This is a genomic window from Streptomyces coelicoflavus (assembly GCF_003112555.1).
Taxonomy (GTDB): Bacteria; Actinomycetota; Actinomycetes; order Streptomycetales; family Streptomycetaceae; genus Streptomyces; species Streptomyces coelicoflavus.
Genome location: NZ_BEWB01000016.1, coordinates 110957 through 166872 on the forward strand (window position 1 = coordinate 110957; position 55916 = coordinate 166872).

Genomic DNA, 55916 nt, shown 5'->3' on the forward strand with positions numbered 1-55916 from the left:
CCTGGCGGGCTCCAATGTCCTGCTGCCGCGCGCCATCGCCGCGCTCAAGAGGGAGCGCCCCTACCTGACCGTGATCGTGCGGGAGGGGTCGCCGGAGGCGCTGCTGCTGGAGCTGGAGGCGGGGCGCGTCGACCTCGTCGTGGGCAGGCTGACGGCGCCCTCCGACGAGCGGATGGAACGCCGCAAGCTCTACGACGAGTCGGTGGAGCCCGTGGTCCGGGCCACGCACCCGCTCGCCGGCCGGGAAGGGGTGGAGCTGGCGGAGCTGGTCGACCACCCGTGGATCCTGCCTGGCGCGGAGACCGTGCTGCGCCGGGAGATCGAGGAACTGTTCGGCCGCCACGGGTTCGCCCTGCCGCTGAACCGGGTGGAGACCACGTCGTTCCTGACCATCCGTCAGCTTCTGCTGGAGACCGACGTCGTCGCGGTGCTGCCCAGCCTGATCGTCCGGGACGACAGCCGCATGGTGCGGCTGTCGGTCCCGCTGGCCCAGATCGGGCACAGCGTCGGGCTGACCAGATCGGCCGCCCGGACGCTGAGCCCCTCCGCCGAGGCCCTCATCCGGAGCCTGGAGGCCGTCGCCGGTGACATGGCCGCACCGTCGGCGAGCAGACGGGGATCCGACGACGTGGTCTAGGAAGAGGACAGGCCGAGGAACCGTTCGGCGTTCTCGTGGCCGATCTGCCGGCGTTCGGTGTCGTCGAGGAACTGGCTCTTGCGGACCACCTGGCCGACCGGACGCTCGCCCAGCGGGTACGGGTAGTCGCTGCCCACCATCACCCGGTCCGCGCCCACCGTGTCCACCAGCAGCCGCAGGGCGCGCTCGTCGAAGACGACCGAGTCCACGTGGAACCGGCCGAGGTAGTGGGACGGCGGGAACCGCGAGGTGCCGATGACGTCGTTGCGTCCGTGCCAGGCGTTCTCCATGCGGCCCAGCCAGAACGCGAACGAACCGCCGCCGTGCGCGAAGCAGATCTTCAGACGGTCGTCGACGCGGTCGAAGACCCCGCCCAGGATCATGGCCAGGATCGACAGGTGCGTCTCGGCGGGCATCGCCGTCAGCCACTGGGCCATCCAGCGGTCGAGCCGGGGAGAGGAGGCCATGTCCCACGGGTGCACGAACACCGGTACGTCCAGTGCCGCGCAGTGCTGGAGGAAGGTGACGACCCCTTCGCTGTCCAGGTCCTGGTCGCCGACGTGGTTGCCGATCTCGACCCCCCGGTGCCCGGCCGCGACGCAGCGCTCCAGCTCGCGGCAGGCCGCGTCCGGGTCCTGCAACGGCACCTGGCAGAACGGGATCAGCCGGTCCGGCGCGGGCTCGACGATCTCCAGCGCCAGATCGTTGAAGATCCGCGCGATCCTCGCCGCCTCCCGGCCGCTTCGCCCGTAGTTGAAGAAGGCAGGGGTCGGGGAGACGACCTGGGTGCGCACCCCGTCCGTGTCCATGTCGCGCAGCCGGACCTCGGCGTCCCAGCAGTCCGAGCGGATCCGCCGGAACTCCCTGGTCCCCATCATGATCACCGCGTCCGACTCGGTCTCGAGCCGGAGCCACGGTGCGTCCGGCCCGCCGTCGCCTCTCAGGTCGGGCCAGCCCCGGGGCACGTAGTGGGTGTGGATGTCGATCACTCGGTCCACCGGTCAGCCCTTCCCCGGGTGGAGCGCGCCGCACTCGCGGCAGACCCGGGCCCGCTCGTCCTCGTAGAACGCGGTGAAGACCGGCGGCAGGTCCTCCACGATGTCCCTGACCTGGAGTTCGATCCCGTGGATCAGGGCGGAGCAGTTCAGGCAGTACCACTGGAAGCGCTCCAGGGTGCCCTCCTCCCGGACCCGCTCGATGACCAGGCCGATCGACTCGGGGTCGGGGCGCTGCGGGGAGTGCGGGACGTTGCCGGGCAGCAGCCAGGCCTGACCCTCCTTGATGTGCACGGTCCGCGGCCCGTCCCCGGTCATGAGGTTGACGTGCATGTCGCCCTTGACCTGGTAGAACCACTCCTCGTACGGCTCCTGGTGGAAGTCCGTGCGCTGGTTGGGGCCGCCCACGATCTGGACGATGAAGTCGTCGCCGAGAAACATGGTCCGGTTGTTCACCGGCGGCTTGAGCAGGTGCGCGTGCTCGTCGATCCAACCCTGGAAGTCGATGACCTCGGGGATGTCGGTCATGAGACCACCTCCGTGCTGTGCGATGCGGATGTACCGGGGGTTCGGGGAGCCCGGGAGGCCCCGGGCAGGTGGGCGACGGCCTGGATCTCGATCAGCAGGTGCGGGTGCGGCAACTGGTGCACCGCGACCGTCGTACGGGCCGGGCCCCGCTCGTCGAAGAACTCGCCGTAGACCTCGTTGTATCCGCCGAAGTCGTTCATCGACACCAGGTACGAGGTGACCTGGGCGATGTCGTGGAGTTCGGCGCCCACCTCGGCGAGCATGTCCCGGATGTTCTCGATCACCGCGCGGGTCTGCGCGCGGATGTCGAGGTTCGTGGTGCCCATGGCGTCGGCCTCGGCGCCCACGAACGTGTTGTCGGGCCGGCGCGAACTCGTGCCGGACACGAAGACCAGGTCGCCGACGACCTTCAGGTGGGGGAAGCGGCCGCGCGGGGCGGCCCGTCCCCCGAGAACGCGTGCGTCGCTCATCCGATGACCCTCACTTCCACCGTGCCGAGCCCCGCGACCTCGCAGGTGGTGACCCCGGCGGTCAGCGGCACCGCCGCGGTGGCCGCACCGGCGAGCACCACCTGCCCGGCCCGCAGCGGGATGGACCGGCGCCGGCACATGTCCAGCAGCGCGTGCAGGGCGCGCACCGGGTCGCCGAGGATCGCGGCGGTCGAGCCGACCGTCTCCGTCCCGCCGCTCACCAGCCGCACCGCCCGGTTGGGCACACTCTCCAGGGGCCGCCAGGAACCGATCACGTAGGCGGAGGCCGAGGTGTTGTCCGCGACGACGTCCTCGTAGGTGAACCGGAAGTCCCGGTAGCGGGAGTCGATGACCTCCATGGCGGGGGCGAGCGCGTCCACACAGGACTCGATGTCCGTCGTGGGGTCGTCCAGGTCCACGTCGCGGCGGATCCGGTACGCCACCTCGGGCTCCACCTTCGGGTGGATGAACCGCCCGAGGTCGAGGTCGCCGCCGTTCGCGACCCGCATCGCGTCGGTGAGCCGCCCGACGATCACGTCGGACACCCCCATCTGGGCCATCTTGGCCTTGCTGGTGAAGCCCAGCTTGACCCCGGTGACCCGCTCGCCGCGCGCCTCCCGGCGGGCCACCAGCGCCGCCTGGACCGCGTACGCCTCCGCGATGTCGAAGTCGTGCGTGTCGGCGAGACTCGGCGTGTCGGTGCGCGTCGTCTGGGCGGTGTCGAGCCGCTCCGCGAGGGCCTCCACGGTGCTTGCCGTGCTCATGCGGCGCTCCCTTCCGTGCCGGCCCCGTCCTGCGAGGCCAGGTCCAGTGCGATGTCGACGATCATGTCCTCCTGGCCGCCGACCAGTTGGCGGCGTCCGACCTCCATCAGGATCCGCCGGGTGTCGATCCCGTAGCGCCGGGACGCCCGTTCGGCGTGCAGCAGGAAGCTGGAGTACACCCCGGCGTAGCCGAGGGTCAGCGTCTCCCGGTCCACGCGTACGGGCCGGTTGCGCAACGGGCGGACGATGTCGTCGGCGGCGTCCTGGAGGGCGAACAGGTCGCAGCCGTGCTCCCAGCCCAGCAGGTCCGCGACCGCGACGAACGGTTCCGCCGGGCAGTTGCCCGCCCCGGCGCCCTGACCGGCCAGGGCCACGTCGACGCGGTACGCGCCGTGCTCGACGGCGGCCACACTGTTGGCGACCGAGAGCGAGAGGTTCTCGTGGGCGTGGATGCCGATCTGGGTACGGTCGTCCAGCACCTGGCGGTAGGCGTCGATCCGCTCCGTGACGTCGCGCGTCGTCAGCCGCCCGCCGGAGTCGGTGACGTACACGCAGTGCGCGCCGTAGGACTCCATCAGGGCCGCCTGCTCGGCCAGGCGTGCGGGGGAGTTGAGGTGGCTCATCATCAGGAAGCCCGACACGTCCATGCCGTGCTCCCGGGCCCAGGCGATGTGCTGTGCGCTCACGTCGGCCTCGGTGCAATGGGTGGCGACGCGGACGCTGCGCACCCCGAGGGCGTGGGCGCGGCGCAGGTGCTCGATGGTGCCGATGCCGGGAAGCAGCAGGGTGGTCAGCTTCGCGTGCTCCAGCACCTCCGCGGCGGCCTCGATCCACTCCTCGTCGCTGTGGGCGCCGAAGCCGTAGTTGGCGCTCGATCCGCCGAGCCCGTCGCCGTGCGCGACCTCGACGGCCGCGACGCCCGCCCTGTCGAGCGCGGAGACGATCCGGCGCACCTGGTCGAGGGTGTACATGTGCCCCATGGCGTGCATGCCGTCCCGCAGGGTCACGTCCTGTACGTAGAGGTTCACGTGCTCACCCATCCTCGGAGTACGGCGATCCGCTCGGCGGTCCTGACCGCGGCGGAGGTCATGATGTCCAGGTTCCCGGCGTAGTCGGGCAGGTAGTGGCCGGCGCCCAGCACCTCCAGGAACACCGACACCCGCACTCCGGTGAACCTGCGGCCCAGCGCCGGGACCACGACGTCCTCGACGGGGTCGAACTGGACGTCCTGCTTGAGCCGGTAGCCGGGGACGTACTCCCGGACGCCGGCGGCCATGTCCCGCACGGAGGCGGCGATGCGCTCCCGCGTCCCCGCGTCGACCGCGCCCTCGACGAGGCAGTACACGGTGTCGCGCATGACGAGGGGCGGTTCGGCCGGGTTGAGGACGATGATCGCCTTGCCCACCGCGGCGCCGCCGACGGCGCGGATGGCCTCGCCGGTGGTCTCGGTGAACTCGTCGATGTTCGCCCGGGTGCCGGGACCGGCCGACCGCGACGCGATGGACGCGACGATCTCGCCGTACGCCACCGGGGCGATCCGGGAGACCGCGGCGACGACGGGGATGGTCGCCTGGCCGCCGCAGGTCACCATGTTGACGTCCGGCGCGTCCAGGTGCTCCTCCAGGTTGACCGGCGGAACGACGAAGGGGCCGAGCGCGGCCGGGGTCAGGTCGACCATCAGCTTGCCGTGGCGCCGGGCGACCTCGGCGTTGCGGACGTGGGCCTTCGCGGAGGTGGCGTCGAAGACGACCTTGACGCCGGCGAACTCGTCCATCTCCACGAGGCCGTCGATGCCGCCGGCGGTGGTGGCGACCTTGAGGCGTGCGGCTCGCGCGAGACCGTCGGACGCCGGGTCGATGCCGGCCATGGCGCCCATGCGCAGGGTCCTGGACAGCCGCATCACCTTGATCATCAGGTCGGTGCCGATGTTGCCGGAGCCGATGACCGCGACGGGGACCGTGCCGGCCGCGGTCGGGGGCGTGTCGGCCGCGGTCGGGGGTGTGCCGTCCGTGGCCGGGACCGTGCCGTTCGGTCCGGTGGTTGCTGGACTCACTTGGTTTCCTCCTCGAGGACTGCTTCCACTTCTCCCAGCCCGTCCAGCTCCAGCCGGAACCGTCCCGGTCCCCCGACGGGCACCATCGGGCCCAGCGCGCCGGACATCACCACGTCCCCGGCGCGCAACGGCTGTTCGCGCCGGACCAGTTCGCGGGCCAGCCAGGCCACCGCGACGACCGGCGAGCCGAGGCAGGCGTGCCCCGCGCCGTGGGAGACCGCCTCGCCCTCCCGGCGCAGTGTCATGCCGACCCGGGCCAGATCCAGGCCCGCGACCGGGTACGGGGTGGTGCCGAGGACGACCGCGCCGCTGGACGCGTTGTCGGCCACGGTGTCGGTGATGGCCAGGTCCCAGCCGGCGATGCGGGAGTCGACGATCTCGATGGCGGGCAGCACGAACTCGGTGGCCCGCAGCACGTCCGCGACGGACGGGCCGGGCCGGTCCAGGTCCCGCCCGAGCACGAACGCGATCTCGCCCTCCGCGCGCGGCTGGAGGAACCGGCCGAGCGGCAGCGGCTCGGTGTGCGCGTACAGCATGTCGTCGTGGAGCACGCCGAAGTCCGGCTGGAAGACGCCGAACTGCCGCTGCACGACGGGGGCGGTCAGCCCGATCTTGGCGCCCGCCCGGCGCGCGCCGGCCGTGCCGCGGGCCTGGGCGAGGCGGCGCTGCACCTCGTAGGCGGCGTCGATGTCGCTCGTACCGAGGTACTGGCGGACCGGGGCGCAGGGGGTGCGCGTGGCGGCCGCGTGCGTGAGGGCCGCGACGGCGGCCTCGACCGGCCGCTCGGACCCGGCACCGGCAGCGTGGAGAGGGGAGGGGTCCGCCCGGTTCGTCAGGTCGTTCACAGTTGTACGCACACATTCGTCGGCTCGGTGTAGAAGTGCAGGGACGACTCGCCGCCCTCGCGGCCGAGGCCGGAGAGCCCGACGCCGCCGAAGGGGGAGCGCAGGTCGCGCAGGAACCAGGTGTTGACCCAGGCCATGCCTACGTTCATCGCCTGCGCCACCCGGTGCCCGCGGCGCAGGTCGTTGGTCCATACCGAGGCGGCGAGACCGTAGTCGGTGTCGTTGGCGAGACCGATCGCCTCTTCCTCGGTGTCGAAGGGGATGAGGGCGGCCACGGGGCCGAAGATCTCCTCGCGGACCACCCGGTCGGCGTTGGTCAGCCCGGTCCACAGGGTGGGCTCGATCCACGAACCGCCGTCGAGGTCCGCACCGAGCCGGGGGACCTGGCCGCCGGTGAGGACCGTCGCGCCGGCCTGTTCGGCCAGGTCGAAGTAGCCCAGCACCTTGTCGCGGTGGGCGTGGGAGATCAGCGGACCGGTGGTGGTCTCCTCGGACAGCGGGTCGCCCAGGCGCAGGCGTCCGGCGCGCTCCACGAGTCCGCCCGCGATGTCGTCGAAGACGGACCGCTGTACGTAGACCCGCTCGGTGCACAGGCACACCTGGCCGGTGTTGGCGAACACCGACCTGCTCAGCCCGGTCACCGCCTCGTCGACGTCGACGTCGTCGAAGACGACCGCGGCGTTCTTGCCGCCGAGTTCGAAGGAGACCGGCCGTACGCGCGGGGCGACGGTCCGCATGACCTGCGCGCCGGTCGCGGACGACCCGGTGAAGGTCACCCCGTCGATGCCGGGGTGCGCCGTCAGGTATCCGCCGGCGGAGCCGCCGCCGAAGCCGTGGACGACGTTGTACACGCCGGCCGGCAGACCCACCTCGGCCAGCACCTCGGCGAGGAGCGCGGCGGTGCCGGGCGTCTCCTCGCTCGGCTTGACGACCACGGCGTTGCCGCAGGCCAGGGCGGGGGCGACCTTCCAGGTCAGCAGCAGGAGCGGCAGGTTCCACGGCACGACGACCGCGACCACGCCCAGCGGTTTGCGGACCGCGTAGTTGAGGGCCCGCCTCCCGCCCGCCAGATCGGTCAGGAACGACTCCTGGCCCGCCGCGGCGACCACGTCGGCGAAGGCGCGGAAGTTCGCGACGGCGCGGGCGACGTCCAGCTCCCGCGCCTGCGTGACGGGTTTGCCGGTGTCGGCGATCTCCGCGGCGACGAACTCCTCGAACCGCTCCTCGATGCGGTCGGCCGCACGGCGCAGCAACTCGGTCCGCTCCCGGACCGCCGTGTCCGCCCACCCCTCGCGCAGCGCGCGCCGGGCCGCCGCCACGGCCCGGTCCACCAGAACCTCGTCCGCCTCGTGGACGCGGGCGTGCACGAGGCCGGTGGCCGGATCGGTCGCGTCGAAGCCGCGATGGCCGGCCCGGACGCCACCGCCACCGCCACCGTCGCCGTCGCCGTCGTCGGGGTCGACGAACCGGCCGTCGACGAAGTTGCGGATCCACCGCCCAGTTTCTGCCGTCATGCCTCTCACTGTGGAAGGCGCGGCCATGCCCGACAAATTAACTTCTCGTCCATTCGCATGCCCACTTGGGTATACCTCGGCGTCGAGGGGTGGTTGGGGGACGGCTGAGGGGTGGCTGAAATGCCGCTATACCCAGATGGCTATGGCTGGTCGCGTGTTCGGCATTTGTGCGTCATGCCTCGGAGGGCCAGGATCCACCGCAACCCACCCGAGTGAGAGGTCCTCCCATGAGCAACTCACCCCCAGCAGACGGCACGGGCACCGGCCGCACCGCGGCGGGCAGAACGGCCGTCGCGACCCTGGCCGGCACCACGCTCGAGTGGTACGACTTCTTCCTCTACGGCACCGCGGCCGCGCTCATCTTCGACAAGCAGTTCTTCCCCTCGCTGAGCCCCGGCGCGGGCACCCTGGCCGCCTTCAGCACGTTCGCCGTCGGGTTCGTCGCCCGGCCGCTCGGGGGCCTGGTCTTCGGGCACTTCGGCGACCGCATCGGACGCAAGGCGACCCTCGTGGTCTCGCTCCTGCTGATGGGCGTCGGCTCCACGCTCATCGGCGCCGTCCCGAACTACGACGCGATCGGCTTCTGGGCCCCGGTGCTGCTCGTCCTGCTCCGCGTCGTCCAGGGCATCGGGCTCGGCGGCGAGGGCGCCGGCGCCACCCTGATGTCGATGGAGCACGCCCCCGCGGGCAAACGGAACCTGTACGCCGGCTTCCCGCAGATGGGCACCCCCGCCGGACTGGTCCTGGCCAACGTCGTCTTCCTCACCACCAACTCCGTGGCCGGAGACGCCACCTTCACCTCGTGGGCCTGGCGCATCCCCTTCCTGCTGAGCTTCGTCCTCGTCGCGGTGGGACTCCTGGTCAGGCTGAGGGTCACCGAGTCGCCCTCCTTCAACCGCGCCGTCGAGCAGGACGAGGTGGTCAGGTTCCCGCTGGCGGAGGCGCTCAAGGTCGGATACCGCCGCCTCGGCCTCACGCTGCTCGCGGTGGTCGCGAACTCCGCCGTGGCCTACGTGTTCCTGGTGTTCACCCTGTCGTACGGAACCAAGGAACTGGACTACAAGAAGAAGTTCCTCATCCTCGGCGTGACCGCCGCGTCCGTGATCTGGTTCGCCACCATCCCGTTCTGGACGAAGGTCGCCGACCGCTACGGCCGCAGAACCATGTTCGTCGGCGGCTCCGTCGCCATCCTGGCCTGGTGCGTGGCGTTCTTCCCGCTGCTCAACACGAACAGGTCGCTGCTCGCCCTGCTGGCCCTGGTCGGCATGGGCGTCATCATCCCGGTGACGCACTGCGTACAGGGCGCCATCATCGCCGACACCTTCCCCATCCACGTCCGGTACTCGGGTTCCTCCCTCATCCTCCAGCTCGGCGCCATCCTGGGCGGCGGACTCGCCCCGCTGATCTCCACCGCGCTGCTGGACGCCGGCGGCTCGTCGACCGGCGTGACGTGGTATCTGGTGGGGGTGTGCGCCCTCAGCCTCGCCGGGGCGGTCGCACTGTTCCGCCTGGTCCCGGAGAAGGGACCGGAACCGGCGGCCGAACCCCCGGCGCAGGCCGTCGCCCGCACCTGACCCCCACGGAGGCCGAACATGCCCGATCCCACTGGCGCGGTGGTGCGCTCCGGCCCCGTCCGTTACGCCACCGCCGCGCGCTTCTCCCCGCCCCGCCCGGTGGACACCGGCGACACCCGCCCTCCGAGCGGCGAGATCTGCCCCCAGCTCCCCTCCCGCCTCGACGCGGTGATGGGAGCCCCGCTCGACCCCCGTCCCCAGGGCGAGGACTGCCTCCACCTGACCGTCACCACCCCGGCCCGCGACGACGGCGCCCGTCCGGTCCTCGTCTGGTTCCACGGCGGCGGCTTCAGCAGCGGCGCGGGCCTCATGGACTGGTACGACGGCGGAGCACTCGCCGCCGAGGGCGACGTGGTCGTCGTCGGCGTCAACTACCGCCTCGGAGCCCTCGGATACCTCTGCCTGGACGGCATCAGCGAGGGCAACCTCGGCCTGTACGACCAGCTCGAGGCCCTGCGCTGGGTGGGCGAGCACATCGCCGCCTACGGGGGAGACCCCGGCAACGTCACGGTCTTCGGCCAGTCCGCGGGCGCCCTCTCCATCCGGCTGCTGCTGGAGATGCGTCAGGCGCGGGGGCTCCTGCACCGGGCGATCCTCCAGAGCCCGCCCCTGTCCATCACGGCCCGCTCCCGCACGGACTCCGAGAACCTCGGCCGCGTCTTCGCCGACCTGCTGGGCGAGGACCCGCGCACCGCCGGTCTTCCCGCGATCCTGGCGGCGCAACGGGAGACCGCGGGCATCAACCTGCGACGCTCCGGAAGCACTCTGGAACCCCCCTTCCTCCCGGTCCTCGGGTCCCCCGTCGCGGAGGACGACGAGGAGCCCGCCCCGGCCGTCCGCGGTCTGGACGTCATGTACGGCTGGAACGCGGACGACATGAGCGCCTTCCCGGGGGAGGGCGACGACGTTGCGGAGCTGACCCGCCGCGTGTACGAGGAGCCGCTGGCACGCTACGGGACGGCCCTGGCGCGGGCCGGGGCCCGGGTCCACGCGTACCGCCTCGACTGGCGCCCGGCCGGCTCCCCGTTCGGCGCCACCCACTGCCTGGAACTGCCGCTGCTCCTGGGCACCCGGGAGGCATGGCGGGCATCACCGATGCTGGGCCGGGAGCCGTGGACCGAGGTGGACACCCTGGGCAGAGCGGTGCGTGCCGCGTGGACCACCTTCGCCCGCACCGGCACGCCCGGCCCCTCACTTCGCGGTCAGGAACTCCCCGTGCTCCAGTGGGCGGTTCACGACGCGGATGTCGCCGACGGCGCCGTGGAAGACGACGTCGATCGCGCCGGCGTATTCGTGGCCCCCCACCAGCCACGGCAGTCCGAGCGAGGTGAGTCCGAGTGACACGCGCCGCGGATCGTCGGCGACCGGGGAGCTCTCGACGTACAGCCTGGTGCGGCGGCCGTCGTTGACGACGGCGATGTGCCACCACCGCAGCTCCGCCAGGCCGTGGCTCCAGTTCGTCGTCGGGTAGGTGGTGTTGAGCGGGTAGTGGTTGAACTGCACCTCACGGCCGTTGTTGGTGATGGCCAACTGGGCCAGGGGCTCGTTGGGGTCGGTGTTCCTGCCGTGCTTCCCGGCGGCGCGGGCGGCGCCCCGGCGGCTGAGGACCGACGCGTTGCCGTTCCGGCCGGCGTCCCAGTCCAGGGGTATGCGCACGAAGGTCTCGATCGTGTACCCGCCCCTGAACGTCTCGGTGTTCAGGGGAGCCGCGTCCGTCGTGGTGAGGTACGAGCCGTTGACCGGGTTCCTGCCCCCGGTGAACTTCAGGCTGGCGTGCCCGGGCTGGTCGGGGTGGTGGTCGTCGGACCAGGTCAGCGCGTCGGCGGGGGTGCCGGGCGTGGTCACCACCGTCAGGTCGTTGCCCCTGCCGGAGAGGTCCCGGACGGTCTGCCCCCGCGTGAGCGCGGTGCCCGGCGCTCCCTGCCCGTCGAAGCGCCAGTACGCGACCGTACCCCTGACCAGCATCCGGTCGGCCGGGCGGGAGGGACGGGCCGGGACGGGGGCGAAGCCGGAGAAGCGCTTCTCGAAGTCGACCGGGATCGAGAAGTCGTCGACCGGGCTCGTGAGGCGGGCGTGCTCGGCGGCCAGAGCGCTGCGCGACTCCGGTTCCTGGGCCAGGATCCACGGATTGACCGTCTCGACGTCGATCGTGTCCCGGGCCAGGTCGAAGTGGTACAGCCGGATCATGCCGCCGCCGCCGAAGAAGCGGTTCTGGTAGTTGGCGATGTGCAGGTGCACGTCGTTGCCGTGGGCGTTCTTCCTGGTCGTGCGGCCGGACGGCCAGTAGTGGCCGTTGAGGGTCAGGAAGATCTGGTCGTTGTCCGCGATCAGCCGGTCCCAGAGGGCCTGACCGTACTCGGAGAGCGAGGCGTTGTTCTCCGGGTCGCCGGACTCGTAAGGGAAAACGTTGTCATCGTAGTCGGGGTGGACGATGTCGTGCGCCGTGAGGATCACCGGCATCCGGGGGTGGGCCTTGATGGTCTTCTCGGCCCACGCGAAGCCCTGCTCGGTGGTCCGCCAGTCCAGCGCCAGCACGAGCCACGACCGGCCCGCGGCCCGGAAGACGTGCGCGGTGTTGTAGCCCGTGGCGTCGGACCCGACGAAGGACTTCGCGTGTCTGAACCGCCGGGGGCCAAGGGTCCGCAGGTACGGCGTGTCCCCACGGGTGTCGTCCCCGCTCACGTCGTGGTTGCCGGCCACCACGCTGTACGCGGCGCCCTTCGCGTCCAGGGTGTCGAAAGCCTTGTCGATCTGGTCGAAGGACGAGGCGTCGGCGTCCTGCGACAGGTCACCGAGATGCGACATGAACACGATGTTCTGGTCGGCGACACCGCTGTTCCTGACGATGTAGCGGAAAGACTCCTCCTGCGGGGCGCGGTTGACGCTGTCCTGACTGCCCCAGTAGAGGTACTGCGTGTCCGGCATGACGGCGAAGGTGAACCGGAGCGCGTCGGGGTCCGGATTCCACCGCCCCACATGCCCGTGGCCGTGTCCGTGCCCGGATGCGTCGGCGGCGTGCGCGGGTGCCGCGCCGAGCGCGGACGAACCGGCACCGACCGCCACCGCCCCGGCGCCCGCCAGCGCCGCGTTGCGCAGGAAGCCCCGCCGCCCCTGACCGGTCGGTTCGTGAGACGCCGTCTCTCCGTGAACGCACATGCTGAAGCCCTTCCCGAGGGGTGCTTTGATCGCGAACGACGTTAGGCGGGGAGGGCCTGGCCCGGGTGTCTTCGAGATGGCGAACGGAGATCGGGCGCCCGTCGAAACAGACCGGAATGATTCCTTGGAATGTCGAGGTGGGGATACCCGCCGGCCCAGGCCCAGGCCCAGGGCCGGAGCGGGGAGCAGGAGGGGGCCGAGGTGCTGGAGGTCGTGGCGCTCAGCGCACCGACCGCGTTTCTCATGTCCGTGGGCAATGGCGCCGCGGGGGAAATGGGCAAGCAACCCCAGCTGTCGACGGGCGCTTTGGTACGAAGGACCACCGGACGGCATACGCCGCTGCCGGGGAGCCCGGAGGAACGGACGGAACTGGCCGGCCTGGTGCACGCCCGCCTCGGGCGGGACGCGCGGCTGGCGGACGAGTGGGCGCTGGTCCTGCGGACCCACGGGCGCCCGGGGACACCGGCCCTGGCCCGCGGCGGCGGACTACCGCCCGCGCCAATCCACTTCACCAACCGGCACCGGAAACTGCGGCGACTGGCGCGGGAGGCGACCCGCCCCGCCGACGGCCGGCCCCGGGTCGCGCTGCTCCACGGCCCGCCCGGCATCGGCACGACCGCCGCCTCACTGGGACCGAAGGGGGACCGGCACGGAGGGGCTGTCCACGTCCAGGCCGATGTGCTCCAGGCCGTCGGAGAGGTGTGCCCGCGCGGCGTCGGGGAGCCGCAGGACGTGGGCGGTCGCGAAGCCCGCTTCGTCGCGGCGCAGGTGTCCCGGCGCGTCATCGGGACCGAGGCGCACCTTCTGGTCGGTCACGACGAACCCGAGGCCGTGGACGAGCAGTCCCATCCCGGCGGGGTTGTCCCGATGGACGTAGCCCATCACCGGCTTGGGGTCGGCGCGAGTGACGGCCGTGATCGCGACGGCGCTCAGCAGGGTGCCGAGGCCGCGCCCGCGAAGGCCGGGGACGAGATGGAGACCGCCGAACTCCCACCGCGGGACGGCGTCGAGCCCCTTGCCGTCCGGTTTGACGTAGCAGAGCCCCGCGATCTGCCCCTCACGCGAGACCACGACCATCTGGCGTGCCTCGACCATCTGTTGGAACGTGGTCGGGGGCACGGGCAGCATGAACTCGCCGAGAGTGGAGCGGTGGAACTCGAAAGCGGCGTTCCGGGTGGCGTTCGTGATCGGGGCGATGACCAGGGCTTCCGGAGTGTGGGCGGTCGGCTTCACCATCCGTGCCTCCTTTCGAGGGGCGGAGTCACCGGGCAGCGAGGCCCGCCGCGGGACTGCCGGTCCGGGTGATGGCGGTGGTGATCAGGGTGTCCAGGAGCCGTTCGTACGACAGGCCGGCCGCCGCCCAGATGCGTGGGAACTGGGAGGCCGCGGTGAAGCCGGGGAAGGTGTTGACCTCGTTCACCACCGGTCGTACGCCGTCGCGCAGGAAGAAGTCGACGCGGATGAGGCCGGAGCAGTTCAAAGCTTCGAAGGCGTCCACGGCCATGCGCTGAAGTTGCTTCGCGACGTCGTCGTCGAGCTGTGCCGGGATGGTGTAACTGGTCTCCGCGTCCACGTACTTGGCCTCGTAGTCGAAGAACGGCCGTTCGTCGTGGACCGCGATCTCCAGGGGCGGTCCGGTCTCCAGGCGGCCGTCCGGATGCTCGAGTACCGCGATGTCGATCTCCCGACCGTGTATCGCCTCCTCCACCAGCACCTTCGTGTCCCAGGAACGAGCCGATCCGAGTGCCGCGTCCACCCGTACAGGCCGAGCCCCGCGCGGACCAGGTCGTAGTGGGTGGCGGGAGCGGCCAGTGCGGCGGCCGAGTTGGCCAGGTGCAGCACCTCGGGCCGCAGGCCCGCGGCACGGGCCTGCGACACCGCAGTCTCGAAGGCGTCGACGGCTAGCCGGCACACCTGGTGATGGACGTCCGGGGTCGCCCAGTCCAGGTCGTCCACCACACAGAGGGTGGGCACACGTGCGATCTGCCGGACGAGGGTGGTGAGGACGTCCTCGCCGGGCCCGTCCTGGGCACCGCCGTCCTCGCCGGACCCACGCAGCCCGTCGGCGAGCCGGGTGACCGCGCAGCGCAGGGCCACGGTTCTGCCGCGGCCTAGAGTGTGTCCTCCGCTCGCCCGGGTGACGGCGAATCCGGCCTTGCCGGCCTGTGCGGCGAACTCGTCCAGCAGTCTGGTCTTGCCCGACCCGGGTTCACCCGAGACCACGGCCCACCGGGACTGCCCGGCCGTCGCCTCACCCAGCAGGGTCTGGAGCCGAGCCGTCTCCTGCGACCGGCCCACGAGCGGTGTCCTGGCCACGGGCGGGATGCCGGCCAGTGTCGTGGGCGTCCGTGGTGACCGGGGGATCCCGAGGGCGGCGGTGTCGTGTCGCAGAACGGCCATGTGCAGATCGCGCAGGCCGGGGCTCGGGTCCAGGCCCAGTTCCCGGGCCAGCGTCGTGCGAAAGCGGTCGTACTGGCGCAGCGCCTCCACGGGCCGTCCGGCGGCGTAGAGGGCACGCATGAGCAGGGACCAGGAGACCTCGCGCAGCGGAGCGCCGACCGTGAGCTGCTCGGCGACGCTCACGGCGGGCACGAGATCGCCCTGTGCGATGAGGATCGCCGCCAGCAGCTCTCCGGCGTCCTGGCGGGCCGCGTTGAGGCGTGCGCCTTCGCGCAGCGCGAAGGGTTCCTCGGCGGCTTCGCCGAGGGCGGGCCCGCGCCACAGGCCGAGGGCCGTGTCGATCTCGGCGCGGGCCAGGGGAAGTTGCTCCCGTGCGAAGGCGGCATGGGCCCGGAGCACGTGCGCCTCGAAGGTGGTGGCGTTCCGCGCTTCCCTCGGTACGGCCAGCGTGTAGCCGGCGGCGCCGCTGATCAGTACGGACGACCTGCTCTTGCGGTCCGGGTCCAGGACCGACCGCAGCCGGCTGATGTAGGCGCGGATGGACGACACCGCCGCGGTGGGCTGCTCGTCCCCCCAGAGGGAGTGGCAGAGCTCGGTGAGGGAGACGGGCCGGCCGTCCTCGATGAGGAGGCGGGTGAGCAGGAGCCGGCGTTGTCGCGGTCCCAGATCGAGGGACGTACGGCCGTGCCGGACCACGACGGGGCCCAGCATGCCGTACCACATGGCGTGGTCGTCTATCGCGTTCACCGGGTCAGCTCACTTCCCGCTGGCACCGTGCGGAACGGGCCCGGGTGAGTGTCGTGCCCGGGGGCCGAATCCCGGGACAACAAGTGGTGTGTCATCAACACCCCTGTAGCGACTTGTGGGAAGGCAGGAGTGGTAAGAGGAGCGGCGTCGTGCGCACGCCGGGCGTCGCCCGCGACCCGACAATGATGTCTCGCGCCCGGTACCCCGGCCGCTGACCGGCCGGGACTTCGGGCGACATGGGTAGCTCGTACGTACGACCGCTCACACAAGGTCTACGCAACGCGGCGAGGTTACGTTGAAAGGACGTCCGCGCGCGGTCCAACCGCGCTCTCGTGACGCCGTGACCGGGGCCTCGTCGTGATCACCATGCCCCCGGACCCTCCTTCTGCTGATGGATGCCGCCGACTCGACCGGCGTGATCACCAACATAGGAACGGGACGCAACGGCCGCGATGAAGCCGTCGGGTCAATCAGAGGTACAGCTTGCGCCACCTGGTGACTGCGCCCCCTGTGCGAAAGGGGGAGAGGGCGCAGTCGGACAGCCGGCTCGCAACGGGGGTAAAGGAACCGGCTGTTGTGACGACAGCCTTCTCACATCTTCAACGGTGCGGCCACCGCCAAACCGGTGGGCCTCCCTCACCGCGTGGCGACGTCGGCCGGAATACGGCGGCGGACGTCCTGGAGCATGGCCAGCATCGCCAGGCGGAACATCTCGGCCTGATGGGGGCCGACGAAGGACGTGTGCCCGAACACCTCGAGCACGACCAGGCCGTGCATCTGTCCCCAGGCGCTGATCAGGATGGGCACCGCGGGGGACGGCAGTCCGCCGAGTGCGTTCGGGGACAGGAACTCCTTCAGGTGCCGCTCGAGGGCGGGGGAGAGTGCGGTGGTGTCCGCGGCGGCGAGCTGCTCCATGGTGAATCCTCTGAACAGCTCGTTCTGGAAGGTCCTGCTCATCCGGCGGACCGCCTGGGTGCTGGAGCCCTCCGCCGGCGCCGCGTAGTGGCGCAGGGGTGCCCCGTAGATGAGCTGGAACCGCTCGGGATGGTCGACCCCCCACTGGCGGTACCTCTCGGCGGCGATCACCATCCGGGGCGGATCGGAGTCCTCCGGCGCCGTGTCGACCGCCTCCTGCACCGCGTCGGCCAGATCCCCGTACGCCTTGGTGACGAGCGCGGTGATGAGGTCGTCCCGGCTCGGGAAGTAGTGGTAGAGCGCCTGCACGGTCATCCCGAGGCTCCGGGCGACCGCCCGCAGAGACAGCGCGGCCGGTCCGTTCTCGGCGATCTGGTCCTCGGCGGCGGCCAGGATCTCCTGGACGGCGACGGCCCACCGCCGCTCACGCAGGGACAGTGGGGCACCGGCTGGTTCGTCTCCGTTCATGACTCAGACCGTACGACGGACGCCTCACGACGACAAGATGGTCGAAGAGTGGTAAATCAACCTGACACTGTTAGGACGGGGGCTGTTGCTGGCGCTCGGACCGATCCAGTTCGTCCCGGCCTGGCGGAACAAGTACCGCAAGATGCACCGGGTCCTGGGACGCGTCTACATGGTCAGCATGGTCGTCGCGTCCGTGGCCGCCCTCTTCGCGGCGACGTTCTCCGAGGACGGTTTCCCCGCACAGGTCGGCTTCTACATCCTCACGGCGGCCTGGCTGTACTCCATGGTCCAGGCCTACCGGACGATCAGGAAGGGCCAGCTCCAGCTCCACCGCATCTGGATGATCAGGAACTACGCGCTCTCGTTCGCCGCCGTCGTGCTCCGCGTGTTCCTCCTGATCGGACTCGCCCTCCGGTCGCAGTTCGACTGGCTGTCCTTCGAGGACGTCTACACGACGTCCGTGTGGGGCTCGATCCTCATCAGCGCCGGCGTCGCCGAACGGTTCATCGTCCAGCGCACGCTCAAGCCCCTCGCCCGCAGCCGCAAGCGCTCCACGGGCGCCCAGGAGCAGACGGGCGGGAGGATCGGCACGGAGGAGCCCGCAGCCGTGTGACGGCCTCGACGCGGCGGCCGGTGACAACATGTCACCGGCCGCCGCGTCGTGTCGGGGCGGCCGGTCAGTACAGGGTCCGCGCCCGGGCTGGGTAGCGAGCCCCGACGGTCCTACCGCTCGGCGAAGGAGCGGAAGACCCCCTCCGAGTCCTCGTGCGCGCTCGACGAGAATTCCTCGAAGTCCATGTTGACCAGTTCGAGGTTGACATGGATCGAGTGCACACCGCTGGGCACCGTGCGGAACTCACGTCCGAACTCGACCGCGGCCTCGTAGTCCTCGTCGTCGTCGAAGTCCTCCCGGGTCAGGGTGGTGACCGCGAGCAGGGCGTGGTGGCCGGCCCGCATCGTCGTGCCGTCGGCGACGAACACGACACTGAGCTGTTCCCACAGCTCCTCGTCGGCCGATATCGCCGCCAGGACCGCGTCCGTGTCCGCGCCGTCCAGCTCCGGCGCCTCGACCACGTCGTAGGACTGCGCGGGGTCGCCGTCGTGGGGTGAGGAGCTCTCCAGCTCCGCCGTCGTCTCCTGCCATGCGGCCTCGTCCGTGAAGTCGGTCCTGATGATCACAGGTGAGAACTCGCTGCGCTCCGACAGCCCGGACAACTCCACCATCGTCACAACTCCTCGAAGATTCGGTACTCCTGATCCGGATCAGAAGATAGACAATGGCACTGACATCGCCTGTGACGACAACGCCTCAGGCGGGCCCGCGGCAGATACGTGCCGCGAGCCCGCCCGGGGGCGCCGTTGTACCGGTGGTCAGACCTTCGTCGTGTCCTTGGCCCAGGAGGGCTCCGTCGTGGACGCCGGCGCCGGCCCCGGGCCGCCCTCGCTCAGGCCGATCCGGCCGTGCAGCTTCTTCAGGAACGGCGGTGCGTACCAGGCCGAGCCACCGAGCAGGCGCATCGCGGCGGGGACGAGTACACCGCGTACGGCGATGGCGTCGATCAGGATGGCCAGGCCGCTGCCGAGGCCGAACATCTGCATGAAGGTGATCTTGGCCGTGCCGAAGGCGAAGAAGCTCACGGCCAGCAGGAGGGCCGCCGCCGAGACGATGCGACCGGTGTGGCCGAGGCCGTTGGCCACGGCGGACTCGTTGTCCTCGCCCTGGTCGTGGAGCTCCTTGATCCGGCTGGTGACGAACACCTCGTAGTCCATCGACAGACCGAAGGCGATGCAGAACATCAGGACCGTCATCGACACCTCCATCGGCTGGGCGGTGAAGCCGAGCAGGGAGGAGAGGTTGCCGTCCTGGAAGATCCAGGTCATGACGCCGAGGGTGGCGCCCAGGCTGACCACGTTGAGGACCAGCGCACGCAGCGGCTGCACGATGCTGCCGGTGAACAGGAAGAGGAGGACGAAGGTGGTGAGGACGACCAGGGCGATCGCGAGCGGCAGCTGGCCGCTGATGGAGTCCTTCGCGTCGACCAGCTCGGCGTCGGTGCCGCCCACCAGGGGCTCGGTTCCCTCGGGCGCCGTCACCGCACGTACGTCCGCGACCAGGGCCTCGGCCTCGTCCGACTTCGGGGTCAGTTCGCTCACCACGTTGATCCGCTGGGCGTCGGGGCGCCCGAGTGCCGGGTTGCCGGGACCGGCCGGAGCGGACTGGCCGCCGGTGTAGGTACCCGCGCTCGTCTCGACCCGCAGTACGCCGTCGAGGGCGGCCAGTTCACCCGCGTACGAGGTCAGCCCATCCTTGGCCACGGCTCGGTCGATGACCACGTGGAGGGCGGCCGCGTCGTTGCCGTTGAAGTTCTCGCCGAGCATCGCGGTGACCTGGCGGCTCTCGGCGTTCTCCGGCAGTACTCGCTCGTCGGGGGTGCCGAAGGTGATGCCGAGCAGCGGGGCGGCGGCCACCAGCAGGACGGCGAGCACCGGCAGCGCGGTCAGCGCGGGTCGCCGCATCACCGTCCGGGCCATGCGGCCCCAGACGGAACCCTGGACGCTGGGCTGCCGGTCCTTGGCCCACGGCATCCGGCCCTTGTTGACCCGGTGTCCCAGGACGACGAACAGGGCGGGCATCACGAACAGGGTGCTGATGGCCGCGACGGCGACGACTCCGACGCCGGCGTAGCCGAAGGAGCGCAGGAAGTACTGGGGGAAGACCAGCAGCGAGGCGAGTGCCGCGGCCACCGTGGCGGCGGAGAACGCGACCGTGCGGCCCGCCGTGCTCACCGTGCGGCGGACGGCGTCGTCCACGGAGGCGCCGGACGCGAGCTGCTCACGGAAGCGGCTGGTCATCAGCAGGGCGTAGTCGATGCCCAGTCCGAGGCCCAGCGCGGTGACCAGGTTGGTCGCGGTGTTGGAGACCTCGGTGATGCCGCCGAGAATGGACAGCTGGGCGAAGGCTCCCGCGATGGCGATGACCGCGATGGCCAGCGGCAGCAGGGCGGAGACGACGCTTCCGAAGACGAAAAGCAGCAGCACCAGGGTCAGAGGTATGGCGATGGCCTCCGCCAGCACCAGGTCCGAGACCACCTGCGTCGAGATGTCGGCGCTCACGGCGGTGCCGCCGCCGGCCCTGACCTCGAGAGTGTCCCCGTAGGTCCCGGAGTAGGCGTCGATGAGGCTCTGGGCGTTGTCCTGCAACTCCGTCTCCTCGCCCTTCACATGGGCGAGGATCAGGGCCTGCTCCCCGTCCTCGGAGCGGAGGGCGGCGAGGTTCGTGTCCCAGTAGGAGTACACGTTCGCCAGGTTCTTCTCACCCTTGAGCTCGGAGACCAGCGCCTGTCCGGCGCTCTTGGCGGCCGGGGTGTCGACACCGCCGTCGGGGGTGTCGACCAGCAGGACCAGGTTCGTCTCGCCGCCGAACTTGTCGTCGATGACCTCGACGGCCCGGCTGGACTGCGAGTTCGGGTCGTCGAAGCCGCCCGGCAGCAGCTTGGTGAACGCGCCGCCGCCCACGAAGCCCATGACGGCCACCGCCAGGGCGGCGATGACGAGTACCAGCCGGGACCGGCGAATCGCCAGCTCGGCCACGCGTTCGAACATGACATCTCCTCTGTTTGCACCTGCCGGTCGTGAATGAGGAGTTGTCGCGCTTCCTCATCGCCGTGAGCGACGGTAGTCAAGGAGAGGAAGATTTAGCAGTATGAATTTTACTTAACAGTGTCAGGAGGATTTGGCACGCCAGAATGGTCTGTGCGTTCCCGTAGGGTGCGGTCATGAACCTTGCCCAAATCCGGCTGCTGGTCGCGGACTTCCCCCGCTGCTACCGCTTCTACCGGGACGTCCTGGCGCTGAAGCCCCAGTTCGAGGCGGAGGACGGTCCGTACGCGAAGTTCACCGCCGACGGCGGCGCCGCGGGCATCGCCCTCCAGGACCGGGTCCAGATGAGCGGGATGCTGGGTGAGCTGGCCGCCGAGCCGACCGGATACCGGTCCCTCGTCGTCCTGCGCGTCGACGAACTGGACCGCTACTGCGAGGAGATCACCGCGCGGGGCGCCGTGCTCGTCAACGGTCCCGCCCCCATGACGGACCACCTGCGCGTCGCCCACCTCAAGGACCCGGCGGGCAACCTCGTCGAACTCCAGGAGTGGCTCGAGCCGCGCGGACGATCCGCGTGAATGATCCGCGGCGACCTGGCCGGCGCTCCCTTACGCGGGGCGGTAGGCGCGCAGGAAGGTCCGTACGCCCTGCGCGTCGGTGTTCTCCAGGTCCATGTCGCCGGTCTCGCCGCCGCCGCTCAGCGGCGCCCCGTCCGCCTTGCGCCGCCCGATGACCCTCTCCTGGTCGCCGGGGGAGAGCTTCTCCCAGTCGTCCAGGAGCATGCGGATCCGGCGTACGACGGCGTACGAGCCGTTCGCCATCCAGCCGGGCCCGCCGTCGGAGGGGACGAAGACCTTCTGCTCGAAGTCCTTCTCGTCCGGCCGGGGGTTGCGGGTGCCGTCGACCTGGCCCATGAGGTTGCGGGCCGTCATGGGCCGGACGGTGGCGCCCGGCGAGCGGTTGAAGCCGTTCATCTGCCACCGCACCCGGGCCGCGGAACCGGCGTCCTTCCCTGAGCCCGTGCCGGGCACATGGTCGACGGACACCCGCCCCGGCCGTCCCTCACCGGGGAACGTGCGGTCTCCCGTGAGGTAGGGCGTCAGGTCGTCCCGGCCGCGCAGGAACCTCTGGAAGAAGGCCGACACCCGGTGGGTCGTCACGAGCCGCTGGTACGCCGCCGTCATACGAGGCTGGTCGACCCGAGGCCGGTCCCGGTCCTCGTACTGCGACAGGCAGGTACCGGGAGCACTGCCCGGCACGGCGTCGTTCCGGGAGGCCACCTGGCCGCTGTCCGGCGACCACTGCCGGTTGTAGAAGTCGTGGTTGCCGCCGGTCAGCGTGTACTTGAACGCCGGGAACCGGGTGGTGTCGCGGTTGTGCTCGAAGTACGACCCGGTGTTCACGGCGTCGCAGGTGCCCCACATGACGGCGAAGGGGACCCCGGTCACCGCTTCGAAGTCCCAGGTGGCCGTGGGCGCCAGCGTGAACGCGGCGGCGATGCGCACCCCGTCGGGCAGGGCGCGCGGGTTGTCGTCGGACACCTCCTGCATGACGCCGCCGCCGCCCATCGAGTGCCCCAGCAACCCGACGTGCTCCAGGTCGAGATGCCCCCGGAAGTTCACCGGGTCCGGCCGGCCGGTGGCCGTGTCGGTCAACGCGTGCGCCAGTGGCCCGTCCCCGCGCGTCGCCAGGCGCTGCCACAGCTTCAGATGGTGCTCGACGAGCAGCGCCCGGGCGCGGTAGGCGGTGGGCGCCTGACCGCCCTCCGTCGAGTTGAGGCCGTTGACCCCGACGGACACCACGACGAACCCCCGCGCCGCCAGTGCGCGCCCCAGGTAGTCGTAGCCGGTACTGCTCGGGATCGGCCGCGTGCCCGTGGCGCACGGCCACGCCCACAGCTTGCCGGCCGCGCGCTCGATGACGGCTTTCTGCCGCTCGGCCTCCGCCTCGTCCCCGGCCGCCTCGGCCCGGTCGCGGGCCCGGACGGCCCGCGCACGCTCCGCCGCGGCGTCCGCGTCGGCACACGTCTCCCACGAACCGTGCTGCATGACGACCAGGGGAAGGGCCCGGCGGCCGAGGTCGGCCGGACGGTACACCGTCGCGGCGACTTCCGAGCGGCCCTCGTACCCCAACTCGGGGGGCGGGGCGAAGGCCTGGTCCCCCAGGTCGTAACGGGACTCCCGGGCGACGGCGCCCTGCCGCGTCGCCGAGGCCGTGGCGTACGTGCCTTCCGGCCGTTGCGCGGGGCGTGGCCCGGCGGAGGCCGTTCCGGCGAGCGGCAGCACCCCGAGCAGTGTGGCGGCGGCCAGCAGCGGCAGCGCCCCGCGGCGCAGCCTCGCCCCTGCTCGGCGGGGGGACGGGGACGGTTCCGGACTCCTCCGGGAGGTCGTTCCAACGGGCACAGTGCTTCTCCTGCCGTGTCGTGGACGGTGCGAGGCGGGCGGCCGGTCCCGTGCCGCCGGGGCCGGGCGGGCCGCACTTCCACAGACGTGCCGGACGTCCGCGGGTTGCGGGTGGAACGAGATCGGGTGAAACGAGATCGGTGGGGGCGGCGCGGTTCAGCCCGCGCTCGGCTCAGGCCCCTCGGGCCTCGGCACGTCCGGTGACGGAGTCGGGGCGGCGCTCGTCGCGGGTGTCGCCGAGGGCCGGTGCGGCGCCGGGGCCGGCGTCCGGGACGGGGCGGGCACCTGGGCGGGTGAGTGCTCGGGTGCGTCCGACAGCATCAGCATCACCGCTGCCAGCGCCGCCGCGAGACCGAGCAGACCCGCCGCCTTCACGCCCCTGCGCAGCATCCTGATGAGCGGCCCACTGGCCGACGGCGGCAGCGGAGGACGCAGGTCTCCGTACGTCACCGAGGCCGCTCGGGCCTCCAGTGCCTCACGCAGTCGCTGCTCAGGCCCGGTCATGGAGCTTCCTCCAGCCTCCGCGCAAGGGCGGCGAGTCCCCGGCTCGCGGTGGACTTCACCGTGCCGCGGGACAGGCCGAGGGTGTCCGCGATCTCCACCTCGGACAGGTTGGACCAGTACCGGAGAACGATCACCTGGCGCTGACGGTGCGTGAGCCGGCGCAGCGCGTCCAGCACTTCCCGGTGCTCCTCCCGCAGCAGCACCTCCTCCTCCGGTGGTGGCGCGGGCGTCGTGCGGGGAGGCACGTACGACCGTACGGTCCGCCGGCGGCGCAGTACCGAGCGGGCCGCGTTGACCACGCAGCGGCGCAGGTACCCCTCGGGGTTGTCCAGCCCCGCCAGTCGGGGCCCGTGGCGCCGGTACAGGGCGGTGAAGGCGTCCTGCACCACGTCCTCGGCGGTGGGCACGTCGTCCACGAGGAGGACGGCGAGCCGCACGAGTTCGAGTCGCCGGTGGTGGTAGAGCGTGTCGATGTCCTCGCAGCCGGAGCCGACGTCCAGGGCAGGTGGCACGGGCACGGGCACGGCGCCCGCCCGGCCGTCGGCGACGCGCCGCAGCAGCCTGCGTATGCCCTGGACAGGGTGTACGGGAACGAGGAGAGGTGTCGCGGACATTCAGCGACCGGCGGTGCTCGGGGCGGGTCGGGGCGGCACCGGGTTCCCGGACACGGAGTCGGTCTCGGCCACGGGCCGGTCGGGTGGGGGCCGGGGTGGCAGGACCCGGCGCGTTCGGTCGGACAACGTCATCCTCGAATCTGTCGGCGAAGACGATCCCGAGGCAGAGCCCCGGGCCCTTCGCCCTGACAGACGTCCGTGAGCCGCCGGGGTTGCGGGCCACCGCACACGACTTTCGCTCCCGGCCCGACGGCCGCGGGCGAAGCCTGCCCACGGCAGAGCTGATGCGATTCGCCGGTCACGGCTGCGCTTCGGTCGCGGGGGCGCTGCTGTCGACATAGACGACCAGCGTCTGTTCCGGTTGTTCGGCCAGGTGAAAAGCGGTGTACGCGTAATCGGTCGCTCCCCGTTGAGGGTGTCGTAGCCGCTTCCGACCGCTGTGCCGGGCCTGCACTTCGTACTGCGGCCACCAGTCCCGCACCTGTGGGCTGCCCTCGTTCAGGTCCTCGATCAGTCGGGTGTACCGCGGGTCGCCGGAATGGCGTGCCGCCAGCGTCCGAAGCCGGCCGAGCAGGCCGCGTGCTTCGGGTTCCCAGTCGACCAGGACGTCCCGGGCCACCGGTTCGAGGAACACCCAGCGGGCGAAGTTGGCGGGCCGGTCCGCCTCAGTGATGAGCCTCGGGAACAACTCGTGGGCTGCCTGGTTGTGACTGAGGACGTCGTAGTTGCCGCCGATGATGTACGCCGGGTTCGGCTGGAGCAACAGGGGGACGGCACCCGCCTCGGCCGTCAGCGGCTCGGGTCCCTCGGGTCCGGCCGCGGGCGCGTGACCGGCGAGCTGGAGAAGATGATCGCGCTCGTGCCGGTCGAGCCGCAACGCCACGGCGAGGGCGTTGAGCACCTGTTCGGAGGCGCGGATCCTTCGCCCCTGTTCCAGGTACGTGTACCAGGTGGCGCTGATCCCGGCCAGCAGTGCCAGCTCCTCTCGGCGAAGTCCCGGAGTCCGACGGCGGCCGGTCCGGGGCAGGCCCACCTCGTCAGGGGTCAGGCGCTCTCTCCGGCTGCGCAGGAATTCGCTCAGCTGACGGCGTTGGTCCGGCTGCGTGGGCATGATGGCACCTTCAGTTCCAGAATAAACACGGTCTGGATACCAGGCTATGCCCGCCGGAGACTGGTGTGCGAACAGGGGCCGCGGCATGACCGACGGCCTCACACGGTCACACCGGCACCCGGCCGTCGGGTCCGCAACGGCTTCCGGACGCTCCTCAAGGCCCGCTGCCGTTCGGCACCCGGCCCCGGTGCCGACGAGGGAGAGGGCAACTCATGTCCGGAATCAAGGGCAAAGTGGTGGCGATCACGGGAACGAGCAGTGGCATCGGCGAGGCGACGGCACTGCTGCTCGCCGAACGCGGCGCCCGACTCGTCCTCGGTGCACGCCGGTCCGAACGCCTGGCGGAACTGGTGGCCCGGATCGAGAAGGCAGGCGGCACGGCCGTGCAGATCCGCACCGACGTGACCCGACGGGACGACCTGCGGGCCCTGGTCGCGCTGGCCAGTGAGCACTTCGGCCGACTCGACGTACTCGTCAGCAATGCCGGAGTCGGCACCATCTCGCCTCTCGACGATCTGCGCGTCGAGGAGTGGGACCACATGGTCGACGTCAACGTGAAGGGAGTGCTGTACGGGATCGGCGCCGCGCTGCCGGTCTTCCGGGCGCAGGGAACGGGCCACTTCATCACCACCGCCTCCACGGCCGCGTTTCGCGTCGCGCCGACCATGGCTGTCTACGCCGCCACCAAGTTCGCGGTCCGGGCCATCTGCGAAGGACTCCGCCAGGAAGCCGGCGACTTCCTGCGGGTGACCACCGTCTCACCTGGTGCGACTGCGACCGACTTCGCCGAGGCGTCAACCAACACCCAGGTCAGAGCAGCGATCACGAAAATGCGGGACGACATCGCGATCCCGCCCGACGCCATCGCCCGGGCCATCGCATTCGCGATCGAACAGCCCGCCGCGGTCGACGTGAACGACATCGTCGTCCGGCCCACCGCCCAGAACTGACCTCCCCCGCCCTTCCGGTGTGGACACCCGCACCCGCAGGACGGGGACACGGTCGATCATGCGGTGGGCGCCAGGCGGCGCAGCGGTCGGTGATCCCCTTCACCCGGTACTTGGTCCGGCGCCGCCCACCTGTTGCATCAGCGCCCCCGACAGCGCCCGCACCCAGGGGCGATGCGTTCCCAGGCTGTGAGTCGGAGCATGGCGGTGGCGTGATGGGGTCGTAACCGGTAGTGATCGGCTGCGGCAGCGATGTCGTGCTCGGCATGGGCGCGCTGGGTGTGCATGGCCGTGACGACGACGGCGCGCAGGTCGATCCGGTCCAGCAGTGGGGCGAGGGCAGGGATTTCGTTGCTCTTCGCGGCGACCTGGCGCCGGGGCAATCACGGACTGGCAGGCGTGGAGCGCGGCGGCGAGCAGGTGGACGGCTGCGCCGTCGGAAGGTCAGGCGTGGAGCAGGCTGGTCGAGACCGCCCAGAGGCGCTTGGCGGTGGCGGGATCCAGCGCCCATTCCTTGACACCGTGCGGGTGCTGCGCGAGGTCAGCGTCGTTCGTCACGGTGTAGGCCTCTTGTGAATCGTCGAGGTAGTGGCCTCCGGAGTGCGCGAACTCCGGGGCGACGGCCGCGACGATGCTGGTGGCAGCCCCCTGCTCGACCGTTTTGTATGTGAAGACTCCGGCGGCTTCGGCCGCGTCGAGCGACTCCTTCTGTTGGGTTGTGAAGTTCCGCTGCAGTCCCGTCGCGACACCACCGGGGTTCACCGCATTGGCAGTGATGCCGTCGGACGCCCAGCGGTGACTTGCCTCGACGGCGAATAGGGAGTTCGCCGTCTTCGACTGGGCGTAGGCAATCTGCGGATCGTAACTGCGACGCTCGAAGTGGAGGTCGTCGAAGCCGATGCCGGCACGCATGTGTGCCGTCGAACTGACCGAGACGATCCGTGCGCCGTCGCGGTCGGCCGCTCCCAGGGCCAGGGCGCCATGAAGACCGGTGGCCAGGGCGAAGTGGCCAAGATGGTTCGTCGCGAATTGCAGCTCCCAGCCCTCACGTGTGCGTTCGAGGCCGCCAGTGACCACGCCCGCGTTGTTGATCAGCAGGTGCAGCGGACCGCCCCACGCGTCGACGAACCGCGTGACGGTGGTCCTGTCGGCAAGGTCGAGCCGGACGACGCGGGGCCGTATACCTCTGGCCGACTTCTCAATCGTCTCAGCGACGGCGTCCCCCGCCGCCGTGTTCCGGACAGCGAGCGTCACCTCCGCCCCGGCAGCGGTCAACGCGCGCGCCGTCTCGATCCCGATTCCCGAGGAAGCTCCCGTCACGATCGCGCGGACGCCGGTGAGATCGACGCCCCGCAGTACCTCGTCCGCGGTGCTGGAGGCGGTGAAGGGCGTGCAGATGCGTCCGCGAGTAGTCATGGCAGCGACTTTACATACTAGTCTTGATTTGTATAGTACGACTCTCGCTCGTATGCTCGGTCCTATGAACAGTCCCGATGCCGGCCACCCGCCGTCGACAGTCGCCGGCGCCGGCCGTCGGACCATGGTTCTGGACTCCGCCATGGTCACGTTCGCGCGATTCGGTTACCGGAAGACCTCGATGGAGGAGGTGGCGCGGGCGGCGGGCATCTCCCGGCCCGGGCTGTACTTCCTCTTCTCCTCGAAGGAGAGCCTGTTCCGCGCCGCCGTCACCCAGGCATTGGAGCGCGACATCACAGCGGTCGGACACGTCCTGGCCGACACCGGCCGCCCCCTTGCGGAGCGCCTCCTCGATGCCTTCGACCAGTGGGCGGGCCGCTATATCGGCCCGCTGACGCGCGATGTGGCGGTGGTCATCGAGGACAACCCCGGCCTCCTGGGTGAGATCATCGAGACCGCGCCGCAACGGTTCGAGCAACTGATCACAGACGCGATCGCCGTCGAGGCAGGACAAGTGGCGGCCCGCCGAGTCGCCCAGACGATGATCAGCGCATCGACCGGCCTCAAGCACCAGGCCGCATCACGGGAGTTCTACCTCGCACGACTGGAGGTCGCCATCGACCTCCTGACGCGCTGAAGACGCCTACCGAAGCCGCGGGAGAGAGCCCGGCAGACGTCGCCCCCTGTTCGGCCCACTTCAACACGCCGACCCAACAGGGGGAGATGGCGCAGGCGATCAGCTCATCTCGCCGACTGAGAACGCATCAGCCCTGGCCCGCACCCGGCGCCGACGGCGCGGCCGGCAGCGCCTTTCAGGAGGGCGTACCCGCCCACGCGGTCAGCGCCCGGACACGCGCGTCGCCGCGTGCGTCGCCGTCGGTGGCGCGGGTGGCCCAGGCAACGTGGCCGTCGGGGCGTACGAGGACCTCGGTCACCCCGTCGAGGTCCGCGTGCTCGTCGTACTTGTCGACTGCGACAACCGTGACCCGCGGGCCCCAGCCCGCGTCGACGGACTCCCGCAGGGCCGGGTCCCCGGCCAGGGAGAGCAGTACGAAGCGACCCCCGCAGAGCAGTTCGTACACCCGCGTCTCCTGCGCACCGACGGTCGTCAGCCCGACGTCGGGCATGCGCCGCCCCACCAGCGGATCGGCGCCCGGGTCCGGTGACGGATAGCTGGTGCCGAGCGCGGAGATCTGGTCGGCGAACCGGCGGTTGACCTCCGCCATGCCCAGCAACCGGTCGAGGAGATCGCGCAGGGCCGCGGCCGGGCGCCGGTACCGCGCGACCAGCGTCAGCTCCGCCAGCAGGGTCTGGACCTCGGTGTTTTCGGTCACCGACCGGCCGACCGGGCGGCGCTCACCGTCGTAGCCGTCCAGCAGCCCGGGAGGGGCCCAGCCGCCCACCACGGCGGCCAGCTTCCACCCCAGGTTCACGGCGTCCTGGAGCCCGGTGTTGAGTCCCTGCCCCGCCGCGGGGAAGTGAATGTGGGCGGCGTCGCCCGCCAGCAGGATGCGCCCCGAGCGGTAGCTTTCCGCGAGCCGGGTGGCGTTGCCGAAGCGCGACAGCCAGACGGGCTCGGCGACGCCGCAGTCGGAGCCGGTGATCCGGGTGAGCGACGTACGGAACTCCTCCAGGCTCACCGGCTCACGGGTCGGCACCCGCATCCGCTCCGGATCCAGGTAAACGAACCGGGTGACTCCCTCCTCCAGCGGCACGACGATCACGTCACGGGCCCGTGCGGCATCGAGGGCACCGGGCCGCGGGGCGACAATCCTGAAGTCCCCGAGTACGCCGGTCAGGGTCTCGTCGGTGCCGGGGAAGCCGATCCCCGCGGCCCGCCGCACGATGCTGCGCCCGCCGTCGCAGCCGACCGTGTAGAGGCTGCGCGCGGTCTCGGTGCCGCCGCCGGGAGTGCGTACCTCCACCTCGACCCCGTCGCCGTCCTGGCGCACGCCGAGGACCTCGTGGCCCCGGCTGATCTCCACCCCCAGCTCCAGTGCCCGCTGTTCGAGGATCGCCTCGGTGCGCGCCTGGGCCAGGAAGAGGGTGTAGCCGTGCCGGGTGTCGAGGGCGCTGAAGTCCAGTTGAGTGCGCAGGCCCGCGAAGTGCCAGCCCGGCACGGCCCGGCCGAGCGGGAGGAACCGGTCGAGCAGCCCCCGCTGGTCCATCAGTTCCACGCTGCGCGGGTGCAGGCTCAGCGCCCGCGAGTCGCGCTGCGGTTCGGTGCGGCGCTCCAGGACCCGGGTCCGTACGCCCGCCAGTGCCAGCTCGCAGGCGAGCATCAGCCCGGTCGGGCCCGCTCCCACGACGATCACATCGATGCTCATCGGAGATGCCCTCTCATTAATGAACAGTGTTCACGTGAATGGTGTTCACTATAGTGAGGTCCATGAGCCTCCCGTCAAGCCGGACCAGAGGTCGGCCCGCCCGACTCGACCGGGCCCGCACCGTCCAGACCGCCCTCGACCTGCTGAACGAGTCCGGCCTCGACGCGCTGACCATGCGCCGGCTCGCTCAGGCGATGGACGTCCAGGCCGGTGCGCTGTACCGCTACTTCGCGGCCAAGCAGGACCTGCTCACCGCGATGGCCGAGCACATGGTCGACGGCATCGCCGACGCCGCCGGACCGACGGGGGAGGGTGACTGGAGCGAGAGGACGGCGCGCCTCGCCCGCGCACTGCGGACGGCTCTGCTCGCCCATCGCGACGGCGCACGGGTCTTCGCCGGCACGCACGCGACCGGTCCGAACACCCTGGGCTTCGCCGACAGCCTCGTTGGTGTGCTGCGCGAGGCGGGCTTCGGCGACGGCGACGCGGCACGGGCGCTGTACTCCGTGGCCAACTTCACCGTCGGCCACACACTGGAGGAACAGGCCGCCCTCGCGCCGGGGGAGACCGGCTCCGTCGAAGGGGCGACCCTGCGCGAGGCGGTGACGGCAGGGACCTATCCCCACCTCGCCGCGACCCTGCCGGTGCTCACCAGTACGGACTTCACGGCACACTTCGAGTTCGGTCTGCGGCTGCTCCTGGACGGACTGCGCGCCGTCCGGACGTGATCCCGGTGGCACCTCGGGCGCCCTCGGCGCGGTCGTAGTGCCGTCGTGGGACGCGTCGCGGTCAGGCGGCCCGGGGTTCGGGGTAGTGCGGGAGCCGCCAGGCGCCGCCCCGGTCCTCCTTCGAGAAGCGTGCAGCCAGGTCGGGCACTCGGAGCCTGGTGGCCATGCCGGTGACGGTGAGGAAGGCGTCGATCGCCCGCTGGGTCATGGGCATGGCGAGCTTCAGGAGGCGCGGGTTGACCTCGCCCTGGATCTCGTCGGTGAAGGGCCGCAGGATCGCCTCGTACCGCGCCAGCGCGGCCGGGAGATCGTCCGGGCGCCGGTTGATCTCGCCGGCCAGGACGTGGGCGCCGACCAGGCCGCCGGAGGTTCCCATGCCGCTGTATGGGGAGGCGCAGTGCGCGGCGTCTCCGGCGAGGACCACGCGGCCCCTGGACCAGGTGGCGGTGCGCACCTGGACGATCTCCTGGGAGTAGAAGAACGGGCTCGTCCTCATGCCGTCGACGAAGCGCTCGGTCTGCCACCCGGCGTCGCGGAACCTGCTCGCCCAGAACTCCCGCTGCTTCTCCACGGGTTCGCGGTGGATCGCGGATGCCTGCGCGGAGTCCTCGCGCAGGACGAAGTACACCTGAGTCTCGGTCGGGTTGTGGCTGCGGCGCATGATCTGGCGGCCGCCCGGGACCATGCAGGTGTCGCGGACGTTGCTGTCGGAGGCGATGCGCGGGACGAACCAGTAGGCCATGTGGATGCCGACCCGCCAGTACGGGTCGGTGCCGTCCGGGAGGAGCGCCCGCCGCAGGCGTGAGCCCTGCCCGTCCGCGCCGACCAGGAGGTCGTAGGTCTCGGACGACCCGTCGGAGCAGTGGGCGACGACCTCGTGCTCGTCCTGGTCGAAGCCGTCCACGCTGGTGCCGTAGACGTACTCCACGTCGTCTCCGGTCGCCTCGTGGAGGATGCGCACCAGGTCGCCGCGCATGATCTCGTACTCGGACGTCAGGCTCTGCCGGCCCCGGCCGGAGGTGTTGGCCATGAGGGTCGCCCTCGGCCTGCCGCGGACGTCGAGGAAGGCGACGCCCGCCTCGTCGACGAGCTTGCCGCGGACGGTGTCGAGCAGCCCCATGCGCCGGACGGCTTCGATGCCCTGGCCCCGGAGATCGATCTGGGCGCCGGTGGCCCGCAGGTCCGGGTACCGCTCCCGCACGGTCACCCGGTGACCCGCTCTGGCCAGCCAGTACGCCAGGGCGTGGCCGGCGATGCCGCCGCCGGCCACGAGAACCCGCAGGGAGGTCGTTCCTGACCGCTTCGCCATTGCTCTCACCCAGAATCTATCGGTGAATGATTGTTTTTTAGAGTCATCTATCGGCGATAGGTTGTCAACATGACCAAGATGAACCGGGAGACGGTGATCACCGAGGCGCTCGACCTGCTCGACGAGGTCGGACTGGACGGCGTCAGCACCCGGCGGCTGGCGAAGCGCCTGGGCGTCGAGCAGCCGTCGCTGTACTGGTACTTCCGCACGAAGAGGGATCTCCTGGCGGCCATGGCGCAGGCCGCGATGGCCCCGCACGCGGCCGAACCGCTGCCGGAGCCCGGCGAGGACTGGCACACCTGGTTCCTGGAGAACACGCGCAGTTTCCGGCGCACTCTGCTCGCCCGCCGTGACGGTGCACGGCTCCACGCCGGCAGCAGACCCACCGCCGACCTCGACCGGATCCGCCGCAAGATGGACTTCCTCGTCGCGTCCGGTGTGCCCGAGCGCCCGGCCCAGATGGCGATGCTCGCATCCGGCCGCTTCACCGTCGGCTGCGTCCTCGAGGAACAGGCGGAGACCGGCGCGGGTGACACGGCGGAACTCCCGCCCGGCGTAACGGAGATCGATCACGAGTCGGCGTTCGAGGCAGGGCTGGCCCTCATCACAGGCGGGCTGGCGCGGCATGTGGACGCGCAGTAGCGGACCCCGGCCCGGCTCGGCGCACCCGGCCATGGCCCGGCGGCCGGGCACGTCCTCCCGGACCACGGTCGCGGTCCCATGGCAATGGTCTGGGAGTCTCCTCGCCGACCACCGGCCTCGCGCCCCTGGAATCAGTACATCACACTCATTTCGGTCGCGATGTGGCCCGCTTCTCCCATCCGGCTCACACGAACGCTCATCCCGCTCCCATCGGCTCCGGCAAGTCTGGATCTCGTCGCACCGTGCCGGTGCGGCTTGTCAAGGAGCGAGTCAGGAGAGCTGATGATCGAGGTTCACGGGCTCACCAAGCGTTACGGCGAGGTCCTGGCCGTCAACGATCTGAACTTCAGCGTGCGTCCCGGCGAGGTGACCGGATTCCTCGGTCCGAACGGCGCCGGGAAGTCCACCACCATGCGGATGATCCTGGGCCTGGACGCGCCCACCTCCGGCACCGCCACCGTCGGCGGCCGCCCCGTGGCCGAGCACCCGGTGCCGCTGAAGGCCGTAGGGGCACTGCTGGACGCGAGTGCCGTGCTGTCCAGCAGGAGCGCGTACCACCATCTGCTGGCCCTGGCGGCGAGCAACGGGCTCCCGCGCAGCCGGGTCGACACCGTGCTGGAGGAAGTGGGGCTGTCGAATGTGGCACGCCGGGCGGCCGGAACGTACTCGCTCGGCATGCGGCAGCGGCTCGGCATCGCGGGCGCCCTGCTCGGCGACCCTCCGGTCCTCGTGCTCGACGAGCCCCTCAACGGGCTCGACCCCGAGGGAATCGTCTGGATCCGCAGGCTGATGCGGCGCATGGCGGCGGAAGGGCGGGCCGTGATGATGTCCAGCCACCTGATGAGCGAGGTCGAACTCACCGTCGACCGCTTGGTCGTCGTCGGCCGGGGCCGGCTGATCGCGGACACCGGCATGGCGGAGTTCATCGCCTCGGTCGCGAGTCAGGAGGTCGTCGTCCGCACGCCCCAGGCGGTCCCGTTCGCAGGCCGGCTGGCCGCGGTCGGCGCCGCCGTGCGCACGACCGCCGGGGACGGGAACGACGACGGGACCGGGCTGGTCGTGACCGGACTGGAGGCCGCGAGGATCGGCGCGCTGGCCGCGGCCACGGGAGTCGAGCTGCACGAACTCGCCCCGCGTCAGACGTCGTTGGAAGAGGCGTTCATGGAACTGACCCGGGACAGCGTCGAGTACACCACCGAGGCGGAGGCCGCGTGATGAGCCAGGGCACTGTGGACAGCCGCAGGACACGACTGAAGCGGCCGGCGAAACGGCCTGCGAAACCCCGGCGGGGCAGCCTGCGCACCGTTCCGCCGGCCGGGGCGGCCGGCCGGGCGACGTTCGTCCACAGCCTGCGTGCCGAGTGGATCAGACTGCGCACCATGCGCGCCACCCTGTACGTGGTCGTGGCCACGCTCGTCGCCGGGGCGGGTCTCGCCACGCTCAACGGATCGTCGGCCGGGGACGAGTACGCGGCCATGTCGGCCGCCGACAGGCTCATGTTCGACCCGCTGGCCACCAGCCTCAAGGGCGTCATCCTGGCGCAGCTCACCCTGGCGCTGCTGGGCGGTCTGGCCATCACCTCCGAATACGGCAGCCGCACGATCGTCAGCACCCTGACCGCGGTCCCCCGCCGGGGCCGGGTAGTCGTCGCCAAGGCCGTCGTGCTCACGGCGATCGCGCTGCCGACCGGAATGCTGACGACCCTCGGCGGGTTCCTGGCCGGCCAGTCCGTGCTCGAGTCCTCGGGCGCCCCCTACGTGGCGCTCGGTGACCCGGGAGCGTGGCGGGCCGTCCTCGGCGGCGGGCTGTTCCTGACGCTCGCCGCGGTCCTCGGGCTCGCCGCCGGCATCATGATCCGCAGTACCACCGCCACGGTGACGACCCTCTTCGCCACGACACTGATCGTGCCCGCCCTCGCACCGTCCTTCCCCGGGACGCTGGCGAACTGGACGACGAAGTTCTGGCCGCCTTCCGCGGGCGGGCAGATCGTGACCGGATACCGGGACCCCGATCTGCTGAACCCGTGGCCGGGCTTCACCGTGATGGGAGGATGCGTGGTGGTTCTGCTGACCGCGGCGTTCCTCACCTTCCGCCGACGGGACGCGTAGCAGGATCGGTGCCCGACGACGATCGCGACGAACGGGCGGTGCGGCGGTCGGCACGCACGAGCAGAACGGAACGGGCATGGCGGAACGACTCCTGGTGGTCGAGGACGACACCACGCTGCGCGAGCTCCTCTCGGCGAGCCTGCGGCTGGCCGGCTTCGAGGTACGGGCGGTCACGACCGGCACCGAGGCGATGGAGGCGGTGCTGCACGACCCGCCCGACCTCGTCGTCCTCGACGTCATGCTGCCGGACTTCGACGGCTTCGAGGTCGTTCGCCGCCTGAGCGGAGGCAGAAGCGGGGCGCCGGCGCCGGCCGGCCCCCCGCCCGTGCTCTTCCTGACCGCCCGGGACGCCGCCGAGGACCGGATCAGCGGGCTGAGCGCGGGCGGCGACGACTACGTCACCAAACCGTTCAACCTGGAGGAGCTGATCCTGCGCATCCGGGCCATCCTCCGCCGCACCGCCGGCCGGCCGTCGGACGCCCACCTGGTCGTCGCCGACCTCGTTCTCGACCCCGAGGGTCATCACGTGACCCGCGGCGGGGTGCCGGTCCTGCTGTCCCCCACCGAGTTCAGCCTGCTCCGGGTGCTGATGGAACACGTCGGCCAGGTGCTGACGAGACGTCAACTGCTGGACGCCGTATGGCACTACGACTTCGGCGGCGACGACAGCATCGTCGCCTCGTACATCAGCTACCTGCGGCGCAAGGTGGACACCGGCGAACCCAAGCTGATCCACACCGTGCGCGGCACCGGCTACGTGCTGCGCAGGCCCGCGCGGTGAACGCCATGAGGAGGCTGAAGGGCGTGGCGGTACGCCGGGTCCGTGGGCTCTCGCTGCGCGGCCGGCTGCTCGTGATCACCCTGTTGCTGCTGACGGCCGCGCTGTTCGGCAGCACCGGACTCGCCGTCGACCAGCTCCAACGCGGCCTCGTGGCGCAACTGGACGAGCGGGTCCGCGGTGTCGCCGAGGTGACCGCGCGGCTTCCCGCCCTGCCCCGGGCGGTCGGCGAGGACGACGCCTCCCAGGTGCGCGAGGCGGTGGAACTGCGGTGGGCGCGGGACGTGTACGTCGCCTACCTGACCCCCGACGGTCGCGTCGAGCGTGTGGTCCGGCCCGCGATTCGGCAGCCGCCCGCACTGCCCCGCCTCGACAGCTCGGCGGTCGGCGACCGTTCGGGCGACCCGTTCACCGTGGAGAGTGAAGGCGACGCGGCCGACTGGCGGGTGATCGCCGTACCGCGCGCCACCGGCACCGGCACCGGCACCGGTGACCGGAGCGGCAGCGTGGTCGCGGCCGGCTCGCTCGGTGAGGTCGACGACTCCCTGCGGCACCTCGCCGGCCGGGTCCTGGTGCTCGACATGCTCGTCCTGGTGTTCCTGGGGCTCGCCGGGTGGTTCGCGGTACGCGCCGGTCTGCGACCGTTGCGCCGCATCGAGACCACCGCGGCCGCGATCGCGTCCGGGGACCTCTCCCGCCGGGTGCCGCAGCTGGCCGCCCCGCGCACCGAGCTGGACCGGCTGTCCACGGCGCTCAACGGCATGCTCGACCGGATCGAGGCGGGCGACGCCGCCCGCGCCGACTCCGAGCAGCGCATGCGCCGGTTCATCGCCGACGCGAGCCACGAGCTGCGTACCCCCCTCGCCGGCATCAAGGGGTTCACCGAGCTGTACCGCATGGGCGGCATGCCCGAGCGGGCCGACGTCGACGCCTCGATGGTCCGGATCGAGCGCGAGGCCGCCCGCCTGGTCGACATGGTGGAGGAACTCCTGCTCCTCGCCCGGCTCGACGAGCACGGCACCGCCGCCGCCCTCCCACTGGACCTCACGCCGATGGACCTGCGCACGCTGGCCGTCGACGCGCTGCACGACCTGCGCGCTCTCGACCCGGGGCGGCCCGTCGCCCTCACCGGCCTCGGTGGCGGACGGCCCGGTGCCGCCCCCGTCCTCGGCGACGAGGCCCGGCTCCGCCGGGTCACCTCCAACCTCGTCGGCAACGCCGTCGCCCACACCCCGCCCGGCACACCGGTCCGTATCGGCGTCGGCACCGAGGACGGGTACGCCGTGCTCGAGTTCGAGGACGAGGGCCCCGGGATGACGGCCGAGCAGGCCGAGCGGGCCTTCAGCCGCTTCTACCGGGCCGACCGGGCACGCGCCCGCCCCGGTGAGGGCGGCGCCGGCCTGGGGCTGTCCATCGTCGACTCGCTGGTACGCGCCCACAACGGCCGCGTGGACCTCCGGACGGCGCCCGGCGCCGGTGCGAACTTCCGCATCCTGCTGCCCCGCGACACGTCGGAGTGACGCCCACGGGCCGGACGCGAGGTAGCTACGCCGCACCTGGTGCCCCGGGACGGCCGGACCGGACCGCGCGCTGATGAAACAGCCGGGCGCCGCTGCACCAAGTACCGGGTGAAAGGGATCACCGACCTCCAGGAGGAACGGGTTCCCCTGATACCCGACCGGGCCGAAGAGCCCGAACGACGTGCGAGCCGGGCTGCGTCGCCACGGCCCGAAGCCGCCGGATTCGCCGTCTTCTACGAGGCGAACTTCGACGCCGTCCTCGGCTTTGTGACCAGGCGTACGCCCTGCCCTCACGTGGCCGCGGACCTCACCGCCGACATCTTCGTCGCCGCACTCCAGGCCGCCCGCCAGTACGACCCCAGGCGCGGGGCGCCCGCCGCTTGGCTGTACCGCAGCGCCCGGAACATCCTGGCCTCCACTACCGCGGCAGCGTCCTCGAACAGCACGCGGTCGCCCGGCTGAGCGGGCACCGACTGCTGGACGAGGAAGACATCGCGGCGCTGGAGGCGCGGATCGACGCGGAACGCGCCGCGCGCGAACTAGCCGAACGGCACAGCGGACTGAGCGAACCGCTGCGCGAGATCCTCGACCTCGTCGCCATCGACGGCCTCACCCCACCCACACCCCAACCCACCGCCCACACACCCGGTTCATGGTCGCGGCGGTCACGGCGGCGGCCGCCGCCGCAGGGGTGGTCGTACCGGCGGTGAGCGGCTCGGGCAGTTCGCCCGCCCATGCCGTGACCGAGCAGGACGACGGCTCGCTGACCCTGGAGCTCCGCGACACCGACGGCATGTCCGGACGCGGAGGGCCTGGGCACCGTCCACTTCGACCCGGCTCTGATCCACGAGGGCGAGACGCTTCTCATCGTGGTGGGAACGCGAGAGGACACCGCGATCCGGTCGGTGTCCTCCCGGTTGGTGACGCAGGTTCCGGCGTGCAGTGTGCCGAACATCGGCGGTGGTCCGCCCGCGCACGCCTGATCCACGGGCGAACCGGGATCCGTTCCCGCCGCTCCGCCGCGAGGGCCCGGGGTCAGCGTGAAGCCGCCGTGGGTGGGCAGAGATCTGTCTCCGCGGCGGTGCCGGCCGGGGCGGGATCGAGGCACACGTCGATCACGTCGACGAGTCTGCGCAGCTTGTGCTGAGCGCGCTTGGCGTCGGACCGCGGTACGCGTACGACGGCCGCGGCCGAGTCCCGTGACGAGGTGGTGTACGCCAGGTCGAGCACGTGGTGGTTGTTGAGGATGGCGGCAAGGCGTGCGAGCGTTCCGTGGCCGGGCCGGAGTGTGACGGTCAGCCGGGCGTGTTCCATGGGTGTCCCTTCCGTGGGGCCCCGATGGGGGGCCGGAAAACAGAAAGACCCCTCGCGATGCGCGAGAGGTCTGCGTGCGGGCGGTGAAGCGGGGAGGGTTACTCCCGCGGGCTCGGTGCCGGCACGCCGCCGCTGATAATCAGCTGCTGCTGCATGGGGGCATGGTGGCAGAGGCCGGCTGCCGCCGGGAAGGACGTCTCATACTGCGGACGACGTGGCCGTGGCCCGCCCCCTCAGGGCCAGGGCAGCCCCCCCGGGCCACGGGCTCAGGACGGATTGCCGCGGGTTCGGGCGAGGGCGCTGCTCCAGGAGACGAGCTGGTCGAGCAGCGTCGTCAGGGCGGGACCTTGGTGTTCTCCGGGGGTGAAGGACGCGCCGAAGTCCGCGAAGTCGGTGCGCAGGTTCAAGGTCACCTGGGCGGAGACGTCGGCGAGTTGCAGGGCGCCGAGTACGGGGCGCAGGGCTTCGACTGCGCGTACGCCGCCGTCGACACCGTAGGAGACCAGGCCGGCGGCCTTGTTGTTCCATTCCGCGTAGACGCGGTCGAGGGCGTTCTTCAGGGTGCCGGGGAAGGAGTGGTTGTACTCGGGGGTGACGATCACGTAGCCGTCGTAGGAGGCGACAGTGTCGGCCCAGCGCTGGGTGTGGGACTGGGTGTACCGGCCTGTGGCGGGCGGGAACGGTTCGTCGATCGGGGGCAGGTCGACCTCGGCCAGATCGATCGGTTCGTAGACGGCGTCACCCCGCTTCCGCGCCTGCTCGAGGACCCACTGGGCGACGTGTGCGCCGGCCCTCGCAGGGCGGGTGCTTGCGGTGATGATCGCGATCTTGGTCATGATGCTCCTGGGATACGAGTGGCGGAGACGGAGTGTCGGCGACGGGTGTCAGGAGCTTCGGGGCTACCGGGGCTTCAGGAGCTCCAGGGCACGTCGGAGGCGTCAGGCACGTCAGGCACGTCAGGGACGTCCGGTCCGGTCCTGCGGGCCGAGGAAGTCGTCGAGGAGGGCGAGGACGGCCTCGGGCTCCTCACGCAGGGGCTGATGGCCGGCACCGGGGACGAGCGCGAAGCGCGACTGCGGGAACGCGTCCGCGTAGGCCCGGCCGTAGGCGGGGGTGACGACGGTGTCGTCCCCGCCCCAGATCACCAGCACCGGCAGGGCGAGCCTGCCCAGACGTGGCAGCAGTCCGGGATCCTCCATGTCGGGTCCGGCGTAGGCGCGCAGCGCGGCCGTCGTCCGCGCCGGGGGTCCGCCCCGGGCAGGCGGGCGGGCTGCCGGATCGGAAGGCCGCGGCGTCGGGGGACCGCTGGGCACGGTGATCCGGTGGCCGGGGATCACCGGGCCGATGGCGTCCATGAGGACGAGCCGCGAGACCTGGCCCTCGCGGCCGTCGAGGGCGACCTGGGTGGCGACCCAGCCGCCGAAGGAGGTGCCGACCACCGTCACCCGGCTCAGTCCCAGGCGGTCGAGCAGCTCCAGGCAGACGGCCGCGAGGGCCGGGACCGAGTCAAGGTCGTCGGGCCGTGCGGTCCCCTCCCAGCCCGGGTACGTGGGGGCCACCACGTAGTGGCTCCGTGCCAGGTGCTCGGCCAGGGCGGTGAGGGCGGCGGGACCGGGGGCGCCGTGCAGGACGAGAACGGGGCTGCCCTCCCCGCCCACACGTACGTCGAGGTCCAGATGGGGCCGTATCCGCACGGTCTGCCGGCGGAGCGGGGTCACCGCGCTTCCCCTGCCCCGTCGCCGGTGCCGGCGTCGTCGGGGGCGGCTGCGAAGAACTCGACCATCCGCTCCAGGGCCCGTGGCCCGAACATCGTCTCCAGGCTGGCGGCGGATTCGGCGGCGGACGCCTCGCTGCGCGGGAAGAGCGCCTGCTCGTAGGCGGCCAGGGCGGCCTCGGTGTCGCCCGGGTGTGCGGCGACGGCCAGGGCGAGTTCGGCGCCGTCGAGCATGGCCAGGTTGGCTCCCTCGCCCGCGAAGGGCGACATGAGGTGCGCGGCGTCACCCAGCAGGGTCACTCCCGGCACCCGCTCCCAGCGGTGTCCCGTCGGCAGGGCGTGGATGCGCCGCGGGGTGATCGTCTCCGCGTCGGCCACCAGGGCGCGCAGCCCGTCGTCCCAGCCCTCGAAGCGGGACAGCACCGCGGCCTTGGCGGCGGCGTGGTCGGTGAAGTCGACGGTGTCGAGCCAGCCTTCGTCGGTCCTGAGCGCGGTGTACACGTGCAGGCTGCCGTCGGTCTCCCGGTGGGCGAGGATGCCGCGCTCGTCCCCGAGGCAGATGAAGAAGCCGTCGCCGACGAGTGCGGCACCGCGCGGATGCCGTGTGTCGGCCTCGAGCAGGTCCGTCTCGACGAACGAGATGCCGGTGTAGGCGGGCTTCGCGTCCGAGACCAGCGGCCGCACCCGCGACCAGGCGCCGTCGGCGCCGATCAGGAGGTCGGTCGTGACGACCGAGCCGTCGGCGAACGTCACCTCGTGCCGGCCGCCGTCCAGGGCCCGGGTCCCGGTGACCTTGCGGCCCCATCGGACCGTGCCCTCGGGCAGGGAGTTCAGCAGGAGGTCGCGCAGGTCTCCGCGGTCCACCTCCGGCCGCTCGCCGGAACCGTCGTCCTCCTCGGCCATGTGCACCGTGCCGTCGGGCCCGAGCAGTCGCATCGACTCGCCGCCCACGTGAACGATCTTGAGGAAGTCGTCGTGGAGTCCGGCGGCGTGCAGGGCCTTCTGGCCGTTCGCGGCATGGATGTCGAGCATCCCGCCCTGAGTGCGGGCGGCGGGTGATGCCTCCAGTTCGAAGACCGCGGATTCGATGCCGTTGACGTGCAGGACGCGAGCGGCCGTCAGACCGCCGAGACCACCGCCGATGATCGCGACGGGGGAGTGGCTCGTACTCATGGGACTCCGAAGGGCCGGGGATCGTCTGGATCGTCTGGGTAATACGGCATCCACGGTAGCGAACATGTTCGCTACGAACAAGTTCGTAGCGCTGTGCGGCCTGCGAACATGTTCGGTGCGAACCTGTTTCGACGTAGGATCCCTGGCATGCCGACTCCGCAGAGCCGCCGCGAGCGGCCCGCCAAACCTGCCCTGACCCGTGAGGGCATCATCGACGCCGCCGTCCTGCTCATGGAGCAGGACGGTCTGCAGCGCGTCACCATGCGCCGCCTCGCCCAGGCCCTCGACACGGGCCCGGCCTCGCTGTACGTGTACGTCGCCAACACCGCTGAACTGCACGCCGCGATCCTGGACCGCCTGCTGGGCCGCGTCGACCTGAACCCCGACTCCGGCGGCGACTGGCGTGAGCGCCTGGACACCGTGCTGGCCAGCTACGAGCAGGTCCTCTTCGCCCACCCGGCGCTCGCCCGTGCGGCCCTGACCGCCAGAGCCGCGGGCGAGAACTACCTCGCCCTGCTGGAGTCACTGCTCTCCCTGCTCGCGGAGGGCGGCGTCCCCGACCGCCAGGCCGCCTGGGGCGTCGACCTCATGCTCCAGCTCTCCACCGCCTCCGCCGCCGAACACTCGACCCAGCGCGAGGACTCCAACGCCGAACGCGACTGGATCCAGCTGCGCCACGCCCTGGTCAACGCCTCGCCCGAAACCCTGCCCCACGTCCGGGCCCAGGCCGACAACCTCGTCGCCGGCGCCCCCGCCGAGCGTCGCCGCTGGAGCGTCGACACCCTCCTGAGCGGCATCCTCGCCACCGAACCTCCCGCGCAGTAAGACCTGCCCGCCCCCCTTTACGCGATCCGTACGCGTTTCGTACGCGAAGTGAGCGTGAAATGTGCGCTTCTTGCTAAGGTCGGGGCAGGAGGTTCGCATGTCCGAGCTGTTCGACCGGATCGACGCGCTCGTCGCGTCCCGCTCCCCGTTGCCGCCTCCGGCGGAACGCAGGCGACTGCGCCAGGCGCACGGCCTGACACTGGACGAGGTGGCCGCTGCACTTCAGGTGCGGCGCGCGACGGTCAGCGGCTGGGAGGCCGGCAAGACCGAGCCGCGGCCGCCGGAGCGCGACGCGTACGCCCGCATGCTCAAGCACCTCGCCCAGCTCTACCCCGCCACCGCTCAGGAACCCCCCGAGCCCGCCGCGGCCCCTGCCGTACCGGCCGTCCCCGAGACGCCTGCCGTACCGGCCACCCCCGCGCCACCCGCAGTCGAACCGGCACAAGCCCGCACCGCACCCGCACGCCCGGCCGCGGAGCCCGCGAACACGCGCCGCGCCGCCCCCGCCCCGCGCCCGGCGGCCACGACCCGGCCCGCATCGCGGCGTCCGGCCACGAGGAAGGCCGTCGCCGCGAACGCACCTGCGGGTGACGCCGACGCGCGGTTCGAGAACGGGCCGTTGGCGGTCGTCGACGTCGATGCGGACGGCCGGGTGTCGGCGTACTGCGTCGGTGGGCTGGTCCTGGACGTGCCGGCGAAGTCGCTGCCCGCCCTGGTGGAGTGGACGCTGCGTGAAGGGCGGCTCGGTCAGCCGAGGTTGTCCGGGTCGGGCAAGGACGCCGACCCGCTGATCGTGCTGAGCGAGGCCGCGTGCGAGCGCTACGGCCTGCCCGTCTCGCTCTCCAGGGAGGAGCGGCTGGCCGGCCGGATCCCGCAGGGCCACAAGGTCGTCAAGCAGCTGTCGCGTGCCGACTGGCAGCTGACCAAGCGTGGTTTCGGGCCGTGGGCGAGGATCTACCGCCCCGCGCAGGGTTCGGAGCGGGCGTGCGTGCAGGTGTGCATCCCGTCGTGGGACGCCCTGGACACCCGGCACTGGGCGCACGCGGGGCAGTTGCCGCCGGCGGATCTGGCCCGCCTGCTGGGCACGTATGCGACCCGGGTGATGACACCGCGCGGCTCCACCGCCGTCACGGGTCTGGAGCTGATGACCGCGCTGCACCCGCCGACCCGCGCCTCCGAACCCGACGCGACGGGGAAGCGGCACTGCGAGCACAACCCCGGCTCGCTGGGCAGGGATCCGGTGGACTGCGCACCCTGCGAGGCCCCCGACGGGCACCCGCTCCTCGCCGATCTGCCGCGCTTCCACCAGCGCACCCCGGCCGAGGTCCTGGCGGAGGAGGCGTACGACTGGGCGCGCCCGCTCACCGACGCCGAATGCCTGCGCCGCCACCTGGTGGGCATCGACGTGAACATGGCCTTCGCCGCCGGCGCCAACGGCCTGGCCGTCGGTCTCGGTGCGCCCACCCACGTCAGGAAGCCGGTGTTCGACCCGAAGCTGCCCGGCTCGTGGCTGGTCGACCTGTCCCACGTCGACCTGTCCCGGGTGAAGGCCGGCAAGGACACATGGGTGGACCTGGACGGGGAGCTGCTGCCCAGCCCGTTCACACCGAAGGGCGAGCGCCCCACGGGCCCGGCCTGGTACGCCACGCCGACCGTGGCGTACGCGGTGGAACTCGGCTACGACGTGCGCCCGGCCGAGGCATGGGTGCGCCACGACAACGGGCGTTACCTGGACGGCTGGTACAACCGGCTGCGCGACGCCTACCTCGCGACGATGGCCGATCTCGGTGTGGGCGCGGAGCTGTCGCCGGAGGAGTTTCTGAGGGCGATGGACGGCTACCGGCAGCGTGACCCGGAGCTGGCGATCGTGGTGTCCGCGGTCAAGGCGACCGTGAAGGGCGGCATCGGCAAGCTGCGTGAGCGCCCCCGGGGCGAGGGCTGGCGGCCGGGTCAGCCGTGGCGGGCCCTCGCCCGGCCGACCTGGCGTCCGGACATCCGCGCCGCCGTCATCTCCCGGACCCGGATCAACATGCACCGCAAGATCGTCAAGCATGCCGCCTTCACCGGTCAGTACCCGGTGGCGGTCCTCTCCGACTGCGCCGTCTACGCCTCCGACGGACCGTCGCCGCTGGACTTCCTGCCCTACCGCGACGGCAAACCGCTGCCGGGCGGCTTCAGACTCGGCGTCAACCCGGGCCTGGTCAAGCACGAGGGCACCCAGAGCGTGCTGTGGGGCGAGGGCGTGCGTGAGCAGTTCGACGCCCCGGACCTCAACCTCGCCCGGTACATCAAGGACGGCACGGTCACCGACCGGGACACCGGGGAGTAGGTAGAGCGCGATGAGCATGTTCGGGGACAGCCTGGACGCCGCGGTGCACAAGGCGTTCACCCGCCCGGCGCCCAAGGGCGCGCCCGCGCAGATGCGGTACCTGGTCCGGCAGATGAAGGGCACCCGCGCGGTCGCCCAGCTGCTGCGCGTCTCCCAGCGCACCGTCGAGCGGTATGTGAAGGACCAGATCAAGAAGCCCCGTCCGGACCTCGCCGCCCGCCTGGAGGGCGAGGTGAAGAAGCGCTGGCAGCCGCAGGTCCGTGCCAGGGCGCGGCGGACTGCGGCGACCACCGGCGGCATCGTCATCGACACCCGCGCCAGGATCGGCTACACCGCGCCGGTCGGCACGACGGACGAGGGCCGCCTCCGGCACCTGACCGTCGCCCTGCCGCCCCCGTACGCCGCCCGTCTCTTCGACGCCCGGGAGCAGGGCGCCGGCGACCAGCAGCTCCAGCAGATCGCCGCCGAGGCACTCAAGGAGGTGTACTTCCAGGACAGCGGCCGTCGCGCCGGAAGCCTGGAGGAGGTCCGGTTCACGGACATCGAGCACCTCGAGTTCGGCCTCTAGCGCCGCGGCGGGCCACGGTCGCCCGCGCCGGTCAGGTGATCGGTGTGGAGACGGTGCCGATGCCGTCGACGCTCACCTCGACCCGGTCTCCCGCCCTCAGATACCAGCTCGGGGTCCGGGCCCGGCCCACTCCGCCGGGGGTGCCGGTGAGGATCAGGTCGCCGGGGCGGAGCGGGATCATGGTCGACACGTACGCGACCAGGTACTCCGGGCCGAACAGCAGGTCCGCGACCGGGTCTTCCTGGACCGGGACGCCGTTGACGGTGGTGCGCAGTGTCGCACCCGCCGGGTCGAATGCGTCGGGGGTGACCAGGACGGGCCCCACGGGGGTGGTACGGGCCCAGATCTTGCCCTGGAGCCACTCGGTGGTGCGGTTCTGCCATCCGCGCATCGAGATGTCGTTGGCCACCGTGAATCCGGCGATGTACCGGCCCGCCTCCTCCTCCCGCACCCGGTAGGCGGGGCGCCCCACGACGACGGCCAGCTCCCCCTCCCAGTCCATCTCCGGGTCCTCCGGCACGGTCGCCACCGGATCGGCGGGACCGGTCAGGGTGTCGGCGAACTTCGCGAAGAGCGTGGGGTGGGCCGGCAGCTCGCGGCCCATCTCCTTGATGTGCGCCTTGTAGTTGAGTCCCGCGCACACCACGTGGGAGGGATGCGGAACCAGGGTGTGCAGCTCGGCCTCGTCCCGGCGGTGCCGTTGGCCGCCGGTGGCCGTCCGTGCGACCTGCCGCCAGTCCTCGTCGGCCAGCAGGGAGCCGACGTCGGCGTGGCCGGGTATCTCCGTGAACACCTCACCGTCGAGTCGGGCGGCGCTCGTTCCCGTGCGCGTGCGGATCGTTGCCAGTCTCATCCGTGTTTCCTTCCTCAGGCGCCTGCGGCGGTGGTCCCGGGGACGACGAGGTCGAAGAATCCCCAGTGCGAACCAGTGGGCAGGGTGCCCGACAGCATGCGGCCGCACTTCTGCGTCACGATGTGCGAGGAGCCCCGGTGCTGGCTTCCGGCGTGGCTGTCGCGGAAGAAGCGCTGAAGGACGCCGTCCCGCATGACCTGCGCGCCCGCGAAGCGGTGCACGAGCTGGCTGATCTCCAGTGCGGTCCGGGTGGCGAGGCTGCATGCGAGGCGCGACATGGTCTCCTGCTCGTCGTTCAGCTGCGCGCCGGTCGCGAGGGCGGCCTCGTTGTCGCGCCAGGTGTCCCGCAGCAGGGCCCGGGTGCCCCGGACGTGCGAGTAGTGGCGGGCGAACTCGGCGAAGAACTCGTCGCTGGTGACCGGGGACCCCTCGGCGGGGTCCTTGCGACGGGTCAGCTCGCGCAGTTCGTCGAGCATGCGCCGGCCGACGCCCTGGGACCAGGCCGCCTGGTGCAGGCCCGCCATCAGGGCGGGGCTCGGCCCGTTCGCGGCGCGGCCGCGCGGAGAACGCGGGCCCACGGCGAACACGTACCTGTCGTCGACCAGCAGCTCCTCGGCCCGGTAGTCGAGGCTGGAGGTCGCGCGCAGGCCGAGCATGTCCCAGTTGTCGCTGATGCGCAGGGCCGGCCGGGGCACCAGGCAGACCAGCCGTTGTCCCGTTCCCTCGACGGTCACCGCGAGGTTGAGGTGGGTGGCCATGGACACCCCGGGGGCGAACTGCCAGGTGCCGTTCACCCGGTAGCCGCTCCCGACGCGCACCGCACGGCCGGCGAAAGCGGTGGACTGGCCCGCCACCAGGGGGAAGGTGCCCTCGGCGAAGAGGGCGGCCACCGCCTCGTCACCCAGGTAGGTGGCGGCGGTCGCCGTCTCGCTCGCCACGGCGCGCACGAGCCAGCCGAGCGAGGCGTCGGCGTGGGACAGCTTCTCCATGACCCGCATGATCTGGAGCGGGGTCGCCTCCATGCCGCCGAGTGCGGCCGGCGCCATCAGACCGAAGACGCCGCTCGCGCGCAGCGCCTCCTGCACGGCCGGTGTCGGACGCCGCAGGCGTTCGCTGTCCGCGGCCTCGCGCTGGAGCAGCGGGTAGATGTCGTCGAGGACCGTCAGCAACTCGCCGACGGCACCGTCCTGTTCCGCGCGGACCGTCATGGCCGCCTCCCCTCGGGGTCGTCGGATTCCTGGGCCAGCGCGCTCCACTGGCCCCGGTAGAAGAGGAGCGGGCTGGTGCCGTCCCGCTGGCCGTGGGACACGACCCGGCCGAGGACCAGGACGTGGTCCCCGCCGTCGTACCCGGCCCACGGCGTGCACTGGAAGTAGGCGGGTGAGCCGCCGATCCTCGGTGCGGCGGCCCCGTCCTCGACCCAGGCGACGGGCCGCGACTGCGGCTTTCCCGCGAAGTGCAGGGCGGTGTCGAGCTGGTCGTCCCCCAGGACGTTGACCGCGAAGGGGCGTTCCAGCAGGTACGTGAGCGACCGTGAGGTCCGCTGCATGGAGACCAGCACCAGGGGCGGGTCGAGCGAGACGGAGGTGAAGGAGTTCACGGTGATGCCGTAGTACTCGCCGCCGGACTCGTAGGTGAGGACGACGACGCCGGTGGCGAAGTTGCCGAGGGCGTTGCGCAGTTGACGGGGATCGGCGAGCGACGGGGCCGCGGGGCCCGACCCGGGGGTGCCGGCGTCGGCCGCTTTCTCGTAGATCTCGGAGTCCCACATGATGTCGGTCATCTCGACCTCCTTGACTCATGGGTCCGGCCGCGTGCGGGGCCGGTGGAAGTGACGGGCTCGGGTGGACCGGCGGGTGCGGGCGTCCCCTCGCACCCGCCGGCCGGCTTCAGACGGCTTCCTCCGCGGCCTCCTGGTCGGAGACGAAGGAGGTGCCGGTGCCCTCGGGCAGCACGCGCCGCAGCACCGGGTAGACGACGAGCGTCAGCGCGAAGGAGACCAGGAACCCGAGGGAGAACACGTCGGTGGCCATCAGGGCGATGCCGACGGCGGCGGACAGCACCAGGGTGATCACTCCGGCCCAGTTCCACCGCTCCACCCGGTGCGTGCTCCGGTCGTAACGGGCGCGTCGTACGAGGTAGTAGTCGGCGATCATCACGCCGCAAATGCCGAGTGTCATGGAACCGAGGTAGGCCAGGTAGTCGGTGAACTTCTCCAGGATTCCGGCGGCGATCATCACCAGGGCGACGATGTTGCCGGCCACCACCATGACCGCGCGGCCCGGTTTGCGGCCGGTGAGCGAGTCGACGAGGTTCACCAGGGAGAGCGAGCCGGAGTAGGCGTTGATGGCCTGCGCCTTGGCCTGGGCGGCGTAGATGGTGATGAACCCCGCCCAGCCCGCGAAGACGACGAAGAAGGCACCCGTGTTCTGCATGACGTAGGTGCTGCCCGCCGCGGCGGCGGCCTCCCGGCCCAGGTCGGTGTTGTGGGCCATGAGGTGGTCGACGACCTCGGGCATGCCGCCGATCACGACGAGCGACCCGAGGACGGTCATCAGGACGTTCTGGGTGAGGGGGCCGGCGGCCGCGAGGATCGTGACGTCGCGGCGCGTGCGGCAGTAGCGGGCGAAGTCCGTCGTGACCAGTGCGATCGTGCCGGCGGTCGCGCCCATGACCCCCACGGCGGCCTCGAAGCGCGGCCACACACCGCCGGGCACCACGCCCCCGTAGCCGAACACCTCCGTCGGGTCGGCGCCCTGGATCACGTAGATGTGCACGATCATGTAGACCGTGACGAGCAGGGTGACGGCCGTCAGCACACCGGACGCGCGCAGGGCGAACTTCAGGCCGAAGACGGCGAGCGTGATCCACGCCAGCGTCATCAGGCCGTAGATGAGGATGCGGTTCGGCCACGAGTCGGGCAGGTCGAACATGAGCAGGGTGCCCTGGTAGAGCAGGGCGGCCTCCACGGCGAGGAAGCCGAGGATCATGAACGCGAAGACGATCGAACCGAGCGCCGACCCCACGAAGCCGAACCCGAAGAACCGGGAGGTGAGGGTGGAGGACATGCCGGTCTCGAACGCCATCCGGCCGAGGGACCTGCCGAGGAGGACCGCGAAGGCGGCGACGAGCACGCCGACGGTGAGACCGACGGCGAAGCCGGCCAGGACGACGGTGAAGCCGGCGATGGCGAACACGACGAGCGCGGTCGCGACGCTGACCGGACTGAGGGCGAGTTGGTAGCCGCTCTTCCGGTCCGCCGCGGGCACGCTGACCAGAGCGTGATCCTCCGCCGCTGCCGCCAGGGCCGACTCGGTGGATCTGGGAATTCCGGTGTGTGAGGACACAGTTCCTACCCCTCCAAGAAAGTGACCACGCGCGGTCAGTCCGCGCTGCAGCCCGCGACGGCGACGGCTTCGATCTCCAGGAGGATCCCGGGCTTGGCGAGTGCCGCGACCTGGACCAGGGAGCAGGCCGGGAAGTCGCCGGTGAAGAACTCCCGGCGGGCCTTCCAGACCTCGGCGTTGTCCTTCATGTCGGTGACGAAGATCGTCATCTTGACGATGTCGTCCATGGCCGCTCCGGCCGCTTCGACCAGGTTCTTGATCTTCTGGAAGACGGTCCTGGCCTGGGTGTAGGCGGTGTCGCCCACAAGGGTCTCCCCGTCGCGGCCGCGCGCCGTCATGCCGGAGATCATGATCAGGTCGTCCACCCGCAGGCAGTTCGACCACATGCCGTCCGCGGGCTCGCGCACCGCGTCGGAGCAGAAACGTTCCTTCTTCATGGTGGTGATCCTCGGGTCTCTCGGAGTTCCAGGGGGTGCGGGGGTTCCAGGGGTGGTGGTTCTCAGAGGTCGATCCGGTTGTCCCAGGCGGAGGTGCCGCCCCAGTTCACGCAGACGCTCTGGCGCCGCATGAAGCCCTTCCAGGCGTCCGAGCCGGCCGTCCGGCCGCCGCCGGTCTCCTTCTCGCCGCCGAAGGCGGAACCGACGTCGGCGCCGGTGGTGCCCATGTTGATGCGGACGATCCCGCAGTCGCTGCCCCGGGCGGACAGGAACGTCTCGATGTGGGTGAGGTTGGTGCTGTGCATGCCCGAGGCCAGGCCCTGGGCCACGCCGTTGTGGATCTCGATGGCCTCGTCGAGGTCCCGGTAGGTGAGGACCGAGACGATCGGCGCGAAGGTCTCCGACCGGGCGATGGCGAAGTGCGGACGCACCCCGGTGACGATGGCCGGCTCGACGTACAGGCCGGGGCGGTCGATCACCCGGCCGCCGTACGCCACCGTGGCGCCCTCGCGCTCGGCGCCGGCGAGGACGTCCTGGTAGTCCCGCACCGCGCGCCGGTCGATCAGGGGGCCGACGACGGTGTCCCGTTCGCGCGGGTCGCCGACGGTGATCTGGTCGAAGGCCTTCTTCATCAGCTCGACCAGCTCGCCGGCGATGCTCTCGTGGGCGATCACGCGGCGGGTGCTGGTGCAGCGCTGCCCGGTCGTGCCGACCACGCCGAACGTGAGGGCCCTGGCGGCGAGTTCCAGGTCGGCACTCTCGTCGACGATGCAGCCGTTGTTGCCCGAGCACTCCAGCTGGTACCTGCGGCCGAGGGTCGAACCGACCGTGTCGGCGACCTTGCGGCCCACACCGGTGGAGCCGGTGAACGAGATCATCGCGACACGGGTGTCCGCGACGAGCCGCTCGGCGACCGCGTCGTCCTCGGGGAGGAAGAGCGAGAAGACACCCTCGCAGCCCAGCTCCGCCGCCGCCCGGTTGACCAGCTTCTGCACCGCGATCGCCGTCAGCGGCACCTTCGGGCTCGGCTTCCAGATCACCGTGTTGCCGGCGATCGCGGACAGGAAGCCGTTCTGCGCCCAGACGGCGGCCGGGAAGTTGTACGCGCTGATCAGGCCGACGACTCCCAGCGGCAGCCACTGGTCGTACATGCGGTGCTCGGCACGCTGGGACTGCTGGGTGAAGCCGTACAGCATCCGCGCCTGGCCGGCCGCCAGGGTGGACATGTCGACGGCCTCGCGCAGTTCGCCCTTGGCCTCCATCGTCGACTTGCCGGTGTCGAGCGACACGATCCCGGCCAGGCTGTCGAGGTGCTGCTCGATCAACTGCCCGATGCGGCGCACGAATTCACCGCGCCGGGGCGGCGGCACCATGCGCCACTTCTTCTGGGTCTCGACCGCGGCACTCACCAGGGCCTCGTAGTCCCGCGCGTCCGAGGCCGCGATCCGGCCGACGGTCTCGCCGTCGGCCGGGCACTGCGCCTCGATGACCGGCCGGTCCTCGACGGGCCCCCAGCCGAGCGAGTCGGCGTAGGTCCCGGAGTGCACGTGGTCCAGGCCGAACTCGGCCAGCACCTTCCCGGTGTCGAACACGGTGCTGTTCGTCTCGCTCATCATCGCCTCATCAACGTCGCGGATTTCGAATTCGAAGGGGAGTCGGGTACGGGCCGGCGATTCAGTCCCTGGCAAGGAAGTCGCCGATCGTCTCGTCGGTGTGGTACTCGGGCTTCTCGTAGTAGTGCGGGCCGTCGTAGATCTCGATCAGCCTGCTGCGCTCGTGCGCCAGGGTCGGGCCGTGCGGGTGGTCCTTGGGGTTCATGTAGAAGGAGCCGGGGCGCAGCCTGAGGCCCGAGTCGGTGTACTCGTAGTCGCCTTCGAGGCAGTACATGAACTGGTTCGAGGCGTGCGTGTGCCTGGTGGGGATGGTGCCGCCCCGGTCGTAGTCGAGGAGGGCGATGCTGGCGCCGGTCTCGGCGTTCTTGAACAGGAAGTACTGGCGGAAGCCGTAGTCGGGGTAGTCGATCCAGTTGTCCTCGTCGAGGTCCGCAGCGTGGATCAGGACCTCCAGGGACTTCATCGTCTCGGCGTTGATGTCCACTTCTTCACTCCAAACCGGGGCGGCCCGCTGCCACCCACGTGTCGTATTCCTGACGGCTCTCGGACGTGCCGGGGAAGAGCCCGAAGAGGGACCGTCCCCTTTCGATCTGCAGGGCGGCGAACTCCTCGTAGGCGGCGGCGTCGGCGCCCTCGGCGGCCACCTCCGCCACCAGGTGGCGGGGGACGACCACAACGCCGTCGGCGTCGCCCAGCAGGACGTCGCCCGGGTAGATGGCGACGCCGCCACAGCCCACGGGCTCGTCCAGGGCGACCGGGTGCAGGGCGACGGGTGTGGCCCGCGGGGCGTTGTCCCGGTGGAAGCAGGGCAGGCCGGTCCGGGCGACGGCGGCGGAGTCCCGGTAGCCGCCGTCGGTCACCGCGCCCGACACGCCGCGGCGCTTGAGGCGCGCCGCCATCATGTCGCCCATGGAGGCGGCGGCCGTGGAGCCGAGGGCGTCGATCACCAGCACCGCGCCGGGCGGGCACTCCTCGACGGCCCGCCGGTGCAGGTGGTCGCTGCTCGCGTAGCCGGCGAGGGTGTCGAGGTCTTCCCGGGCGGGGATGAAGCGCAGGGTGTAGGCCGGGCCGACCAGTGGCCGCTGCCCCGCGGTGAGGGGCCGTACGCCGGTCATGAGGACGTTGCGCAGGCCGCGCCGGAGCAGCATGTTGGCGACCGTGGCCGAGCCGGCGCGCGCCAGCCGGTCCCGTACCGTCCCGGTCAGCGCTTCGGCCGGGTCCTTGTGCGCGGTGCCGGTCACCGGAAGAACTCCAGGGGCGGGCGGTTGCCCCACTGGGTGGTCTCGGAGGCGGTGCCGTTGAACCGGGTCGGGCGGTGACTCGCGTCCACGACGTCGCCGTCGGTGTAGTGCTCGATGCGGAAGCCGAAGGGGTCCTTCCAGTAGTCGAAGATCTGGCTGCCGAGGAGGTGGCGGCCGACCCCGACGTCGAGGCTGAACCCCTCCTGCACGAGGTAGTCGTGCGACGACATCACCGCGTCCATGTCGGTCACCTCGAAGGCACTGTGGTGGACGCCCACCCAGTCCGACTCCAGCAGCAGCATGAAGTGGTGGTCGACGAGCTGCTCGCCGAGGTCCAGCCGGACGAACGTGCCCACGATCGGTCCGTCCTCGCCGGGCGGCACGAAGTGGTCGGAGGGCAGGAAGTTGAACCGTTCGTTCAGCCAGGCCATGGACGCGTCGTGGTCCTTGACGTGCAGCACGAAGTGGCCCAGGCGCGCGACGGTGCAGGGGGCGACGGACTGCCGGACGGAGGTGTGCAGGCGGTTCTTGTCGCGGATGTTGTTCATGGCGAACGGCGCGCGCTCGGGGAGGGGTTCCGCCTTCGCCCGGCCGCAGACCGCGCGGATCTCGATGCCGTCGGGCATGGTCATCACGACTTCGTGACCGCCGCCGGGCTCGGTGGACGCGCGGACCGGGGAGGACCCCGGCAGGGCGGCGAGTTCGGCCAGGTCGTCGGGGCCGGCGACCTCGATGGAGGCGCCGACGAATCGCTGTTCCGGGGCCTTGCGGGTGACATGGATGTGGTGCTGGGTGCCGGTGCCCCGCATGTACAGGGTCCGGTCGTCGCTGCCCTCGACCCTGGTCATGCCGAAGGCGGTCAGGAACTTCTCCATCAGGGCGAGGTCTGGTGCCTCGTAGGTGACTTGGGCGGCGTCGATTGCCGTGGCCACGGTGCCTCCTGTGGTGGGTGGGAGCGGGAGCGGCGCGGGGTCAGCGCTTGAGGATGCTGACGTCGTCGGGGCCGACGAGGTCGGGCACGGTCCAGCCGTCGAGGTCGTACTCGTCCATGGCGCTCTGCGCGAAGTCCTTGAGACGGTCGAGGAGGCCGCTGCCGCGCGCGCCGAACAGGTTGGTCTGGCGCGTCACGTCGTTGCTGCCGATGTAGTTGATCTCGTACAGCTCGTGGCGTGCGCCGAACTCCGTGCCGATGGAGTCCCAGAGCATCTTCATGACCTTGACGCGTTCCTCGGCGTCGATGCCGCCGGTGCCGCGCAGGTAGGTGTCGAGGTAACCGCGGATCTCGGGGGTGGCGAAGTCCTTGGCGTGGGAGTTGAGGTAGATCAGCCCGCTGGCGACGACCTGCTCGATGATGTTCTTGATCTTCGGCATGGCGAGCTGGTTCATCACGCGGTACGCGCCGGCGAACTGCGGGTCGGGCTGGATCATGCCGCCCTTCCACGGCACCGCGCTCTTCGCCATCGCGTCGGACAGCGCCCAGAAGGTGTTGCGCCAGGCGATGACCTCGCCGAGCTGGGACATGACGCCGTGGAACTGACCGGCCCCGGTGACGTCGAGCGCCCGGGCCAGCATGCCGACCAGGAAGTCCATCTTGACGGCGAACCGGGTGCAGCCGTGCAGCGAGGCGCGCTCCAGGTAGCCGGAGTGGATGTTGTACTTGTTGGCCTGCTCCAGGTCGTTGTAAATGAAGGCGTTCTCCCAGGGGACGAAGACGTCGTCCAGGACCAGGATCGCGTCGTTCTCGTCCAGCCGGCTGGAGAGCGGGTAGTCGAACGGGCTGCCCAGCGCCGCCGCCCGGTACTCGTTGGAGGTACGGCAGAGCAGCTTCACGCCGGGGGCGTTGGTGGGCGTGATGAAGACGGGCGAGAAGGCCGGGTCCTGTACGGCGACCTGGCCGACGTGGCCGACGAAGGTGTGGTGGGTGAGGGCCGAGCCCGTGGCCACCACCTTGGCGCCCTTGACGTAGAACCCGGCGTCGGTCTCCCTGGTGACCCGGATGAAGACGTCCTTGCCGGCGTCGGCACCGAGCCCGCGGTCGACCGGCGGGTTCATGATGGCGTGGTTGATGTACCAGGTCTTCTCCTGCGCCTTGCGGTACCAGGCGCGGGCGTTGTCCTCGAAGCCGCGGTAGAACTCGGCGTTGGCGCCCAGGGTGCCGAGGAAGCAGCCCTTGTAGTCGGGCGAGCGGCCCATCCAGCCCCAGGCGATCTTCTGCCACTCGGCGATGGCGTCGCGGGAGGCGACCTGCTCTTCCACGGTGCCGGGCGCCCGGTAGAAGCGGTGGGTGAAACCGCCCCACTCGGTGGGCGTGGTGAGGACGTCCTTGCGCGCGGGGTCGTGCAGGGCGTCGTACATGCGGGCGACCATGCGGGCGCTGTTGCGGAAGGCCGGGTGTTCGGCGATGTTCTCCACCCGCTCGCCGTAGATCCACACCTCGCGGCCGTCATTCAGGCTTTCCAGGTATTCGGCCCCGGTAAAGGGAATGTGCTCGCGGCCCGCCGGGGTGTTCGCCGACTCGTTCATGTTTTCCGCCATCACTGACCGACCCCTTCTTTTCGTTCACGGAACCGGGCCGAGCCGTCGGTTCGCGCAACCAATACGCGGGCAGCGATCCGGTGCCGGGCCATTTCCCGTACCGATCCGAAGCCGCCTGCGCCGTCGAATTGCCGAGGAGACTGGCACGGTCGTACGGAAGGCGGCAAGGGTTTCCGTGAAGGGTGCCGAGGGGCCGGTGCGGGCGTCCGGGGCGTTGGGCGCCGACTCGATACTGCCCCGTCACACCTCTCTGACCAGCAGGTTCATCCAGTGTCAGGCGGGCGGGCGGTGCGCGGAACGCCCGACCTCATGTGACGCGCGTCACTCGCAACTCAAGGATTTCCCCAGGCTTTTCGCTCGCATTCCCCTCGCCTTTCCATACGGGGCGCGAAGGGGGGCTGTGCGGTTCCCTGTATGGCCCGGGTCAAGGGGCGATGGCCCGGGTCACGGGGCGATGGCCCGGCGGTGCTCCGCGATGGTGCGGGTCGCCTCGATCCACCGCCTCATCAGCGGGGTCACCTCCGAGCCGCGCTTCCACAGGAGGGTGGCCTGCATGGGCGGCAGCCAGCTCGGCGGGTCGAGGAGGGCGACGGAGTCGCTGCGGCCGGCGATGCGTTCGGTCACCGGGGCCACGCCGAGGCCCGCGGCGACGAAGGCGAGGGCGGTCTGGGGCGTGGAGACTTCGAGGACCCCGAACGAGGGATCCCCGGCCAGGGCCTTCTCGGCGGCGTCCGGCATGCCGGAGAAGGCGGGGATCCGGGCGGGCAGGATCCAGCGCCCCCAGCCCCTGCCGCCGGGATGCGACTCCGCCGCGCGGTACCTGGGGACCGCGAGCTTGATCGGGATGTCCAGGATCGGCCGCCAGTCGCAGCCGTCCGCGACGAACCCGGCGAAC

Annotated in this window: 52 protein-coding genes and 3 pseudogenes (2 of these 55 running past the window's edge); 18 read left to right on the forward strand and 37 right to left on the reverse strand. The window is 71.2% G+C overall.

From position 1 onward, the window contains the following. Positions 1-637, forward strand: partial view of a LysR substrate-binding domain-containing protein gene (locus Sco07f_RS33540; protein ID WP_108990079.1) — the 3' portion only. It extends 323 nt beyond the left edge of the window; only the last 637 of its 960 coding nucleotides appear in the window; its start codon lies off the left edge, out of view; its stop codon occupies positions 635-637. Here the strand turns inward: Sco07f_RS33540 and Sco07f_RS33545 are convergent. Genes Sco07f_RS33545 through Sco07f_RS33580 form a run of 8 tightly spaced genes read right to left on the reverse strand, consistent with a single transcriptional unit; the run spans position 634 to position 7806 of the window. Beyond that, a complete protein-coding gene (locus Sco07f_RS33545) occupies positions 634-1635 on the reverse strand; it encodes an amidohydrolase family protein (protein ID WP_108990080.1) in 1002 nt (333 codons plus the stop codon). The two genes, Sco07f_RS33540 and Sco07f_RS33545, sit on opposite strands and share 4 nt — an antisense overlap. Positions 1636-1638: 3 nt before the next feature. Next, positions 1639-2160 carry a 3-hydroxyanthranilate 3,4-dioxygenase gene (locus Sco07f_RS33550; RefSeq protein ID WP_054099946.1) on the reverse strand — a complete coding sequence of 174 codons (522 nt, stop codon included), beginning with the start codon at positions 2158-2160 and terminating at the stop codon, positions 1639-1641. Next, entirely contained in the window at positions 2157-2630 is a 474-nt protein-coding gene (locus Sco07f_RS33555; protein ID WP_108990081.1) for a RidA family protein, read from the reverse strand. Before Sco07f_RS33555 ends, Sco07f_RS33550 begins: the two co-directional genes overlap by 4 nt. Beyond that, entirely contained in the window at positions 2627-3394 is a 768-nt protein-coding gene (locus tag Sco07f_RS33560; protein ID WP_108990082.1) for a 2-keto-4-pentenoate hydratase, read from the reverse strand. Before Sco07f_RS33560 ends, Sco07f_RS33555 begins: the two co-directional genes overlap by 4 nt. After that, entirely contained in the window at positions 3391-4422 is a 1032-nt protein-coding gene (gene dmpG / locus Sco07f_RS33565; RefSeq protein WP_244942195.1) for a 4-hydroxy-2-oxovalerate aldolase, read from the reverse strand. Before dmpG ends, Sco07f_RS33560 begins: the two co-directional genes overlap by 4 nt. Next, on the reverse strand, positions 4419-5447 hold the full coding sequence (locus Sco07f_RS33570) for an acetaldehyde dehydrogenase (acetylating) (RefSeq protein WP_108990084.1): 1029 nt from the start codon (positions 5445-5447) through the stop codon (positions 4419-4421). The genes dmpG and Sco07f_RS33570 overlap by 4 nt, the downstream gene beginning before the upstream one ends. Next, positions 5444-6283 (reverse strand): 2-keto-4-pentenoate hydratase, encoded by an 840-nt coding sequence (locus Sco07f_RS33575; RefSeq protein ID WP_174855458.1) that lies wholly within the window; start codon positions 6281-6283, stop codon positions 5444-5446. The genes Sco07f_RS33570 and Sco07f_RS33575 overlap by 4 nt, the downstream gene beginning before the upstream one ends. A gap of 5 nt (positions 6284-6288) precedes the next feature. Further along, complete coding sequence (locus Sco07f_RS33580; protein ID WP_108990086.1) at positions 6289-7806, reverse strand: 2-hydroxymuconic semialdehyde dehydrogenase; 1518 nt, start codon at positions 7804-7806, stop codon at positions 6289-6291. 227 nt (positions 7807-8033) lie between these two features. Here Sco07f_RS33580 and Sco07f_RS33585 point away from each other — a divergent pair, with 227 nt between their 5' ends. Next, positions 8034-9380 (forward strand): MFS transporter, encoded by a 1347-nt coding sequence (locus Sco07f_RS33585; protein WP_087792661.1) that lies wholly within the window; start codon positions 8034-8036, stop codon positions 9378-9380. A gap of 18 nt (positions 9381-9398) precedes the next feature. Next, positions 9399-10049 (forward strand): annotated as a pseudogene (locus tag Sco07f_RS40895) (carboxylesterase family protein); the annotation flags it as partial. Between the two features lie 522 nt (positions 10050-10571). Here Sco07f_RS40895 and Sco07f_RS33595 read toward each other — a convergent pair. The 5 genes and pseudogenes from Sco07f_RS33595 to Sco07f_RS33615 form a co-directional block, all read right to left on the reverse strand. Continuing rightward, positions 10572-12536: a LamG-like jellyroll fold domain-containing protein gene (locus tag Sco07f_RS33595; protein WP_108990087.1), complete on the reverse strand. Its 1965-nt coding sequence runs from the start codon at positions 12534-12536 to the stop codon at positions 10572-10574. A 624-nt stretch (positions 12537-13160) separates the two neighbouring features. Then, positions 13161-13772 (reverse strand): GNAT family N-acetyltransferase, encoded by a 612-nt coding sequence (locus Sco07f_RS33600; RefSeq protein WP_108990088.1) that lies wholly within the window; start codon positions 13770-13772, stop codon positions 13161-13163. A gap of 25 nt (positions 13773-13797) precedes the next feature. Continuing rightward, positions 13798-14448 carry a D-alanine--D-alanine ligase gene (locus tag Sco07f_RS40900; protein ID WP_439959703.1) on the reverse strand — a complete coding sequence of 217 codons (651 nt, stop codon included), beginning with the start codon at positions 14446-14448 and terminating at the stop codon, positions 13798-13800. Beyond that, a pseudogene (locus tag Sco07f_RS33610) lies at positions 14352-15659 on the reverse strand (AfsR/SARP family transcriptional regulator); the annotation flags it as partial. The pseudogene Sco07f_RS33610 and the gene Sco07f_RS40900, both read right to left, overlap by 97 nt. A gap of 660 nt (positions 15660-16319) precedes the next feature. After that, positions 16320-17066 carry a TetR/AcrR family transcriptional regulator gene (locus tag Sco07f_RS33615; protein WP_108990091.1) on the reverse strand — a complete coding sequence of 249 codons (747 nt, stop codon included), beginning with the start codon at positions 17064-17066 and terminating at the stop codon, positions 16320-16322. Between the two features lie 85 nt (positions 17067-17151). Here Sco07f_RS33615 and Sco07f_RS33620 point away from each other — a divergent pair, with 85 nt between their 5' ends. Continuing rightward, a complete protein-coding gene (locus tag Sco07f_RS33620) occupies positions 17152-17679 on the forward strand; it encodes a DUF2306 domain-containing protein (RefSeq protein ID WP_218030757.1) in 528 nt (175 codons plus the stop codon). A gap of 110 nt (positions 17680-17789) precedes the next feature. Here Sco07f_RS33620 and Sco07f_RS33625 read toward each other — a convergent pair whose 3' ends face one another. After that, on the reverse strand, positions 17790-18290 hold the full coding sequence (locus Sco07f_RS33625; protein WP_108990093.1) for a DUF6924 domain-containing protein: 501 nt from the start codon (positions 18288-18290) through the stop codon (positions 17790-17792). A 147-nt stretch (positions 18291-18437) separates the two neighbouring features. Further along, positions 18438-20669, reverse strand: coding sequence for an MMPL family transporter (locus Sco07f_RS33630; protein ID WP_108990094.1), 2232 nt, complete (start codon positions 20667-20669; stop codon positions 18438-18440). A 173-nt stretch (positions 20670-20842) separates the two neighbouring features. Here Sco07f_RS33630 and Sco07f_RS33635 point away from each other — a divergent pair, with 173 nt between their 5' ends. Continuing rightward, the gene (locus tag Sco07f_RS33635) at positions 20843-21244 is read left to right on the forward strand and encodes a VOC family protein (protein ID WP_108990095.1); all 402 of its coding nucleotides are present in this window, start codon (positions 20843-20845) and stop codon (positions 21242-21244) included. Positions 21245-21310: 66 nt separating this feature from the next. On the opposite strand, the pseudogene Sco07f_RS33640 reads toward Sco07f_RS33635, so the two are convergent. The 4 genes and pseudogenes from Sco07f_RS33640 to Sco07f_RS33655 all read right to left on the reverse strand — a co-directional run. Continuing rightward, a pseudogene (locus Sco07f_RS33640) lies at positions 21311-21676 on the reverse strand (Dyp-type peroxidase); the annotation flags it as partial. Positions 21677-23224: 1548 nt separating this feature from the next. Further along, positions 23225-23572, reverse strand: coding sequence for a hypothetical protein (locus Sco07f_RS33645; protein ID WP_108990096.1), 348 nt, complete (start codon positions 23570-23572; stop codon positions 23225-23227). Beyond that, entirely contained in the window at positions 23569-24186 is a 618-nt protein-coding gene (locus Sco07f_RS33650; RefSeq protein WP_108990097.1) for a SigE family RNA polymerase sigma factor, read from the reverse strand. The genes Sco07f_RS33645 and Sco07f_RS33650 overlap by 4 nt, the downstream gene beginning before the upstream one ends. 298 nt (positions 24187-24484) lie before the next feature. Next, positions 24485-25297 (reverse strand): helix-turn-helix transcriptional regulator, encoded by an 813-nt coding sequence (locus tag Sco07f_RS33655; RefSeq protein WP_087792671.1) that lies wholly within the window; start codon positions 25295-25297, stop codon positions 24485-24487. A 212-nt stretch (positions 25298-25509) separates the two neighbouring features. Between Sco07f_RS33655 and Sco07f_RS33660 the strand changes: the two genes are divergently transcribed. Then, the gene (locus Sco07f_RS33660) at positions 25510-26247 is read left to right on the forward strand and encodes an SDR family oxidoreductase (protein WP_108990098.1); all 738 of its coding nucleotides are present in this window, start codon (positions 25510-25512) and stop codon (positions 26245-26247) included. 441 nt (positions 26248-26688) lie between these two features. Here Sco07f_RS33660 and Sco07f_RS33665 read toward each other — a convergent pair whose 3' ends face one another. Continuing rightward, entirely contained in the window at positions 26689-27660 is a 972-nt protein-coding gene (locus tag Sco07f_RS33665; RefSeq protein WP_054099926.1) for an SDR family NAD(P)-dependent oxidoreductase, read from the reverse strand. A gap of 64 nt (positions 27661-27724) precedes the next feature. Here Sco07f_RS33665 and Sco07f_RS33670 point away from each other — a divergent pair, with 64 nt between their 5' ends. Then, positions 27725-28297 (forward strand): TetR family transcriptional regulator, encoded by a 573-nt coding sequence (locus Sco07f_RS33670; protein WP_108990139.1) that lies wholly within the window; start codon positions 27725-27727, stop codon positions 28295-28297. A 175-nt stretch (positions 28298-28472) separates the two neighbouring features. Here Sco07f_RS33670 and Sco07f_RS33675 read toward each other — a convergent pair whose 3' ends face one another. After that, positions 28473-29987, reverse strand: a complete 1515-nt coding sequence (locus tag Sco07f_RS33675) for a monooxygenase (RefSeq protein ID WP_108990099.1) — start codon at positions 29985-29987, stop codon at positions 28473-28475. Positions 29988-30049: 62 nt separating this feature from the next. On the opposite strand from Sco07f_RS33675, the gene Sco07f_RS33680 reads away from it, so the two are divergent. Next, positions 30050-30715: a TetR/AcrR family transcriptional regulator gene (locus Sco07f_RS33680; protein ID WP_108990100.1), complete on the forward strand. Its 666-nt coding sequence runs from the start codon at positions 30050-30052 to the stop codon at positions 30713-30715. Positions 30716-30776: 61 nt separating this feature from the next. Here Sco07f_RS33680 and Sco07f_RS33685 read toward each other — a convergent pair whose 3' ends face one another. After that, positions 30777-32024 (reverse strand): FAD-dependent monooxygenase, encoded by a 1248-nt coding sequence (locus Sco07f_RS33685; protein WP_108990101.1) that lies wholly within the window; start codon positions 32022-32024, stop codon positions 30777-30779. Between the two features lie 69 nt (positions 32025-32093). Between Sco07f_RS33685 and Sco07f_RS33690 the strand changes: the two genes are divergently transcribed. The 7 genes from Sco07f_RS33690 (at position 32094) to Sco07f_RS40910 (ending at position 37782) form a co-directional block, all read left to right on the forward strand. Continuing rightward, positions 32094-32666 carry a TetR/AcrR family transcriptional regulator C-terminal domain-containing protein gene (locus Sco07f_RS33690; RefSeq protein ID WP_108990102.1) on the forward strand — a complete coding sequence of 191 codons (573 nt, stop codon included), beginning with the start codon at positions 32094-32096 and terminating at the stop codon, positions 32664-32666. Positions 32667-32948: 282 nt separating this feature from the next. Then, positions 32949-33881, forward strand: a complete 933-nt coding sequence (locus Sco07f_RS33695; RefSeq protein WP_087792677.1) for an ABC transporter ATP-binding protein — start codon at positions 32949-32951, stop codon at positions 33879-33881. Further along, entirely contained in the window at positions 33881-34774 is an 894-nt protein-coding gene (locus Sco07f_RS33700) for an ABC-2 transporter permease family protein (protein ID WP_244942198.1), read from the forward strand. The genes Sco07f_RS33695 and Sco07f_RS33700 overlap by 1 nt, the downstream gene beginning before the upstream one ends. A 76-nt stretch (positions 34775-34850) precedes the next feature. Beyond that, a complete protein-coding gene (locus tag Sco07f_RS33705; protein WP_108990103.1) occupies positions 34851-35555 on the forward strand; it encodes a response regulator transcription factor in 705 nt (234 codons plus the stop codon). Positions 35556-35560: 5 nt separating this feature from the next. Continuing rightward, positions 35561-37072, forward strand: coding sequence for a sensor histidine kinase (locus Sco07f_RS33710; RefSeq protein WP_108990104.1), 1512 nt, complete (start codon positions 35561-35563; stop codon positions 37070-37072). A gap of 267 nt (positions 37073-37339) precedes the next feature. Then, positions 37340-37534, forward strand: coding sequence for a sigma factor (locus Sco07f_RS40905; protein ID WP_244942206.1), 195 nt, complete (start codon positions 37340-37342; stop codon positions 37532-37534). After that, positions 37453-37782, forward strand: coding sequence for a hypothetical protein (locus tag Sco07f_RS40910; protein ID WP_244942208.1), 330 nt, complete (start codon positions 37453-37455; stop codon positions 37780-37782). The genes Sco07f_RS40905 and Sco07f_RS40910 overlap by 82 nt, the downstream gene beginning before the upstream one ends. Before the next feature lie 325 nt (positions 37783-38107). Here the strand turns inward: Sco07f_RS40910 and Sco07f_RS33720 are convergent, their stop codons facing one another. The 4 genes from Sco07f_RS33720 to Sco07f_RS33735 form a co-directional block, all read right to left on the reverse strand. Next, positions 38108-38386, reverse strand: a complete 279-nt coding sequence (locus tag Sco07f_RS33720; RefSeq protein ID WP_108990105.1) for a hypothetical protein — start codon at positions 38384-38386, stop codon at positions 38108-38110. Between the two features lie 266 nt (positions 38387-38652). Continuing rightward, positions 38653-39222, reverse strand: a complete 570-nt coding sequence (locus Sco07f_RS33725) for an NADPH-dependent FMN reductase (protein ID WP_108990106.1) — start codon at positions 39220-39222, stop codon at positions 38653-38655. Positions 39223-39342: 120 nt separating this feature from the next. Then, positions 39343-40104 (reverse strand): alpha/beta fold hydrolase, encoded by a 762-nt coding sequence (locus Sco07f_RS33730; protein WP_108990107.1) that lies wholly within the window; start codon positions 40102-40104, stop codon positions 39343-39345. Continuing rightward, complete coding sequence (locus Sco07f_RS33735) at positions 40101-41273, reverse strand: FAD-dependent oxidoreductase (RefSeq protein ID WP_244942199.1); 1173 nt, start codon at positions 41271-41273, stop codon at positions 40101-40103. The genes Sco07f_RS33730 and Sco07f_RS33735 overlap by 4 nt, the downstream gene beginning before the upstream one ends. A gap of 147 nt (positions 41274-41420) precedes the next feature. On the opposite strand from Sco07f_RS33735, the gene Sco07f_RS33740 reads away from it, so the two are divergent. The 3 genes from Sco07f_RS33740 (at position 41421) to tpg (ending at position 44995) form a co-directional block, all read left to right on the forward strand. After that, positions 41421-42098 carry a TetR/AcrR family transcriptional regulator gene (locus Sco07f_RS33740; RefSeq protein ID WP_164386938.1) on the forward strand — a complete coding sequence of 226 codons (678 nt, stop codon included), beginning with the start codon at positions 41421-41423 and terminating at the stop codon, positions 42096-42098. A 97-nt stretch (positions 42099-42195) separates the two neighbouring features. Then, positions 42196-44427 carry a telomere-associated protein Tap gene (tap, locus tag Sco07f_RS33745; RefSeq protein ID WP_108990110.1) on the forward strand — a complete coding sequence of 744 codons (2232 nt, stop codon included), beginning with the start codon at positions 42196-42198 and terminating at the stop codon, positions 44425-44427. A gap of 10 nt (positions 44428-44437) precedes the next feature. Further along, positions 44438-44995, forward strand: a complete 558-nt coding sequence (tpg, locus tag Sco07f_RS33750; RefSeq protein ID WP_087792688.1) for a telomere-protecting terminal protein Tpg — start codon at positions 44438-44440, stop codon at positions 44993-44995. 31 nt (positions 44996-45026) lie between these two features. Here tpg and Sco07f_RS33755 read toward each other — a convergent pair whose 3' ends face one another. The 11 genes from Sco07f_RS33755 to Sco07f_RS33805 form a co-directional block, all read right to left on the reverse strand. Continuing rightward, on the reverse strand, positions 45027-45848 hold the full coding sequence (locus tag Sco07f_RS33755; RefSeq protein ID WP_108990111.1) for a fumarylacetoacetate hydrolase family protein: 822 nt from the start codon (positions 45846-45848) through the stop codon (positions 45027-45029). A gap of 14 nt (positions 45849-45862) precedes the next feature. Further along, entirely contained in the window at positions 45863-47056 is a 1194-nt protein-coding gene (locus tag Sco07f_RS33760) for an acyl-CoA dehydrogenase family protein (RefSeq protein ID WP_108990112.1), read from the reverse strand. Continuing rightward, positions 47053-47631 carry a flavin reductase family protein gene (locus Sco07f_RS33765; RefSeq protein WP_054099905.1) on the reverse strand — a complete coding sequence of 193 codons (579 nt, stop codon included), beginning with the start codon at positions 47629-47631 and terminating at the stop codon, positions 47053-47055. Before Sco07f_RS33765 ends, Sco07f_RS33760 begins: the two co-directional genes overlap by 4 nt. A 106-nt stretch (positions 47632-47737) precedes the next feature. Then, positions 47738-49117 carry a purine-cytosine permease family protein gene (locus tag Sco07f_RS33770; RefSeq protein ID WP_244942200.1) on the reverse strand — a complete coding sequence of 460 codons (1380 nt, stop codon included), beginning with the start codon at positions 49115-49117 and terminating at the stop codon, positions 47738-47740. Between the two features lie 113 nt (positions 49118-49230). Next, on the reverse strand, positions 49231-49632 hold the full coding sequence (locus Sco07f_RS33775) for a RidA family protein (protein ID WP_108990114.1): 402 nt from the start codon (positions 49630-49632) through the stop codon (positions 49231-49233). Between the two features lie 62 nt (positions 49633-49694). Next, positions 49695-51245 carry an aldehyde dehydrogenase family protein gene (locus tag Sco07f_RS33780; RefSeq protein WP_239110070.1) on the reverse strand — a complete coding sequence of 517 codons (1551 nt, stop codon included), beginning with the start codon at positions 51243-51245 and terminating at the stop codon, positions 49695-49697. Positions 51246-51306: 61 nt separating this feature from the next. Further along, positions 51307-51729: a cupin domain-containing protein gene (locus tag Sco07f_RS33785; RefSeq protein WP_054099901.1), complete on the reverse strand. Its 423-nt coding sequence runs from the start codon at positions 51727-51729 to the stop codon at positions 51307-51309. Between the two features lie 4 nt (positions 51730-51733). After that, a complete protein-coding gene (locus tag Sco07f_RS33790; RefSeq protein WP_244942201.1) occupies positions 51734-52486 on the reverse strand; it encodes an RraA family protein in 753 nt (250 codons plus the stop codon). Continuing rightward, entirely contained in the window at positions 52483-53418 is a 936-nt protein-coding gene (locus Sco07f_RS33795) for a VOC family protein (RefSeq protein WP_244942202.1), read from the reverse strand. The genes Sco07f_RS33790 and Sco07f_RS33795 overlap by 4 nt, the downstream gene beginning before the upstream one ends. Positions 53419-53458: 40 nt before the next feature. Further along, complete coding sequence (locus Sco07f_RS33800; protein WP_159107012.1) at positions 53459-55021, reverse strand: 4-hydroxyphenylacetate 3-hydroxylase N-terminal domain-containing protein; 1563 nt, start codon at positions 55019-55021, stop codon at positions 53459-53461. A 444-nt stretch (positions 55022-55465) separates the two neighbouring features. Beyond that, positions 55466-55916, reverse strand: partial view of a LysR family transcriptional regulator gene (locus Sco07f_RS33805; protein ID WP_369695804.1) — the 3' portion only. 467 nt of this gene lie beyond the right edge of the window; the window shows 451 of its 918 coding nt (coding positions 468-918); its start codon lies beyond the right edge, outside the window — the gene reads right to left on this strand; it ends in the stop codon at positions 55466-55468.

What these genes read in the sequence shown, in the direction of transcription:
- Sco07f_RS33550 (WP_054099946.1), bottom strand. Translation starts at nt 2,160, where the DNA reads ATGACCGACATCCCCGAGGTCATCGACTTCCAGGGTTGGATCGACGAG.
- Sco07f_RS33650 (WP_108990097.1), bottom strand. Translation starts at nt 24,186, where the DNA reads ATGTCCGCGACACCTCTCCTCGTTCCCGTACACCCTGTCCAGGGCATA.
- Sco07f_RS33655 (WP_087792671.1), bottom strand. Translation starts at nt 25,297, where the DNA reads ATGCCCACGCAGCCGGACCAACGCCGTCAGCTGAGCGAATTCCTGCGC.
- Sco07f_RS33560 (WP_108990082.1), bottom strand. Translation starts at nt 3,394, where the DNA reads ATGAGCACGGCAAGCACCGTGGAGGCCCTCGCGGAGCGGCTCGACACC.
- Sco07f_RS33675 (WP_108990099.1), bottom strand. Translation starts at nt 29,987, where the DNA reads ATGAGCATCGATGTGATCGTCGTGGGAGCGGGCCCGACCGGGCTGATG.
- Sco07f_RS33595 (WP_108990087.1), bottom strand. Translation starts at nt 12,536, where the DNA reads ATGTGCGTTCACGGAGAGACGGCGTCTCACGAACCGACCGGTCAGGGG.
- Sco07f_RS33680 (WP_108990100.1), top strand. Translation starts at nt 30,050, where the DNA reads ATGAGCCTCCCGTCAAGCCGGACCAGAGGTCGGCCCGCCCGACTCGAC.
- Sco07f_RS33600 (WP_108990088.1), bottom strand. Translation starts at nt 13,772, where the DNA reads ATGGTGAAGCCGACCGCCCACACTCCGGAAGCCCTGGTCATCGCCCCG.
- Sco07f_RS33580 (WP_108990086.1), bottom strand. Translation starts at nt 7,806, where the DNA reads ATGACGGCAGAAACTGGGCGGTGGATCCGCAACTTCGTCGACGGCCGG.
- Sco07f_RS33670 (WP_108990139.1), top strand. Translation starts at nt 27,725, where the DNA reads ATGAACAGTCCCGATGCCGGCCACCCGCCGTCGACAGTCGCCGGCGCC.
- Sco07f_RS33700 (WP_244942198.1), top strand. Translation starts at nt 33,881, where the DNA reads ATGAGCCAGGGCACTGTGGACAGCCGCAGGACACGACTGAAGCGGCCG.
- Sco07f_RS33645 (WP_108990096.1), bottom strand. Translation starts at nt 23,572, where the DNA reads ATGACCGGGCCTGAGCAGCGACTGCGTGAGGCACTGGAGGCCCGAGCG.
- Sco07f_RS33625 (WP_108990093.1), bottom strand. Translation starts at nt 18,290, where the DNA reads ATGGTGGAGTTGTCCGGGCTGTCGGAGCGCAGCGAGTTCTCACCTGTG.
- Sco07f_RS33755 (WP_108990111.1), bottom strand. Translation starts at nt 45,848, where the DNA reads ATGAGACTGGCAACGATCCGCACGCGCACGGGAACGAGCGCCGCCCGA.
- Sco07f_RS33780 (WP_239110070.1), bottom strand. Translation starts at nt 51,245, where the DNA reads ATGAGCGAGACGAACAGCACCGTGTTCGACACCGGGAAGGTGCTGGCC.
- Sco07f_RS33710 (WP_108990104.1), top strand. Translation starts at nt 35,561, where the DNA reads ATGAGGAGGCTGAAGGGCGTGGCGGTACGCCGGGTCCGTGGGCTCTCG.
- Sco07f_RS33555 (WP_108990081.1), bottom strand. Translation starts at nt 2,630, where the DNA reads ATGAGCGACGCACGCGTTCTCGGGGGACGGGCCGCCCCGCGCGGCCGC.
- Sco07f_RS33615 (WP_108990091.1), bottom strand. Translation starts at nt 17,066, where the DNA reads ATGAACGGAGACGAACCAGCCGGTGCCCCACTGTCCCTGCGTGAGCGG.
- Sco07f_RS33635 (WP_108990095.1), top strand. Translation starts at nt 20,843, where the DNA reads ATGAACCTTGCCCAAATCCGGCTGCTGGTCGCGGACTTCCCCCGCTGC.
- Sco07f_RS33690 (WP_108990102.1), top strand. Translation starts at nt 32,094, where the DNA reads ATGACCAAGATGAACCGGGAGACGGTGATCACCGAGGCGCTCGACCTG.
- Sco07f_RS33705 (WP_108990103.1), top strand. Translation starts at nt 34,851, where the DNA reads ATGGCGGAACGACTCCTGGTGGTCGAGGACGACACCACGCTGCGCGAG.
- tpg (WP_087792688.1), top strand. Translation starts at nt 44,438, where the DNA reads ATGAGCATGTTCGGGGACAGCCTGGACGCCGCGGTGCACAAGGCGTTC.
- Sco07f_RS33695 (WP_087792677.1), top strand. Translation starts at nt 32,949, where the DNA reads ATGATCGAGGTTCACGGGCTCACCAAGCGTTACGGCGAGGTCCTGGCC.
- Sco07f_RS33720 (WP_108990105.1), bottom strand. Translation starts at nt 38,386, where the DNA reads ATGGAACACGCCCGGCTGACCGTCACACTCCGGCCCGGCCACGGAACG.
- Sco07f_RS33585 (WP_087792661.1), top strand. Translation starts at nt 8,034, where the DNA reads ATGAGCAACTCACCCCCAGCAGACGGCACGGGCACCGGCCGCACCGCG.
- Sco07f_RS33725 (WP_108990106.1), bottom strand. Translation starts at nt 39,222, where the DNA reads ATGACCAAGATCGCGATCATCACCGCAAGCACCCGCCCTGCGAGGGCC.
- Sco07f_RS33660 (WP_108990098.1), top strand. Translation starts at nt 25,510, where the DNA reads ATGTCCGGAATCAAGGGCAAAGTGGTGGCGATCACGGGAACGAGCAGT.
- Sco07f_RS33665 (WP_054099926.1), bottom strand. Translation starts at nt 27,660, where the DNA reads ATGACTACTCGCGGACGCATCTGCACGCCCTTCACCGCCTCCAGCACC.
- Sco07f_RS33800 (WP_159107012.1), bottom strand. Translation starts at nt 55,021, where the DNA reads ATGGCGGAAAACATGAACGAGTCGGCGAACACCCCGGCGGGCCGCGAG.
- tap (WP_108990110.1), top strand. Translation starts at nt 42,196, where the DNA reads ATGTCCGAGCTGTTCGACCGGATCGACGCGCTCGTCGCGTCCCGCTCC.
- Sco07f_RS33740 (WP_164386938.1), top strand. Translation starts at nt 41,421, where the DNA reads ATGCCGACTCCGCAGAGCCGCCGCGAGCGGCCCGCCAAACCTGCCCTG.
- Sco07f_RS33775 (WP_108990114.1), bottom strand. Translation starts at nt 49,632, where the DNA reads ATGAAGAAGGAACGTTTCTGCTCCGACGCGGTGCGCGAGCCCGCGGAC.
- Sco07f_RS33685 (WP_108990101.1), bottom strand. Translation starts at nt 32,024, where the DNA reads ATGGCGAAGCGGTCAGGAACGACCTCCCTGCGGGTTCTCGTGGCCGGC.
- Sco07f_RS33735 (WP_244942199.1), bottom strand. Translation starts at nt 41,273, where the DNA reads ATGAGTACGAGCCACTCCCCCGTCGCGATCATCGGCGGTGGTCTCGGC.
- Sco07f_RS33760 (WP_108990112.1), bottom strand. Translation starts at nt 47,056, where the DNA reads ATGACGGTCCGCGCGGAACAGGACGGTGCCGTCGGCGAGTTGCTGACG.
- Sco07f_RS33765 (WP_054099905.1), bottom strand. Translation starts at nt 47,631, where the DNA reads ATGACCGACATCATGTGGGACTCCGAGATCTACGAGAAAGCGGCCGAC.
- Sco07f_RS33630 (WP_108990094.1), bottom strand. Translation starts at nt 20,669, where the DNA reads ATGTTCGAACGCGTGGCCGAGCTGGCGATTCGCCGGTCCCGGCTGGTA.